This is a genomic window from Lactiplantibacillus sp. C232 (genome assembly GCF_023806725.1).
Classification (GTDB): domain Bacteria; phylum Bacillota; class Bacilli; order Lactobacillales; family Lactobacillaceae; genus Lactiplantibacillus; species Lactiplantibacillus plantarum.
Genome location: NZ_JAMSKZ010000023.1, coordinates 1 through 45,617 on the forward strand (window position 1 = coordinate 1; position 45,617 = coordinate 45,617).

The 45,617-nt window shown below is 44.4% G+C and carries 45 protein-coding genes and 1 other RNA gene; 39 read left to right on the plus strand and 7 right to left on the minus strand.

The features are described 5' to 3' along the window. Positions 1-345: 345 nt before the first annotated feature. The 26 genes from MZO41_RS15385 (at position 346) to MZO41_RS15510 (ending at position 26,363) form a co-directional block, all read left to right on the plus strand. Positions 346-1,626: a uracil-xanthine permease family protein gene (locus tag MZO41_RS15385; RefSeq protein ID WP_003641437.1), complete on the plus strand. Its 1,281-nt coding sequence runs from the start codon at positions 346-348 to the stop codon at positions 1,624-1,626. Positions 1,627-1,903: 277 nt separating this feature from the next. Beyond that, the gene (gene atpB, locus MZO41_RS15390; RefSeq protein WP_003641438.1) at positions 1,904-2,617 is read left to right on the plus strand and encodes a F0F1 ATP synthase subunit A; all 714 of its coding nucleotides are present in this window, start codon (positions 1,904-1,906) and stop codon (positions 2,615-2,617) included. Between the two features lie 37 nt (positions 2,618-2,654). Then, on the plus strand, positions 2,655-2,867 hold the full coding sequence (atpE, locus tag MZO41_RS15395; RefSeq protein WP_003639224.1) for a F0F1 ATP synthase subunit C: 213 nt from the start codon (positions 2,655-2,657) through the stop codon (positions 2,865-2,867). Between the two features lie 53 nt (positions 2,868-2,920). Next, complete coding sequence (gene atpF, locus MZO41_RS15400; RefSeq protein WP_003641439.1) at positions 2,921-3,436, plus strand: F0F1 ATP synthase subunit B; 516 nt, start codon at positions 2,921-2,923, stop codon at positions 3,434-3,436. Continuing rightward, positions 3,426-3,971 (plus strand): ATP synthase F1 subunit delta, encoded by a 546-nt coding sequence (gene atpH / locus MZO41_RS15405; RefSeq protein ID WP_003641440.1) that lies wholly within the window; start codon positions 3,426-3,428, stop codon positions 3,969-3,971. Before atpF ends, atpH begins: the two co-directional genes overlap by 11 nt. Positions 3,972-3,993: 22 nt before the next feature. Further along, the gene (atpA, locus tag MZO41_RS15410; protein ID WP_003641441.1) at positions 3,994-5,514 is read left to right on the plus strand and encodes a F0F1 ATP synthase subunit alpha; all 1,521 of its coding nucleotides are present in this window, start codon (positions 3,994-3,996) and stop codon (positions 5,512-5,514) included. A gap of 29 nt (positions 5,515-5,543) precedes the next feature. Further along, positions 5,544-6,488 (plus strand): F0F1 ATP synthase subunit gamma, encoded by a 945-nt coding sequence (locus MZO41_RS15415; RefSeq protein ID WP_003641442.1) that lies wholly within the window; start codon positions 5,544-5,546, stop codon positions 6,486-6,488. A 24-nt stretch (positions 6,489-6,512) separates the two neighbouring features. Further along, positions 6,513-7,916: a F0F1 ATP synthase subunit beta gene (atpD, locus tag MZO41_RS15420; RefSeq protein ID WP_003641443.1), complete on the plus strand. Its 1,404-nt coding sequence runs from the start codon at positions 6,513-6,515 to the stop codon at positions 7,914-7,916. Between the two features lie 11 nt (positions 7,917-7,927). After that, positions 7,928-8,356, plus strand: coding sequence for a F0F1 ATP synthase subunit epsilon (locus tag MZO41_RS15425; protein ID WP_003641444.1), 429 nt, complete (start codon positions 7,928-7,930; stop codon positions 8,354-8,356). 973 nt (positions 8,357-9,329) lie between these two features. Further along, positions 9,330-10,646 (plus strand): UDP-N-acetylglucosamine 1-carboxyvinyltransferase, encoded by a 1,317-nt coding sequence (gene murA, locus MZO41_RS15430; RefSeq protein WP_003644659.1) that lies wholly within the window; start codon positions 9,330-9,332, stop codon positions 10,644-10,646. Between the two features lie 107 nt (positions 10,647-10,753). Next, positions 10,754-11,308: a GNAT family N-acetyltransferase gene (locus MZO41_RS15435; RefSeq protein WP_003641446.1), complete on the plus strand. Its 555-nt coding sequence runs from the start codon at positions 10,754-10,756 to the stop codon at positions 11,306-11,308. 123 nt (positions 11,309-11,431) lie between these two features. Beyond that, positions 11,432-12,433 carry a rod shape-determining protein gene (locus tag MZO41_RS15440; RefSeq protein ID WP_003644658.1) on the plus strand — a complete coding sequence of 334 codons (1,002 nt, stop codon included), beginning with the start codon at positions 11,432-11,434 and terminating at the stop codon, positions 12,431-12,433. A gap of 6 nt (positions 12,434-12,439) precedes the next feature. Further along, complete coding sequence (gene yidD, locus MZO41_RS15445) at positions 12,440-12,712, plus strand: membrane protein insertion efficiency factor YidD (RefSeq protein ID WP_003644657.1); 273 nt, start codon at positions 12,440-12,442, stop codon at positions 12,710-12,712. Continuing rightward, on the plus strand, positions 12,696-12,923 hold the full coding sequence (locus tag MZO41_RS15450) for a DUF2969 domain-containing protein (RefSeq protein ID WP_003641449.1): 228 nt from the start codon (positions 12,696-12,698) through the stop codon (positions 12,921-12,923). Before yidD ends, MZO41_RS15450 begins: the two co-directional genes overlap by 17 nt. A gap of 147 nt (positions 12,924-13,070) precedes the next feature. Continuing rightward, positions 13,071-14,276, plus strand: coding sequence for an FtsW/RodA/SpoVE family cell cycle protein (locus MZO41_RS15455; protein ID WP_003644656.1), 1,206 nt, complete (start codon positions 13,071-13,073; stop codon positions 14,274-14,276). A 30-nt stretch (positions 14,277-14,306) separates the two neighbouring features. Beyond that, positions 14,307-14,603 carry a glycine cleavage system H family protein gene (locus MZO41_RS15460; RefSeq protein ID WP_003644655.1) on the plus strand — a complete coding sequence of 99 codons (297 nt, stop codon included), beginning with the start codon at positions 14,307-14,309 and terminating at the stop codon, positions 14,601-14,603. Between the two features lie 367 nt (positions 14,604-14,970). Further along, positions 14,971-16,002 (plus strand): methionine ABC transporter ATP-binding protein, encoded by a 1,032-nt coding sequence (locus MZO41_RS15465; protein WP_003641452.1) that lies wholly within the window; start codon positions 14,971-14,973, stop codon positions 16,000-16,002. Continuing rightward, a complete protein-coding gene (locus MZO41_RS15470; RefSeq protein WP_003641453.1) occupies positions 15,995-16,687 on the plus strand; it encodes a methionine ABC transporter permease in 693 nt (230 codons plus the stop codon). Before MZO41_RS15465 ends, MZO41_RS15470 begins: the two co-directional genes overlap by 8 nt. Positions 16,688-16,712: 25 nt before the next feature. After that, positions 16,713-17,537 (plus strand): MetQ/NlpA family ABC transporter substrate-binding protein, encoded by an 825-nt coding sequence (locus MZO41_RS15475; RefSeq protein WP_003644654.1) that lies wholly within the window; start codon positions 16,713-16,715, stop codon positions 17,535-17,537. Positions 17,538-17,779: 242 nt separating this feature from the next. Beyond that, on the plus strand, positions 17,780-18,697 hold the full coding sequence (locus tag MZO41_RS15480; protein ID WP_003641455.1) for an L-lactate dehydrogenase: 918 nt from the start codon (positions 17,780-17,782) through the stop codon (positions 18,695-18,697). 198 nt (positions 18,698-18,895) lie between these two features. Beyond that, the gene (locus MZO41_RS15485; protein ID WP_003641456.1) at positions 18,896-19,870 is read left to right on the plus strand and encodes a DUF2785 domain-containing protein; all 975 of its coding nucleotides are present in this window, start codon (positions 18,896-18,898) and stop codon (positions 19,868-19,870) included. 21 nt (positions 19,871-19,891) lie between these two features. Next, complete coding sequence (locus MZO41_RS15490; RefSeq protein WP_003641457.1) at positions 19,892-20,920, plus strand: zinc-binding alcohol dehydrogenase family protein; 1,029 nt, start codon at positions 19,892-19,894, stop codon at positions 20,918-20,920. A 101-nt stretch (positions 20,921-21,021) separates the two neighbouring features. Continuing rightward, a complete protein-coding gene (locus MZO41_RS15495; RefSeq protein WP_003644652.1) occupies positions 21,022-22,134 on the plus strand; it encodes a D-alanine--D-alanine ligase family protein in 1,113 nt (370 codons plus the stop codon). Between the two features lie 75 nt (positions 22,135-22,209). Beyond that, positions 22,210-23,769, plus strand: a complete 1,560-nt coding sequence (locus MZO41_RS15500) for a glycerophosphodiester phosphodiesterase (RefSeq protein ID WP_003641459.1) — start codon at positions 22,210-22,212, stop codon at positions 23,767-23,769. Positions 23,770-24,218: 449 nt separating this feature from the next. After that, a complete protein-coding gene (locus tag MZO41_RS15505) occupies positions 24,219-25,115 on the plus strand; it encodes a helix-turn-helix transcriptional regulator (protein ID WP_003641460.1) in 897 nt (298 codons plus the stop codon). Positions 25,116-25,232: 117 nt separating this feature from the next. Beyond that, positions 25,233-26,363, plus strand: a complete 1,131-nt coding sequence (locus tag MZO41_RS15510) for a serine hydrolase (RefSeq protein ID WP_003644651.1) — start codon at positions 25,233-25,235, stop codon at positions 26,361-26,363. Between the two features lie 88 nt (positions 26,364-26,451). Here MZO41_RS15510 and MZO41_RS15515 read toward each other — a convergent pair whose 3' ends face one another. The 4 genes from MZO41_RS15515 to MZO41_RS15530 all read right to left on the minus strand — a co-directional run bounded on the left by MZO41_RS15515 (position 26,452) and on the right by MZO41_RS15530 (position 29,196). Beyond that, the gene (locus MZO41_RS15515; protein ID WP_003644650.1) at positions 26,452-26,934 is read right to left on the minus strand and encodes a universal stress protein; all 483 of its coding nucleotides are present in this window, start codon (positions 26,932-26,934) and stop codon (positions 26,452-26,454) included. A gap of 66 nt (positions 26,935-27,000) precedes the next feature. Next, entirely contained in the window at positions 27,001-27,285 is a 285-nt protein-coding gene (locus tag MZO41_RS15520) for a hypothetical protein (protein WP_003641462.1), read from the minus strand. 382 nt (positions 27,286-27,667) lie between these two features. Next, positions 27,668-27,855: non-coding RNA, 6S RNA (gene ssrS / locus MZO41_RS15525), on the minus strand. 60 nt (positions 27,856-27,915) lie between these two features. Next, positions 27,916-29,196: a replication-associated recombination protein A gene (locus tag MZO41_RS15530; RefSeq protein ID WP_058906855.1), complete on the minus strand. Its 1,281-nt coding sequence runs from the start codon at positions 29,194-29,196 to the stop codon at positions 27,916-27,918. Positions 29,197-29,305: 109 nt separating this feature from the next. Here MZO41_RS15530 and gshAB point away from each other — a divergent pair, with 109 nt between their 5' ends. The 9 genes from gshAB (at position 29,306) to MZO41_RS15575 (ending at position 38,174) form a co-directional block, all read left to right on the plus strand. Continuing rightward, a complete protein-coding gene (gshAB, locus tag MZO41_RS15535) occupies positions 29,306-31,561 on the plus strand; it encodes a bifunctional glutamate--cysteine ligase GshA/glutathione synthetase GshB (protein WP_003644649.1) in 2,256 nt (751 codons plus the stop codon). 239 nt (positions 31,562-31,800) lie between these two features. After that, on the plus strand, positions 31,801-32,805 hold the full coding sequence (locus MZO41_RS15540; RefSeq protein ID WP_003641465.1) for a LacI family DNA-binding transcriptional regulator: 1,005 nt from the start codon (positions 31,801-31,803) through the stop codon (positions 32,803-32,805). Positions 32,806-32,860: 55 nt separating this feature from the next. Then, complete coding sequence (locus MZO41_RS15545) at positions 32,861-33,328, plus strand: PTS sugar transporter subunit IIB (protein ID WP_003644648.1); 468 nt, start codon at positions 32,861-32,863, stop codon at positions 33,326-33,328. 17 nt (positions 33,329-33,345) lie between these two features. Next, complete coding sequence (locus MZO41_RS15550) at positions 33,346-34,143, plus strand: PTS mannose/fructose/sorbose/N-acetylgalactosamine transporter subunit IIC (protein ID WP_003641467.1); 798 nt, start codon at positions 33,346-33,348, stop codon at positions 34,141-34,143. Further along, positions 34,133-34,948 carry a PTS system mannose/fructose/sorbose family transporter subunit IID gene (locus tag MZO41_RS15555; RefSeq protein ID WP_003644647.1) on the plus strand — a complete coding sequence of 272 codons (816 nt, stop codon included), beginning with the start codon at positions 34,133-34,135 and terminating at the stop codon, positions 34,946-34,948. Before MZO41_RS15550 ends, MZO41_RS15555 begins: the two co-directional genes overlap by 11 nt. Before the next feature lie 16 nt (positions 34,949-34,964). Then, positions 34,965-35,381, plus strand: a complete 417-nt coding sequence (locus MZO41_RS15560; protein ID WP_003641469.1) for a PTS sugar transporter subunit IIA — start codon at positions 34,965-34,967, stop codon at positions 35,379-35,381. After that, positions 35,374-37,068, plus strand: a complete 1,695-nt coding sequence (locus MZO41_RS15565; RefSeq protein WP_022638496.1) for a glycoside hydrolase family 13 protein — start codon at positions 35,374-35,376, stop codon at positions 37,066-37,068. The genes MZO41_RS15560 and MZO41_RS15565 overlap by 8 nt, the downstream gene beginning before the upstream one ends. A gap of 201 nt (positions 37,069-37,269) precedes the next feature. After that, entirely contained in the window at positions 37,270-37,548 is a 279-nt protein-coding gene (locus tag MZO41_RS15570) for an autorepressor SdpR family transcription factor (RefSeq protein ID WP_003641471.1), read from the plus strand. Beyond that, complete coding sequence (locus MZO41_RS15575; protein ID WP_013355713.1) at positions 37,548-38,174, plus strand: DUF1648 domain-containing protein; 627 nt, start codon at positions 37,548-37,550, stop codon at positions 38,172-38,174. Before MZO41_RS15570 ends, MZO41_RS15575 begins: the two co-directional genes overlap by 1 nt. 55 nt (positions 38,175-38,229) lie before the next feature. Here MZO41_RS15575 and MZO41_RS15580 read toward each other — a convergent pair whose 3' ends face one another. After that, positions 38,230-38,694 carry a YueI family protein gene (locus tag MZO41_RS15580; RefSeq protein WP_003645407.1) on the minus strand — a complete coding sequence of 155 codons (465 nt, stop codon included), beginning with the start codon at positions 38,692-38,694 and terminating at the stop codon, positions 38,230-38,232. Between the two features lie 134 nt (positions 38,695-38,828). On the opposite strand from MZO41_RS15580, the gene MZO41_RS15585 reads away from it, so the two are divergent. After that, on the plus strand, positions 38,829-39,455 hold the full coding sequence (locus MZO41_RS15585) for a DUF1054 domain-containing protein (RefSeq protein WP_022638495.1): 627 nt from the start codon (positions 38,829-38,831) through the stop codon (positions 39,453-39,455). A gap of 58 nt (positions 39,456-39,513) precedes the next feature. Here MZO41_RS15585 and rpsD read toward each other — a convergent pair whose 3' ends face one another. Both rpsD and msrC read right to left on the minus strand, forming a co-directional pair. After that, positions 39,514-40,122, minus strand: coding sequence for a 30S ribosomal protein S4 (gene rpsD / locus MZO41_RS15590; RefSeq protein ID WP_003641475.1), 609 nt, complete (start codon positions 40,120-40,122; stop codon positions 39,514-39,516). 201 nt (positions 40,123-40,323) lie between these two features. Further along, positions 40,324-40,785, minus strand: a complete 462-nt coding sequence (gene msrC / locus MZO41_RS15595; protein ID WP_003641476.1) for a free L-methionine (R)-S-oxide reductase MsrC — start codon at positions 40,783-40,785, stop codon at positions 40,324-40,326. Between the two features lie 171 nt (positions 40,786-40,956). Here msrC and ezrA point away from each other — a divergent pair, with 171 nt between their 5' ends. From ezrA to thiI, 3 genes are all read left to right on the plus strand, one after another. Next, positions 40,957-42,678 (plus strand): septation ring formation regulator EzrA, encoded by a 1,722-nt coding sequence (ezrA, locus tag MZO41_RS15600; protein WP_003641477.1) that lies wholly within the window; start codon positions 40,957-40,959, stop codon positions 42,676-42,678. 311 nt (positions 42,679-42,989) lie between these two features. Next, complete coding sequence (locus MZO41_RS15605) at positions 42,990-44,144, plus strand: cysteine desulfurase family protein (RefSeq protein WP_003644645.1); 1,155 nt, start codon at positions 42,990-42,992, stop codon at positions 44,142-44,144. A 17-nt stretch (positions 44,145-44,161) separates the two neighbouring features. After that, on the plus strand, positions 44,162-45,379 hold the full coding sequence (thiI, locus tag MZO41_RS15610) for a tRNA uracil 4-sulfurtransferase ThiI (RefSeq protein WP_003641480.1): 1,218 nt from the start codon (positions 44,162-44,164) through the stop codon (positions 45,377-45,379). The last annotated feature ends 238 nt before the right edge of the window (positions 45,380-45,617 follow it).

Consider the following 45,617-nt stretch of genomic DNA (forward strand, 5'->3'; position numbering starts at 1 on the left):
GGGGAATGCCTCCTGTGATGTTTTCTGTGGTTACTAAATATCATAAGGGAAGGCATTCCCTATTTCTATACAATTCAGAAATCTTTTATGCATTTACACAAGATATTTTACGCTCTCCGTTTTTAGGGGCTGTTACTGGTTCGGTTCAAACATTGAGTTGACAATTATTTCGGAGACGAGTAGACTAATTGCAATTAAACAGTTCCTTTAAATTAGCTCAGAGAGGCTGAAAAGGATGAACGGACGTGCGCTTTCAAGGAAGCTGTGCGTAATTTCGGACAGCCTAGCCGCTTTGAGTGGTGGGCTGTCTTTTCTTTTGCAATCATTCATAAAAAGGGGTGCGTTATGACAAAGAAAGCGGCGTTTCATAATGATGAAGTCGTGTTAGATATTCATGACCGACCAAAATTAGGTAGTTGGTTAGGCTTGTCGGTGCAACATCTGTTCTCGATGTTTGGTTCCACGGTATTGGTGCCAATCCTGGTGGGATTAAATCCAGGTATTGCGCTGTTTAGCTCTGGTGTTGGGACGCTAATGTATATCCTCATCACGCGCGGAAAGATTCCGGCGTATATGGGCTCGAGCTTTTCATTTATCGTTGTGATGCAGTCTCTGATGAAGACCGCAGGATATCCGGCCATCGCTCAGGGGACTGTCGCGGTGGGCTGTGTGTACCTGCTAGTTAGTTTATTAGTTACTTTAATCGGTTCTGACTGGATCGATAAGGCGCTTCCCCCGATCGTCGTGGGGCCGATTGTGATGGTAATTGGGTTGTCACTCGCAGGGACGGCAGCTAAGGACGCAACGATGAACGGGAGTAGTTATGATATTAAATATTTCGGCGTCGCGATGGCGACGATGTTACTGACCGTCATTTTTAACATGTACTTGCGTGGATTTATGAGTTTAGTACCGATATTGTTGGGAATCGTCTGTGGGTATATCATTGCCGTGTTAGTTGGAATCGTTGACTTTTCTGGTGTGGAAAAAGCGCAGTGGTTTGCGATGCCCGCCTTTCAATTGCCTTTTATTAGTTATCATCCTGGCATTTATTGGGGCGCGATTCTGAGTATGGCACCAATCGCCTTTGTGACGATGTCAGAACATATGGGCCATATTATGGTACTCAATAAGTTGACTAAGCGGAATTTCTTCAAGGATCCTGGCTTGAACCATACATTGGCTGGTGACGGGACAGCCTCGATTATCGCCGGCTTTGTCGGTGGACCACCCGTGACCTCCTATGGTGAAAATATTGGGGTGCTGGCAATTACGCGGGTCCACAGTATTTATGTGCTCGGTGGGGCCGCCTTTTTTGCCATCGTCTTTAGTTTTGTGGGTAAGTTATCCGCGTTGATCGAGAGTATTCCATCACCCGTCATCGGTGGGGTCAGCTTTCTACTGTTTGGGGTAATTGCTTCAAGTGGGATGCGAATTCTGATTGATAATAAAGTTGATTTTAATCAGAAGCGAAATTTAATGATTGCATCAGCGATTTTGGTCATTGGAATTGGCAATGCCTATTTACAACTGGGAAGCTTTCAGTTCAGTGGTCTAGCAGTTGCAACGGTGCTCGGAATTGTGATGAACTTGGTGCTGCCAAAGACGGCGGTAAATGAGAAGTAGGCCGTCATTGCGCGTGCCAAGAATGAAAATAAAGTCAAAATAATGAAAATCCAACGATTTGAAAGCTTAATGAAAGCTTGATATTGTTGGATTTTTATTGATTGACGAAATGTTGAAATTATTTTGAATTTTTTCGACGGTGGTGGTATTATTACCTTTGTATTTTGATTAGGGGTGTCTCTAATCTACCATTTCAGGTTACGATAAAATTGACGTTGACTAGCTCAAAGGTTAAGGTTATCGTAGCACCGAAATTAAAGGAAAGAGGTGATATTCAGTGGGTGATCCAGTTCCTACAGTCAAATTCCTTGGACTGACGTTTAATATCGCGAATGACATCTCAGTAATTGTGACTTGTCTGATTGTTTTCTTGTTTGTTTTTTTACTTTCGCGACATTTAACAATGAAGCCCAAGGGTGGACAAAATGTGCTGGAGTGGCTCATCGAGTTCACGAATGGCATTGTCAAAGGGTCGATCAAGGGTAACGAAGCGTCTAACTTCGGTTTGTACGCATTTACATTGTTTCTCTTTATCTTCATCGCTAACCAACTTGGATTGTTCATTCACGTTCAGGTCGGGCAGTATACGTATCTGAAGAGTCCAACCGCCGATCCGATTGTGACTTTGACGTTATCGTTTATGACCGTTGCACTTGCACATGCTGCGGGTGTTCGTAAGAAAGGTATGGGTGGTTATTTGAAAGAATACACACAACCTTTTGCTGTTTTCTCGGTTATTAACGTCTTTGAACAATTTACCGATTTCCTAACTTTAGGTCTTCGGCTGTTCGGGAACATCTTTGCTGGTGAAATGTTACTAACGAAGGTTGCTGATTTGGCAAAGAGCAACGGTTGGTTGAGCTATGTTTACTCATTTCCAATTGAACTCTTATGGCAAGGTTTCTCAGTGTTTATCGGGAGCATTCAAGCGTTCGTGTTCGTAACCTTGACTTCAGTTTATATTTCTCAGAAGGTTAACGACGAGGAATAATTTCTAGTTTTTTAATTTTAAGGAGGATACACAGATTATGGGAGCAATTGCTGCAGGTATTGCTATGTTTGGTGCCGCTTTAGGTGCTGGTATTGGTAACGGTTTGGTTATTTCTAAGATGCTTGAAGGGATGGCCCGTCAACCAGAATTATCTGGTCAATTACGGACTAACATGTTCATCGGTGTTGGGTTGATCGAATCAATGCCTATCATTTCCTTCGTTGTTGCTTTGATGGTTATGAACAAGTAATCATTGGTCAACGAGTTCATTTTAATGAAAATGAAAGAAGGAGGTGTCATTAGATGCTCTCGCATTTAATTATCGGTGCATCCGGTCTCTACCTTGGTGATATGTTGTTTATCGGGATTAGCTTTATTGTTTTGATGGCATTGATCTCTGTTGTTGCTTGGAAGCCCATCACAAAAATGATGGCTGATCGAGCTGACAAGATTGCGAACGACATTGATTCAGCACAAAAGTCTCGGCAAGAAGCGAGTGACTTAGCTGATCAACGGCGTGATGCGCTATCACACTCTCGCGCTGAAGCGAGTGAAATTGTCGCTGACGCGAAAAAGAGTGGCGAAAAGCAACGGTCAAGTATCGTTGCCGATGCGCAAAACGAAGCAACGCAGTATAAACAAAATGCGCGTAAGGATATTGAACAGGAGCGTCAAGATGCCTTGAAGAACGTCCAATCAGACGTCGCTGACATTTCGGTTGCGATTGCTACGAAGATTATTAAGAAGCAATTGGATCCGGAAGGCCAACAGGCATTAATTAATTCGTATATTGAAGGGTTGGGAAAGCATGAGTCTTGATAATCTTACAATTGCAAGTCGTTATTCAAAGGCACTCTTTGAACTTGCAGTTGAAAAAGATCAGACCGAAGCATTCCTGGCCGAGTTAAAGCAATTACGGCAAGTCTTTGTCGACAACCCGCAATTGGCAGAGGTCCTCTCAGGATCATTGCTTCCGGTTGATCAAAAACAGACAACGTTGTCAACTTTGACTGACCACGCTTCAGAATACATTAAAAACTTTATTCAAATGTTGTATGATTACGGCCGCATGTCGAACTTAGTTGGCATTGTTGACGCGTTTGAAGCACGTTTCGATGAGAGTCGCAAAATAGTGCATGCCGAAGTAACGTCTGCGGTCAAGTTGTCAGATGAGCAAGCTGATGCAATCGCAAAGGCATTCGCCAAACGCGTTGGTGCCAATCAGGTTGTTTTGTCACGTAAAGTCGATGAAGCAATCATTGGCGGTGTAATTGTGAAGTCAAATAATCAAACGTTTGATGGTAGCGTTGCGTTACAACTAACGAATTTAAGACGAGCACTCATCAACAATTAGTTTACGAAGAGGTGAAACTTTTATGAGCATTAAATCTGAAGAAATCAGTGCTCTAATCAAACAACAATTAGAAAGTTATCAAACTGAGCTCTCAGTTGCTGAAACCGGTACTGTCACCTACGTTGGTGATGGGATCGCCCGTGCTCACGGACTCGACAACGCCTTACAAGGTGAATTACTCGAATTCAGTAACGGAGTTTACGGGATGGTACAAAACCTCGAAAGCAACGATGTTGGTATCGTTGTTTTAGGGGATTTTGATGGTATTCGTGAAGGCGATACTGTTAAGCGGACTGGCCGCATCATGGAAGTTCCAGTCGGTGACGCCATGATTGGCCGGGTCGTTAACCCATTAGGTCAACCAGTTGACGGTTTAGGTGAGATTAAGACCACGAATACGCGGCCAATCGAACATAAAGCTCCTGGTATTATGCAACGGCAATCAGTTAGCGAACCACTTCAAACTGGGATCAAGGCCATTGATGCCTTAGTTCCAATTGGTCGGGGCCAACGTGAATTGATTATCGGTGACCGTAAGACTGGGAAGACGTCCGTTGCCATTGATGCCATTTTGAACCAAAAGGACCAAGACATGATTTGTGTCTACGTTGCAATCGGTCAAAAGGACTCAACTGTACGGGCCCAAGTTGAAACGTTGAAGAAGTTAGGTGCGATGGACTACACAATAGTTGTAACTGCCGGACCTGCTGAACCAGCGCCATTACTGTACTTAGCTCCTTATGCTGGGGCAGCGATGGGTGAAGAATTTATGATGAACGGCAAGCACGTTTTGATCGTCTATGATGACCTTTCAAAGCAAGCAACGGCTTACCGTGAACTTTCCTTGATCCTCCGTCGTCCTCCAGGTCGTGAAGCTTATCCTGGGGATGTCTTCTACTTGCACTCACGGTTACTCGAACGGGCTGCCAAGTTGAGCGATGAATTGGGTGGCGGTTCAATGACGGCCTTACCAATTATCGAAACGCAAGCTGGGGATATTTCGGCTTATATTCCAACTAACGTTATTTCAATCACCGATGGGCAAATCTTCTTGGATAGTGATTCATTCTATTCAGGTGTGCGGCCAGCGATTGATGCCGGGGCCTCTGTTTCCCGGGTTGGTGGGGATGCGCAAATTAAAGCGATGAAGTCCGTTGCCGGGACCTTGCGTCTTGACTTGGCTTCTTATCGTGAATTGGAATCCTTCTCACAATTCGGTTCTGACTTGGATGCTGCAACCCAAGCGAAATTAAATCGTGGGCAACGGATCGTTGAAGTCTTAAAACAACCTGTTCATTCACCATTGAAGGTCGAAGAACAAGTAATGATTTTATATGCTTTGACCAACGGTTATTTGGATAAAGTGGCAGTTGATGATATTGCCCGTTACCAAAGTGAATTGTTTGAATTTATTCATGCTAGTCATCAGGACCTCTTTGATACGATTTTGGCAACCAAGAAGTTACCAGAAGCTGATAAGATGAATGGGGCCTTAGATGCGTTTGCAGAACAATTCCAGCCAACCGCTGCCGCTGCGAAGTAGTTATGGCTGAAAAGGATGGTGAGTAGTGCATGGCAGAATCATTAATGGATGTCAAGCGCCGAATTGACTCAACAAAGAAGACTCATCAAATTACGTCGGCAATGCAAATGGTCTCAACTTCAAAATTGAACCAGATTCAAAAGCATACCAGCACGTATCAGGTGTACGCTTCTAAAGTTGAAAGCATCGTTTCACATCTTGCCAAAGCTCATCTGATGTCAGCAAGTGCCGGTGTTGCTAACAGTAATTCGAATACGATTTCAGTTAGTGAATTGCTCGCGCAACGCCCCGTTAAAAAGACTGGTTTATTGGTGATCACTTCGGACCGTGGCCTCGTTGGTAGTTACAACAGTAACGTGTTGAAACAGACTAACGATTTCATGCGGACGCACAAGGTTGATGCCGATAACGCAGTCGTTTTGGCGGTTGGTGGCACTGGTGCGGATTTCTATAAAAAGAACGGGTTAAACGTGGCTTATGAGTACCGCGGCGTCTCTGATGTCCCAACTTTTAAAGAGGTTCGTGAAATCGTTAAGACAGTCACATCAATGTACCACAACGAAGTCTTTGATGAACTTTACGTCTTCTACAACCACTTTATTAATCGGCTCTCTTCTGGTTTTCGGGCCGTTAAGATGTTACCGATCTCCGAAGAGACCTTTGAACAAAGTGAGTCAGATAATCGTAAAGCCAAGGATAGCCGGGTAGATGTCGGTCCCGAGTATGAAATGGAACCGTCAGAAGAAGCCATTTTGTCGGCCGTGTTGCCACAATATGCTGAAAGCTTGGTTTATGGTGCAATCTTGGATGCCAAGACTGCTGAACATGCTTCGTCGTCAACCGCGATGAAGGCTGCATCAGATAACGCTGGCGATTTAATCGATAAATTAAATCTGAAATATAACCGTGCGCGTCAAGCTGCTATTACCACTGAAATCACTGAAATCACTGGTGGTTTGGTTGCGCAAGAATAACGAAGTGGGAGGAATTAACGACTAATGAGTACAGGTAAAGTTGTACAAGTTATTGGACCCGTTGTTGACGTTGAATTCTCTCTAAACGATAAGTTACCCGATATTAATAACGCCTTGATCATTCAGAAGGACAACGATGACACTTTAACGGTGGAAGTATCGTTGGAATTAGGTGATGGGGTTGTTCGGACCGTCGCGATGGATGGTACGGATGGCTTGCGCCGGGGAATGACAGTTGAAGACACTGGTTCTTCAATTACTGTTCCCGTTGGTAAAGAGACGTTAGGCCGGGTCTTCAACGTTTTAGGGGAAACCATTGATGGTGGTCCAGAATTCGGTCCAGACGCAGAACGTAACCCGATTCATCGGGATGCGCCTAAATATGATGAATTAACGACCAGTACTGAAGTATTGGAAACTGGAATTAAAGTTATTGACCTCTTAGCACCTTATGTTCGTGGTGGTAAGATTGGGTTGTTCGGTGGTGCCGGTGTTGGTAAAACTGTTTTAATCCAGGAATTAATTCATAACATTGCCCAAGAACATAACGGGATTTCCGTGTTTACCGGTGTTGGTGAACGGACGCGTGAAGGGAATGACCTTTACTTCGAAATGAAGGCTTCCGGCGTTTTGAAGAATACCGCCATGGTTTATGGTCAAATGAACGAACCACCTGGTGCCCGGATGCGGGTGGCCTTGACCGGTTTGACGATTGCGGAATACTTCCGTGATGTTCAAGGTCAAGACGTGTTGTTATTCATCGACAATATCTTCCGGTTCACGCAAGCTGGTTCTGAAGTTTCCGCCTTACTTGGTCGGATTCCTTCAGCCGTTGGTTACCAACCAACCTTAGCCACTGAAATGGGTCAATTACAAGAACGGATCACTTCTACCAAGAAGGGGTCAGTTACTTCGATTCAAGCCGTTTATGTACCTGCCGATGATTATACCGACCCGGCACCTGCAACGACTTTCGCCCATTTGGATGCGACGACCAACTTGGAACGTTCTTTGACGGAACAAGGGATCTACCCAGCCGTTGACCCATTAGCTTCTTCTTCAATCGCTCTGGACCCATCAATCGTGGGCGAAGAACATTATCAAGTTGCAACGGAAGTTCAACGGGTCTTGCAACGTTATCGTGAATTGCAAGATATTATCTCGATTTTAGGGATGGATGAATTATCTGACGAAGAAAAGACAACTGTTGCGCGTGCACGGCGGATTCAATTCTTCTTGTCACAAAACTTCTTCGTTGCCGAAAACTTTACGGGCCAACCTGGTTCGTATGTGCCAATCAACGATACCATCAAGGGCTTCAAAGAAATTCTTGAAGGTAAATATGATGACCTACCAGAAGACGCATTCCGTCAAGTTGGTAAGATCGACGACGTGGTCGAAAAAGCGAAATCGATGGTAACTGATTAGGAGGGGTTTACATGGCTGACAATGCAAAATCATTAACCGTTAGCATCGTAACTCCAGACGGTCAGGTCTATGAGAATAAGACGCCAATGTTGATCGTGCGAACGATTGACGGCGAACTCGGAATTTTGCCGAACCATATTCCTGTGATTGCATCGCTTGCAATCGATGAGGTTCGGATCAAGCAACTTGAAAGTGATCAGGAAGATGACGAAATTGCCGTTAATGGTGGTTTTGTTGAGTTCAGTAATAATACGGCAACGATTGTTGCCGATAGTGCTGAACGTCAGAATGACATTGACGTTGCTCGAGCTGAAAATGCACGGAAACGCGCTGAAACACGGATTCAAAATGCCCAACAAAAGCACGATGATGCTGAGTTGGCGCGGGCCCAAGTCGCTTTGCGGCGTGCCATGAACCGTTTGAATGTTGCTCGGCATTAACAACTTAAAATTCTGAAAAGCATCTGCAATTATTTGCGGGTGCTTTTTTTGTGCGGTTCAGTTAAGCCGCGATGCACAAGTTAGTCAAACTTACCGCGGTGAGTCGTACCCGTTACTGTCCAGTTTTAAGCTTGCACGGTTCAAAGCAGATTGGAACCGTGGGTTGATCAAGGGCCAAGCACTGGCTTACTAATGGCGATATCGCGTTGTTAACTAGAAGAATCGGTCTGATTCGAATATTTTTTGCCAACATTGCATCAGTATCTGGCAGAGCAGTAATTAAGACGTGGATCGCGACTTAAATGGGTGATCATCACATTCCGACAATTGGCAGCAATTTCCAAAGGTCGGCATAGGGAACATGAACAACTAAGTTTACATCGAACTTAAACGTTTCAGTGGCCAATTTTATCGCGACGTTGAAATGTTTTGTCCAGTCGGCGCGGATGTTCGTGAACTAGATTTTACTAATCGATTGAGCGTATTAGGGGCATTGCGATAAGTTGAATGGTAGAATGCAACTTATAGTGAGATTACAATAAAGAAAACGATTACAAACGAACGATACTGCTAATCAATATGGGTATGGCTTGTCAAATAATTGCACGACGGACTTCTAATTAGTTAACTAATCATAAGTATTTAATATTTGTGTTGAAATTGTAACGAAAATGTAAAATGTAATATTTATCCACTAGTGTTCTATGGTATGATGATTAGGAACCGATTTGAACCTGCATGCTGCTATTGGCAAGTTGCCATGGTGTGTCCAGGTTGTTTTGATGGTTGAGCTGGTGTTTGGATTGCACACCGCGCGTTGCCGATTTGCTTAGTACAGCGGTGAACAGTGGAATTTGGGCAGGTGCGAGGCATCTGATCCAATCGGGTTCTTTTAGTAAGTGTGCTTTTTACGCAATCCGAAATCTCACGTAACTTGTTTGTTGATTATCGTTTAGTGATGGAGGGTTTATCCATGGAGGAAATTGTAGTTCATGGCGGTCAACGTTTGACAGGAAATGTCCATATTGAGGGCGCTAAAAATGCCGTGTTACCAATCTTAGCCGCAAGCTTGTTGGCTAGTTCTGGTCAGACACATTTATCAAATGTACCAGTGTTATCAGACGTTTTTACAATGAACAACGTCTTGAAATTTTTGAATACTAAAATTGATTTTGATGAAATTAATAAAACAATTGATATTGACGCTAGTCGTCAATTATCATCCGAAGCACCATTTCAATACGTATCCAAAATGCGTGCTTCAATCGTGGTCATGGGACCACTATTAGCACGATTAGGCCATGCGAAAGTCGCGATGCCAGGTGGCTGTGCGATTGGTTCACGACCAATCGATTTACACTTAAAGGGACTGAACGCGCTTGGTGCTGAAATCGAACGCCACGATGGCTATGTTGAAGCAACCGCGAACCAGTTACACGGAGCGGCCATTTACTTAGATTTTCCAAGTGTTGGGGCAACACAGAACATAATGATGGCGGCAACACTTGCAGATGGCATCACGACGATGGAAAACGTCGCTCGTGAACCTGAAATTGTGGACCTAGCGAACTATTTGAATCAGATGGGCGCTAAGGTTACCGGGGCCGGTACTGAAACGATCCGCATTGAAGGGGTTAAAGCGATGCATGGCTGTGACCATAGTATCGTTCAGGATCGGATTGAAGCTGGGACATTCATGGTCGCTGCTGCGGTGACTCAGGGAAACGTCTTGGTTGAGGATGCTATTGCCGAACATAATAAGCCATTGATCTCGAAGATGCGTGAGATGGGCGTCACAGTAACGGAAGAACCGGCTGGTATTCGGGTCATTGGTCCAGAAATCTTGAAGCCAACCTCCGTTAAGACGATGCCCCATCCGGGTTTCCCAACGGATATGCAACCACAAATGACAATTTTGCAGTTGTGTGCGCAGGGCACTAGTTTATTAACTGAAACGGTTTTTGAGAATCGCTTCATGCATCTTGATGAGTTACGGCGAATGAACGCCGACTTCAAAGTTGAAGGGCGCTCCGTCATTATGTATGGTCCCACTGACTTTAACGGGGCCCAGGTCACTGCGACGGATCTTCGGGCAGCTGCAGCGTTAGTAATCGCTGGACTGGTCAGTCGGGGTTACACTGAAGTGACTAATTTGAAGTATCTTGATCGGGGCTACTTTAACTTCCATGGTAAGCTGGCTAAATTAGGTGCTGAGATTAAACGAGTTGATGTTCCCGATGGCACCGTTTATGCGTTGAATCCTGATTTTGCGAACGAAGCTGCGGAATAAATCGAAATAAATGCTTACAAAACCTTCAAAGTGCGATAAACTCGTTTTTGAAGGCTTTTTTGTGGCGAAGCGGGGTAACCCGGCGCCAACATTCAGGAGGACAACTTATGTTTATTAATATTATCGACAAACACATTTCATTGAAACCAACTGAAGTGGCTGACGCGGAGCCGCTTTTCGACTTAGTTGATCATAATCGCGACCATTTGAAGTTATGGATGCCGTGGGTTGATGCGACGGCGACCGTGCAAGACGAGCGTCATTTTATCGAATCAATGTTGACCAAGCAGGCTCATGGACAGGTGTTTATCACCACCATCATTGTGGATGGCGAAGTCGCTGGGATGCTAGACTTGCATAATATTAGTGCCATTAATCACAACGGTGAGATTGGCTACTGGCTGGGCCAGAAATATACTGGTCGTGGCGTCATGACTAAAGCGCTCGAACGATTAGAAGAAATTGCTTTTACGGAGCTTGATCTGCACAAGGTCATCTTAGGTGCAGACGTTGCCAACCAGGCAAGTCGGGCTGTTGCTGAGCGACGCCAATATCATTTGGATGCGACCCTGCCAGAAAATATCTTGTTAAATGGTCAATATCGTGATGAAGCAATTTATTCGCTGACGGTCGATGAGTGGTCGAAACGACAGGATGATTAGGCACAGCCAATTGATTGGTAGTGACAAATGAACGAGTGGCTAGGACAGCCGTCAGTTCTCATCAACTGTAGAGTATGGTATAATGATTAGTCGTATAATTGTATGTTTGAGAGGAGCAAAAACATGGCTTTAGATATTGGTATTGACTTAGGTACTGCCAATGTTTTAATTTACGTATCGGGTAAGGGCATCGTCCTTAACGAACCATCCGTGGTCGCTATCGATACGAACACGAATCAAGTGTTGGCAGTCGGGTCCGAAGCCTACCAAATGGTTGGAAAGACGCCTAGTAACATTCGGGCAATTCGACCATTAAAAGACGGAGTAATTTCGGATTTTGATGTCACCGAAGAAATGCTGTCCTATTTTATTAAAAAATTAAATGTCCGTGGCATTATGTCGCGGCCAAGTATCATGATCTGTACCCCAACGAACACTACTGAAATTGAACGCAAGGCAATCTTGCAAGCTGCTGAAAAATCTGGCGGTAACAAGGTTTACTTGGAAGTTGAACCAAAAGTGGCGGCTATTGGCGCAGGGATGGATATTTTCCAACCACGTGGGAACATGGTCATTGATATTGGTGGTGGGACTAGTGATATCGCTGTCCTATCATTAGGTGACATTGTGGCAAGTAGTTCGTTACGAATGGCCGGCGACCGGATGAATCAGGACATCGTGAACTACGTCAAAGATCAACATCACTTGTTGATCGGTGAACGCAGTGCAGAACAAGTTAAGATTCAAATCGCACAAGTTTTCAAGCAGGACGGCGATGATGATAAGGTCACCCAAGTTCGTGGTCGAGATACTGTGACGGGGATGCCGCGCTCAATTGACATTGACTCCAATCAAGTTGAAGAAGCTATTCACGAAACGCTGATGCAGATCGTTAGCACGGCCCATCACGTGATGGAAACTTTACCACCAGAAATTGCGGCCGATATTATTGACCGTGGAATTACGTTGACTGGTGGTGGCGCACTGTTGAGTGGCCTCGATCAATTGATCAGTGAAAACTTAAAGGTGCCCGTAATGGTTGCCGAACACCCATTGAACAACGTTGCTCAGGGGGCTGGGATTTTACTTGAACATATGCAGAAAACTGCTAAGAACAAGAAATAAATTACGATGCGACGGTTATTAATGAAAGGCATCCGCTTTTATCAGCGGGCCTTTTCTGCGTTTAGTCCGGCTCATTGTCGCTATTATCCAACCTGTTCTAATTACACGTTAGAAGCGATCGATCGGTTTGGCGCAGTTAAAGGCGTTCTAATGGGAGTTGCACGTATCTTACGTTGTCAGCCCTTAGTTAAGGGCGGCTTTGATCCGGTACCAGCCCATTTTTCATTGCGTCGTAATCCGCAATACAAGGAGGAAGACCACCGTGGCAAGAAAAGATAAGGCGATTTCGGTCACTTTAAACGAAACTAAGGTCAACGGTCAACCAGTTACCGAAGTTTTGATCGGTAAACAAGTGATTGGACAAGTGACTCAAGTCGGTGAACGATTTGAAGCTGAAATGGTTAGTGACAACCAACCATTTGCGCATACCAAATCTTTTGATGAGAGTCTGCAAGAGATCTTGTCGGCTTACCATCTACACAAAGGCTAATTTTTAGTAAACCTTCAACCTGGTTCCGAGAATTCGGCACCAGGTTGTTGTATAATAAAAACTATCTTAAAGTACAAAATGATATTGTGAATAGGGTTAGTCTGACGCGTGCGGTGGGCTAATCCCAACAGGTTAGGAGCGTTATTTGTGGCAGAAGAATCTAGACTCCGCAGTCAAGACGAGGATTCAAGAATTGACTGGGGTATCATATTTTCAGTGATGATGCTAGGATTGATCGGGCTGGCGTCGATTTATGTCGCCGCAGTGCACGACTCTAGTTCAGTAAACGTCACGAAGCAGGTGATTTCTCAAGTCATGTGGTTCGTGATTGGGACCGCGATTGCCGTAATTGTGATGCAATTTGATTCGGAACAGTTATGGCGAGTGGCACCGATTGCCTATTGGTTTGGGATCTTCCTGCTTGCGGCCGTTTTGGTCTTGTACAGTAGATCACTGTTTGCGAGCACTGGGGCTAAAAGTTGGTTCGCAGTTGGTTCCTTGACGTTGCAACCGTCTGAAGTCATGAAGCCCGCCTTCATCTTGATGCTTGGACGAGTCGTGACAATGCATAACACGGAGCACCCAACACATACGATGGCGAGCGATTGGCAACTCATTGGGAAGTTAATTGCGTACATGGTGCCAGTTGCTATCCTTTTGAAGTTACAGAATGACTTTGGGACGATGCTGGTGTTCTTCGCGATTCTTGGGGGCGTTATCTTAGTTTCTGGGATTTCGTGGCGATTATTGGCACCGACGTTTGCCATTGTGGCGGCGATTGCGGGGACTGCGTTATATCTCGTGATCTCGCAGAGTGGTCGCCATATTTTGGAAGCTATCGGTTTTAAGCAATACCAATTTGCGCGGATCGATACGTGGTTGAATCCGTCGACGGACACGTCTAACAATGCTTATCAAGTTTGGCAGAGTATGAAAGCGATTGGTTCAGGTCAGATTACTGGGCGGGGATTTAACGTTTCCCACGTGACTGTTCCTGTGCGTGAATCTGATATGATTTTCTCGGTAATTGGTGAAAACTTTGGCTTTATCGGTTGTGCCGTGGTCATTTTATTGTATTTCTTATTGATTTACCAGATGATCCGAGTGACGTTTGATACGAAGAACGAATTCTACGCTTACATTTCAACCGGGGTCATTATGATGATTCTCTTCCACGTGTTCGAAAATATTGGGATGAGTATCGGACTGTTACCAATGACTGGGATTCCCTTGCCGTTTATTAGTCAAGGGGGTTCGGCGTTGATTGCCAATATGGCTGGGATAGGTTTAATGATGTCGATGCGATATCATTACAAGTCCTACATGTTCAGTCGTAACGACCGGTTTGAATAGTAAAATTATTGTAAAGGTATGGTGTTTAGTATGAGTGAAGATGCAGCTTATTTTTGGACAAAAGACGTTGATGGACATACGCGGTTAGGTTTAACTAAGGCCGCCCATGAGGCTCTTGGTGAAGTGAAATATGCTGAGTTACCAGCTATCGGTGACAAGGTCAGTCAGAACAGCGCTTTTCTGAGCGTTGAAGCGACCAAAGCCGTTTCTGAATTCAACTGTCCAATCAATGGGACCGTGGTTGCGGTCAACCCGGCGTTGAGTGAGAACTTCGATGCGTTAAATAGCGTTGAAGACGGCGTTGCTTGGTTAATCGACGTGGACTAATTGCCAGGCCTTGACAATTAGAAACAGGCTCGGTATACTCGTTACATTAACAATTGATTAAAAAAGTTATCATTTTGAAAAGATGAGTACGCGGTTATGATTACTTAGAGAGTCCCTGATTGGTGAAAGGGGATTAATCGTGAAGCTGAAGATGGTCTTGAAGTAATGAAGTTTAGTGAGCAGTCGCAAGCTAAGCTTGGGTCGCACCCATTATCATGCGGAGTTCAAAGTAACTCTTGAGACAACTGGCGTGAGCTAGTTGTGAAGATGGGTGGTACCACGAGGCTAAGCTTCTCGTCCTATTGATGATTATTGTCATAATTGTCTGGGATGAGGAGCTTTTTTTGATGCGTAAGGAGGAATTGACTTGATTGAATTTAAAGATGTGACGAAAACCTTTGATGCTAAGCAAGGGGCGGTTCACGCCGTTCAAGATGTTAATTTAAAAATCGAAGATGGTCACATTTATGGCATTGTTGGCTATTCGGGTGCTGGTAAAAGTACTCTGGTACGGATGCTGAATGGCTTAGAGACACCCACTAGTGGGTCAGTTGTGATTGATGATGTCAATATTACAACGTTGAGCGGGGCCAAGTTACGCGCCCAACGTCAAAAGATCGGCATGATTTTTCAACATTTTAATCTATTATGGTCGCGGACCGTTTTGGAGAACATTATGTTTCCACTTGAAATTGCTGGTCTGTCCAAGGTGGATGCCCGTAAGAAAGCCGAACACTTGGCAGACTTGGTTGGGTTGGCCGGTCGGGAAACGGCTTATCCGTCAGAATTATCAGGTGGTCAGAAGCAACGGGTCGGGATTGCCCGGGCACTTGCGAATGATCCTCAGATTTTACTTTCTGATGAAGCCACTAGTGCCCTAGACCCGCAGACAACTGATGAAGTGTTGGATCTGTTGTTATCGATCAACCAGAAGCTCCATTTGACGATCGTATTGATTACGCATGAGATGCACGTGATTCGCAAGATTGCTGATCATGTCGCGGTGATGGAAGCTGGTAAAATCGTCGAACAAGGACCAGTACTTGAAGTCTTCAAGCGACCACAGCAGGCTGTGACTAAGCGGTTTGTTAATGAAGAGGTCACGCCGTCGCTGAATGACACAACGGTGGTCGTGGACCAGCTGCTGGCGAAATATCCAAAGGGAACCATCGTACAACTGACGTTCCATGGCGATCAAGCCCAGCTACCGATTGTTTCAGAGATGTTGAAGAAGTATCCGTTAGATTTAAATATTATTGAGGGTGGGATTCACCAAACCCAAGAAGGGGCGATTGGTTCGCTGTACTTACAACTAACGGGTGATCAGGAACAGATTAAGGGCGCTCTAGCGTACCTACAAACGATGCGGGTGGAAACGGAGGTCTTGAACCGTGAATGATCAAGGATTAGATTCATATTTTAAATTTGCAAATGTCGATTGGGGTAGCATGATGTCGGCCACGTGGGAAACAATTTGGTTGACGATTGTGTCGATGGTCGTAGTTGCCATTCTCGGAATCGCCTTAGGTCTGTTACTTTATGAGACGGCGGGGAGTCAGAATCCGCTGGCTAAGGCCTTGAATTGGATTGTTGCGCTGTTCGTCAACGTTTTCCGGTCGATTCCTTTCATTATTTTGATCGTGCTATTATTGCCGGTAACGTCTAAGTTAGTTGGAACGATTATCGGACCGCGCGCGGCCTTACCATCACTGATTATTTCTGCTGCGCCATTCTATGCGCGGATGGTTGAATTGGCCTTCCATGAATTGGATCATGGAGTGATTGAGGCCGCTGAATCAATGGGGGCGACCCGGTGGCAGATTATTCGAAAAGTCCTATTGCCAGAAAGCATGCCGGCATTAGTTTCTGGAATCACGGTCACGACGATTTCATTAATTGGCTACACCGCGATGGCAGGAGCCATTGGTGCTGGTGGTCTGGGTAATTTGGCCTACCAAGACGGGTTTCAGTCCAATAACAACGCCATCACATTAGTGGCGACGGTAATCATTGTGATTATCGTGTTTATCTTCCAATTTATCGGGGATATTGCAGTTCGGCATATTGATAAACGGGTTAATTAAAGTTCGTATAGGAGGAAACGGAATTATGAAAAAAAAGGGAATTCTAGGATTATTAGCAGTTGCGGCAACGGCAATTTTGTTAGTCGGTTGTGGGAAGTCATCGTCAACAAAGACAACAACCATTACTGTAGGGGCTTCTTCAGTGCCACACGCACAAATCTTGAAGCACGTGCAGCCAGAATTGAAAAAGGAAGGCGTTAACTTGAAGATCAAAGTCTTTCAAGATTACGTCTTACCTAATAAGGCATTGGCTTCGAAAGAATTAGATGCCAACTACTTCCAACACATCCCATTCTTGGATAACTGGAATAAGGAAAATAATGGGAGCCTCGTATCAGCGGGGAAGGTTCACTTGGAACCAATCGGTGTTTATTCCAAGAAAGTTAAGAGTCTAAAAGACTTGAAAGACGGCGCAACCGTTCTGGTCAGCAGCAACGTGGCTGACTATGGTCGGGTCCTGACGTTATTTAAGGATGCGGGTTTAATTACTTTGAAAAAAGGGACAGATTTAACTTCAGCAACTTTTAATGACATTAAGACCAACAAACGTCATTTGAAGTTTAAACATTCATACGAAGCTAAGTTAATGCCAACATTCTACAAAAATAACGAGGGTGACGCGGTCGTTATTAACGCGAACTACGCGGTTCAAGCTGGGTTGAATCCTAAGAAGGATGCGATTGCACTTGAAAAATCAGATTCACCATATGCCAACATTGTGGCTGTTCGTAAGGGTGATAAGAACAAGCCAGCTATTAAGAAACTAATGAAAGTTTTACGTTCTAAGAGCACCCAGAAATGGATTGAAAAGAAGTACAAGGGTGCCATCCTGCCAGTTTCGGCCGACTAAACGGACCATCTTAAATCAGAATATTGATTGATTGAGCTAGCTTCAGGGATTCCCTGAGGCTAGCTTTTTTCACGGAGTTTGACTACGGTAACTTTCCGAAGCGGGTTAATGAAAATGCACGTTTGATATTATCTAAGTAGTACTATTGATTAAATTCTTATGAGACAGCGTCCTGCTTGACTTTATAGCGGTTGCAAGGTACGCTAACCAAGTTAAATAAACTACAGATTGGGGTTTGCAGCATGCGTAAATATGGTGTGATCGGGTTAGGCCAAGTCGGTGCGACAGTGGCTTATACGTTGGTTCAACAAGGAACCGTTGATGAATTAGTTTTAATCGATAAGAATGAGGCCTTGGCCAAGGCGCAAAAACTCGATTTAGACGACGCGTCACCTCGTCTAAGCTCAACCACTAAGATTATTTTAAACGATTATTCAGCTTTGGCCGATGCCGAAGTGTTGATCGTGGCTTCTGGCAATATTGGTGCCATTGATATGAATAGTTCCAAGGGTCGCTTTGGTGAGTATGATTTAAACCAAGCGATTGTACGGGAGATTGCGCCCAAGATTGTGGCATCTGGCTTCAAGGGTATTTTGATCGATATTATGAATCCGTGTGACGTCATGACGGATTATTTACAACGAATGACAGGTTTTCCACGGCAACGGGTTTTTGGTACGGGGACCTTCTTAGATACGGCGCGGATGCAAAAGTATGTCGGACAAGCAGCTGGTACGAATGGTAAAAATGTTGCGGGGTACGTATATGGCGAACACGGCAACTCACAATTTGTAGCTTGGTCAACGGTTAGCGTCAATGGGCAGCCTATCAAAAATTTCCCAGGTCTGAACCTTGATCAACTTGAAGAAGATGCAAGGCAAGGGGCATTTGCAGTCATGGCGGGTAAGCATTATACAAACTTTGCGATTGCTACTTGTGGTGTCCGATTGGCAGAAGCTGTCAGCGCGGATGCACAACTGGCTTGCCCAGTTTCAGCTTTTGATCCGCAATATGGGACATACGTTGGCATGCCTGCTGTGATTGGTAAAAACGGGATTGAATCATTAATTCAACTAGATCTGACCACTGATGAACGAGCGTCGTTAGCAGCGTCAGCGAAGTTTATCAAGTCGCAAGTGGACGTTTTACCGCAAGCATAAGCTTTTTCTAAGCATGGATTGAAACATCTTGTCATTAAACGTGGCCTAATCAGGGTGTGCGGTGTGGACTTGGGTATTGGCTCAGGTTGGCTTCGTGACGTCTATAATTAGGTCACGTTTTATGATTGAATGGTTCTTTTGGGCAGACAGGCGCTGACATGCTAAAATAGAAGGTAAATTCGAGATTACGAGGTCATTATGCAAGCAGAGAAATTGATGCAGGTTAAGGATGCAGTGTTAAAGTTAAGACAACAACTTCGATCGGGACAAATCTATCAGTCACTGCCCAGTCGAATGGCAACGCTGATTAAGCAGTTACCGAGTACCGTGACGACCACGGTAACGATTCCGAGCGACGAAGAGGTGCTTCCACTGATTGCAACACTTCATGAGCAGTTGAAGAAAGGCACGTTGACCGCGATGAGCGACGATCAAATCAAATTATTGATGGCACACGTTGGTTCGCTGAATCCGCTGGTTCGTGATCAAGGCGTCTACTATTTGTTAAACGAGGCATTACAGCAGCAGGTACTCACACCGGAACAGTTGGGCGATATTTTTGATCAGTTGATTCAAGATCAGATGTTATTTGCACACATCGATGAGCCGCAAAATGATGCCATTTATCAGCGGTCATTTGCGATACTATTACTGTCAGTGCTCTTGTATGCGGACCATGCGGGTCTCAAGTTTATGACACCCGCGCGGCTGGATCTAGTTGTTGAGCAAATGACAGTCTACATTTTACTCGAAAAGGATACTCGGGGGTTTGTGGGCACCACCGGTTGGGCGCATGCGTACACGCATATTGGCAATATCTTAGATGAACTGGCAGATGAGTCTCAACTCGCACGTGCGGATAAATTATTACTGTTGGCCGCATTGATTGCTCGTTATCAAAAGTTAACAACGCCGTTGATTTTTGGCGAGCCAGAACGACTATCGACTTATTTGACCTTGATTACAAACAAACATGAGCTTTATTGTGATTATTTGTTAACTGCGATGAAGGACTGGCATCAGCAGTTGATGATGCATACTCGTCCGGCTAGTGAAGCTGAATGGACGCAGATTTTCAATCGTAATCGATTATTGGAAGCACTTGCATTACACGATGATCTGCCAACGGCCGTCGTAGATTATTTGGATGATGAATTAGAATTTTTAGGTTAGTTTTGGAAGGAAGTCTTTTGAATGCAGGCAAAAGCAGTTGGATTAACGCAAGGGTTGCCAGTGAGCGATCCGAATAGTTTACAAGATGTCACCATTAATGTAAATCAACCTCGTGGCCGTGATATCTTAGTAGCCGTCTTAGCAACCGCAGTCAATCCAATCGATACGAAGCAGCGGCAAGGTCAATCGCCAGTGACAACGCCGCGAATACTAGGTTTTGATGCCGTTGCTAAAGTGTTGGCGGTCGGTGAAGCAGTGACAACGATTATGACAGATGATGTCGTTTATTATGCTGGCGCCGTCGATCGGCCGGGGAGTGATGCTCAGTATCAATTGGTTGATGAACGGTTAGTTGCGTGTGCCCCGAAAACGTGGTCGCCGGCGCAGTCAGCTGGTCTGCCGCTAACGACACTGACAGCTTGGGAAGCATTGTTTGAAAAATTACCATTCACTGCAGCGGCTGACGCGAATCTTGGTCAGAGCGTCCTTATCATCAATGGTGCTGGTGGGGTTGGCTCGATGGCCATCCAGTTGGCAAAGTGGGCGGGTCTTCAAGTTATTACGACGACTGGTAAGCCAGAAACCACTGAATGGGTTAAGCGGTTAGGTGCTGATATCGTCTTAGATTACCATCAGGATCTGGGATCGCAATTAGCTGCGGCCGGTTTGCAGGCTGTCGATCATGCGATACTATTACACTCTACGGATCAATACTTGCCATTAGTGACACCGCTAGTCCGGCCACTTGGCACAATCGTCGCCGTAGTGACAAATCAGCACCCCTTGCCAATGGCGTTACTAAAGCCGAAAAGTTTGAATTTTGCTTGGGAGTTTATGTTTACGAAGGCTAACTATCAGTTGCCATCGATGGCGACGCAGGGGAGTATTCTGGCACAGGTAGCGCAACTGGCCGATGCCGGGGTGATTGTACCGACGACCAAGCGGACTTTAGCTGGAATTAATGCAGCAAATTTGCGAACTGCGCACACAATCGTAGAGACGGGGCAAATGTTGGGTAAGATTGTCTTGACTGCGCCATTTGACGCGTAAAAAACAACGTTTTATTGTAAAAATGTTTTCAATTGTGCTCAGATATTGTAGAATTAACTAAGCCGTAGTATGAAATAAACCTTGATAGGATGAACAAAATTATGGAGACACAAAAAAAGATCCATGTTGGTATGTTGTTTGGTGGTAACTCTTCAGAACATGATGTTTCGAAGCGTTCAGCGCACAACATTTATGATGCCATGGACAAGAATAAGTACGAGATTGACTTGTTTTTAATCACGAAGAACGGGATTGTCTTGAGTGATGCTGCAACTCGGCGCGTATTTGATGGTGAACCAGAAGATCAAGTCGTCGCCGAAGAAATGCCAAAGTTGGACATGAGTGATCCATTAGCTCCCATCAAGAACCTGACACTGGCCAAAGATATTGATATCTTCTATCCAGTGGTTCATGGTAACTTAGGGGAAGATGGTACTTTACAAGGGCTGTTCAAGTTATTGAAAAAGCCGTATGTTGGTAGTGGTGTCTTAGCGTCGGCAGCTAGTTTTGATAAGGATATTACGAAGCAGATTTTAACGCATCATCATATTCAAAACACCAAGTACGTGGTGGTTACACCGGAAAACCGGGACCAAATGACGTACGCTTATTTACAAGCCCACGTGGGTGATCATTTATTCATTAAGCCAGCCAATCAAGGATCGTCGATTGGGATTCATAAAGCTGAGAATGAACAAGAATACTTGGATGGTTTGGCCGATGCGTTCAAATATGACTACAAGATTTTAGTTGAAGAATCGATTGACAATCCGCGTGAAGTGGAATGCTCGATCTTAGGCAATGAAAATCCTAAGGCATCTAAGCTTGGTGCCATTGATGTGCCGAAGACGGACACGTTCTACGACTATAATAATAAGTTCGTGGATGCAAGTGGTGTGACGTTCGAATTACCAGTCGAATTACCAGCTGATTTGACGAAACGGATTCAACAGATGTCGCTAGACGCGTTTAAAGCGCTTGGTCTAAAAGGAATGGCACGCGTCGATTTCTTAGTGTCTGAAGATGGTGAACCATACTTGGGTGAAATCAATACGTTACCTGGTTTTACTAACATTAGTTTATATCCAAAGCTATGGGAAGTTTCGGGCATTAGTTATACGGCGTTGATCGATCAATTGATCCAACTTGGTTTTGATGAATTCAAACGTCAATCTGATATTCACTATGATTTCGTTGCGTTAGACGCGGAATAAGATAGTAATGAGTTTTGTGGTGGTTGGGATGAAGCGATTCATCACGGCCGCCTTTTTTTGTGAGGAGGGGTCAGGTTGTTAAGTCGCGGATGGCACTTAGTGATGCAGGGAGCGCGCCAACTGGCTGGACCGCTAGCCTGCTGGTGGTTGGCCGGCATATTGCTGGCGGTACTCGCTAAGGTGCTCGGGATTCTGGTCGGTGGGGTAGTCAGCTTGCTAGGCTTGTTGCTTTTGAGTGCCTGGTTACCAGCCATGGTCGCTCGTAGTAATCATGAGTCGTGGCAGGCCGGTCAATTTTTGTATCGCTGGGTGCTGTTAATGTTTACGGCGGTGTGGTGGTTACCACTCGGTTGGTTAGGCTATTTAGCAACTTTACAAGCGAGCATACAATTGCCAGCGACTGTTCAAAATATAATCTTTAATACGCGTTATGACTGGCTTCCTGTGGCGGGACCACTTTGGCTGTTGGGCTGGCTGATTAGCTGGAAGTGGTTACCAGCACTCCAACGCCAATTGACCGCTCCGACCAGCTGGCGTAATTATTGGCGAACGGGTTGGCGGATTTCCTGGTGGACAGTCTTTAAAAAAAGTCGAAATGTGTGGCTGTTCCTGATTAGCTGGCTCGTTATGGCAATCATTAGTGGTGGCATAGTGTGGGCTAGTGGCGCTGTTAGCCAGCTGGTCAGTCAATTTATTGCAGTTTTCATGATGACTGGGTTGCAACTGCTGGCTTGGTTAATGTTTATGGGATGGTGGTCGTGCCTTTGGCCAGAAACAGCAATCGCCGGTCACTCTAACTGGCAAACTGGGCTACTTACGTTGACCGGTTTGCTAGTCTTGGGTGGTTACGCAGGCTGGTGGCTAGGAACGCCACCAACGGCGCCGCTAGCAATTATTGCACATCGGGGTGTTAATGGTCGTGACGGTGTCCAAAATACCACAGCGGCGCTTAAAAGGACTGTAAAGCAAGTTCAGCCTGATATGGTCGAAATGGATATCCAGCCGACAGCGGATCGCCACTGGGTCGTCATGCATGATCCAACGCTGAAAGCTTTAGCGGGTCAACCCGGTCCCGTTCATGAGTACCCCGTTGATAAGTTGAGTGGATTACCACTACGGGAGCATGGTCAAAAAGGCTACTTGAGTACGTTTAAGCAGTACTTTGCGGTGGCACACAAATTACAGCAACCTTTATTAGTCGAAATCAAGTCAGTTGGGACGGCTGATCAACTAATGGGGATTTTTGCCGACAACTATGCACAACGACTGATACAACAAAAAGGGGCGGTACACTCTTTGGACTATCGTGTGATTGAACGATTACATCAACGGGCGGCGCAACTACCGGTTGGCTTCATAACGCCGTTTTATCTGACGGATTTTTCTAATTCCGTCGCGGGATTTTATTCTTTACAAGCACTGACCGCGACCCGTGAGCAGATCAGTGCGGCCCACCGCCAACATCGGATCGTCTACTTCTGGACTGTTGATCGGCCGCTTGCAATGCAGCGACTGACGGCCATGGGGGCTGACGGGCTGATCACAAATCGACCGGGCCAACTACGAAGATTACAGGGTCAATCTAAGCATTATTATTTTTATCAATTGATAAATTGGTTAGTTAGTTGGTTATAAACTACTGAAAGAAGTATGAGAACTAATCTTAATTATTAAGCCACGTCAACCGATTAATTGAGGGTGTCATGACAATTGATGTTTGCTGTTAATAAGGTTAATTTGCTCCCTTTTAAATCGCTTTCAGTAGTTCTCACTTTTAATGAACAAGTCCTTGATTAGGGTGGTTAACGAACTGTAAGCCTGGATAATTAATAAATGACCTTCGGCCGATATCATGGTATAAACTTAATATTAAATAAGAATTACGCGTATTTCTTGCTAAAATTCCGTTATGTGAATATAATTATATGCGTAATTGGTATTGTCCAATTGGTTAGTGCTCAATTATTCGAACGGATTAACGAGGATTGATTAGGTGTCACGATACCCTTGTTCATTTAGTGGGGGCAGCAAGGGGAGTTACAAAATGAGTTTGGTTTAAGGCAATCAATGAAGAGGGGTTAAGCATGAGAATATTAGGAGAAAAAGTGCGGCAGTTCAGAAAGCGGAAGGGCATGTCGCAGAAGGAACTGGCTGATGGGATTTGTACTCAGGCAACGATTAGTCTAATCGAGAAAAAAAGTAAAATTCCAAGTATGAAGATTATGATGAAAATTTGTAATCGATTAGGAATTCGTTTATCGGAAGTCATTATTGAAAATGACGACCAGTTATATCGGACCTTCAAAAAAATTGATACTTTGATTCGACATACACAACTGGAAGAGGCTCAGGATGTGTTCCAGCATATCCGTCCGAAGCAGTTACGTAGTAATACGGATAAGAAACAGTATTATTACTATGAGGGCTATCTTCAATTAGTGCTCAATGACAATGCTGACGAAGCCATCTTTAACTTTGGGATGTTGCTTAATCAGTTCGTCAAGTCTAGTCACGATATGTTTGCCATCCTGGCCACACTTGGAACCGGCTTAGCTTATGAACGTAAGCAGGCCTATGACAAGGCTGAAATTTTTGTCAAACAGGCAGTTGCTACCTTACACACAATGGATGCGCAAGCAATGCCGATGGGTGACGACGATTACTTACAAAATGAAATTTTGATTTACGCCTCAGCCGCACAATTGTATGCTAAGATCAATTTTCCAGAGGAAGCTTTGGAGTTGATCGACTTGGCACTCAAGAAGGCTCAGGAGAGTCAGTCACTTTATTTATTAGACCGTTTGTATGCACAAAAGGCGGCCAATGAAGTTGTTTTAAATAATGTCCAGTCAGCGCATGATCACTATTACGTGGCGTATGCGTTAAGTCTGGTGACACATAACAGTAGTTTGACCGAAAAAATCACGAAAGAAATGGCCGAGTACCATATTGCACCCTTGCAAGTGGCTAACGACGCTTAGATAACGTGATAGGACAGTTAGCGGTGAACGGCCGCGCTTAATGGGAGATATTGCGGTTCCCATTAGGCACGGCACACCGCTGACTGTCCTATTTTTAATACCGGGGGGAATGTGAAGATGAGTTGTCAAAACTGTGGTTACCAAAATTCACCGCATGCCGTGACTTGCCTAAAATGTGGTCATCGTCTAACGCCAGTGAATGGTGATGTCAATCAGCAAAGCCGAGTCCAGCGGCGGCGTCAACAATCACGGCGGACAACTTTTTCGAGTCGCTTTAGGCCACAAACACTCCTTGGGGTATTAATTGCGGGGTTACTATTGCTGGGTGGCGGCTATATCGTGGGACAACTATTGTGGTCGTCTACGACATCGGCAACTGCCGAGTCGGCAGGTAAAAGCCAGGTGCATAAGCCGGCTGCCAGCGATTCTGACGCACTGATGAAGGCAACACAGACATTTCCGACTACGACAGTTACTGATCTGGTTGCGCAAGCAACGAATGGGTTGGCTGGTCAAACTTCGGTAGCGGTGATGCCATTAACGGGTAGCCAGACCGTGGTTTTGAATAATCGAGCGCAACGTGCTGGCAGTTTGATCACGTTATTTATTATGGTCACTGCCTTTGATCAGGTCCATCAAAATAATTGGCGCATGCAGGATCGTTATACCCTGCGTGCTGCCGATAAAGTTGGTGGAACCGGGACGTTGCACACGTTACCAGCTGGAAGCCAGTTGACGTATGCTGAAATCACGAAACGCATGATTACGGAGAGTGATAATACGGCTGCTAATATCATGTTGGATCGTGTTGGCGGCTTCTCGGCGGTCAACACGGAAATTGCACAGTTGGGTCTGACTGATACAAAAATGGCTCGGCGGTTAATGGATACTGCCGCACTAAAGGCCGGGCATGATAACGATACTTCGGTTCGGGATGTGGCAACGGTGCTGAAACGACTGGCGAACCTGCGTTTGATCTCGAACAAAGCCGATCACGCGATGTTAACGATTTTGAAGGCGAACACGGATCACAGTAAGTTGGTCAAAAATCTGCCAACACGCGCGACAATCTATAACAAAACTGGGGACTATCAAGCATACGGTGTTCAAAATGATGCGGCCATCGTTCAGAATCGTCAGGGAACTTTTATCATGACGATGATGACTGCTAGTGGGGAACGTACCGCGCAAACGGTCGCGATGAATGATCTTGGTCAGGCGCTTTACCGGGCAATTTTAGAGCAGTAAGCGGTATGATTTTGGCAAATAGTAAAAAATCGGCCAGTGAGGTAAGTAACTTCACTGAGCCGATTTTTATTGTACGTGTATCAAAAGATTACTTTTTCTTTGGTTTAGGAGCTGGCTTATTTTCCAAGTCAGTCCGGACAACGAGAACGTCACAAACAGCCATCCGAGTGACATATTCGGTGACTGACCCGATCAATAAGCGTTCAACCGCGTTGAGACCAGTTGCGCCAATCATAATTAAATCGATGCCCATATCCTTAGGAACGTCGCGCGCAATAATCGTCTTAGGTGCGCCATATTCAATCGAATAATCCACGTTATCTAAGCCGTCCGCCTTAGCTTCTGCAACGTACTTGTCCAACGTTTTTTGAGCAGTATCGGTCACTTGTTCAACCATGGTCGTATCAAAACTAGAAATGTTTTGGAAAGCACGGGTATCAACCACGTGGACCATGTGAACTGAGGCGTTAGGTCCGTTCCGTTTCGCGACGGCAACCGCCTTTTTAAATGCTAATTCCGCTTCATAAGAACCATCAACAGGAACTAAAATGTGTTGGTATTGTTGTAACATCATTCTCACCCCTCATTACTTTATAACTATATTGTAAAGGTTTTCGCAAAAAATAAAAAGCGTTTTCTATGAGATTTGCATGAAACTCACTAAAATTAGTGCAATTGCCATCATAATCAGTGAACCGCTAGCCAGTACAATGGCAATTAGCATTGTCGCTTGAACAAAGATGGTCACGAAACAGGCGATGGTAACTAGTAACATTAAGCCGCCACCATAGCGTGCGACGTGTTTGATTGTCGGCGCTTTGTTCGGGTCAAAAAAGAGAAATGGTCGGGACTGGTGCGTCAGCAGATAATAACTGAGCCAACCCGCAATGAGCGTGTATATGACAAGCAGTAATGTAATCAAAATGAACCTCCAACAGGTGATGTTAATCTTATTTTAGTTGATTCCGGAAGAGAAGACAAATGCAATGCTAGCTAAAGATAAGCGATTAGTACTAGTAGTTCACACAACACAATTTAGCGTCAAATGATTGCGACACACGTCATGCTGGTTTTATGAGGATGAGTAATTGTTCAGGAGTGTCGGATTGTTGCAGAAATACCCAAACCAGCGTGATGGACTGTATTTCAGTAGCCGAGATTATTCATGTATAACCGGCTTCCCAATTAACCATTCTCCCCATGAGTTTTGGACGGTGTTAGTAAAATGACGTTGTGAACTTGGGTCGCTTTCACGCCACAAAAAAAGGCCAGGAACAAGTCCTGACCAACGGAAGTAAACTTCCGGAAAAACTAGTGGTGCCGTTAATCGCCCTTCAGTATTGACCCGCTTTAAGGCAGGTGGGACGTTCTGACTAATTCGCTAACTACCAAAGGATAAGGCATGTTATGGAATTAGCTAACGGACATCCCAAAGTAGTATTAATTGTTCGGCAACACTTTGTTTAGAGCAATGCGCACACCTTAGTAATTTCGACTCTTAGTCTAGCATATAAAAATAAAAGTTGCAATTATTAGCACAACCAAGGTATTGTTAGCGATTTCTCTCGTTAGCCTTTAATAATTTTTCGTATTGTTGCGCAAGGGCTGTTTCGTAGCGGCCATTTGTTTTGGGCCCGTAATACTTGGCTGATTTGATGGCATCTGGTAAATACTGTTGAGCGACCCAATCACCCGGGTGATCGTGTGGAAAATCGTATCCAACACCATGACCGAGTTTGGCAGCGCCTTGATAATGCGCATCCTTGATGTCGGCCGGGATATCACCGAAATGGCCGTCACGGACCGTTGTGAGCGCGGCATCAATGGCACTGATCCCTGAATTTGACTTTGGCGATAAGGCTAATTCAATCACAGCGTCAGCTAGCGGAATCCGTGCTTCAGGAAATCCCAATTGATCGGCAGCTTGAACAGCTGCGACGGTGTGGGCACACGCGGCTGGATTAGCTAATCCAATATCCTCATAGGCAATCACCATCAGCCGACGCATAATACTCTTTAAATCTCCCGCCTCAACTAGCCGGGCTAAGTAGTGTAATGCAGCGTTTACGTCGGAACCGCGTATGGACTTTTGAAAGGCCGAGATCACGTCGTAGTGGGTGTCACCATCTTTATCTGCGGATAAGGCTTTCTTTTGCAAGCATTCTTCAATCGTTTGTTGTGAAATGGCGATGGTGCCGTCATCGGCCGGAGACGATGATAATACGGCCAATTCTAACCCATTGAGGGCACTGCGCAAATCACCGTTGGTAGCGGTGCACAGGTGGTGCATGGCCGCGGGTGCTAAATCAACGTGGTAACTGCCAAGACCGTTTTTTTCGTCAGCGAGGGCTCGTTCCACCGCGTGCTGAATATCATCGTCAGTGAGCGGGAAAACTTGAAAGATCTGCGTTCGACTACGGATGGCTGGATTAATGCTAATATATGGATTTTCGGTCGTAGCACCAATCAAAATGATGCGGCCACTTTCTAAGTGAGGCAATAAAAAGTCTTGTTTAGTTTTATCCAACCGGTGGATTTCATCCAGCAGAAGAATGACCGTCCCGCTCATTTTGGCTTCTTCGGCTACGATTTGAAGTTGTTTTTTACTGTCGGTAGCTGCATTCAGCATGCGAAAAGCATACTTGGTGGAACCGGCAATGGCACTCGCGATACTAGTCTTGCCAGTACCTGGTGGGCCGTATAGAATCATTGATGATAGTCGTTTGGCTTTGACCATCCGGGCGATGATCTTGCCTGGGCCGACCAATTGTTGCTGGCCGACAACGTCTTTCAGCGTTTTTGGTCGCATCCGGTAGGCTAATGGTTGTTGCATCGTTTGAAATCCCTCCTTGCAAAACTAGTCCCAACTATTATAGCATTTACAATGAAGGACACCGAATAATCAGTTTAACGAACAAAATAATTATAAAGGATTGATCATTATGGAATTAGATGCCGTTGGTAAGGCAATTGTACAGTATCACTTAGTCCCACTCGTTCATCAGGCTAATTTAGGACTAGAGGTCACCATGCACCGGGTGGACGACCATGGTCACTTAGCGACGACAGCACACCCGCAAGCGTTTGGATCAGCGCAACAAAATCATCAGTTACGTCCGGGCTTTTCCGCAAGTGCTTTAAAGTTTACTACGCCGGTGCGTCGTGACATTCCTGCATTGATGGCGTATCTGAAGGGCTTGAATACCGCAGCACGGCGGTCACTCGATGCGGACGAACGACTTTGGCCACTGTCGAGTACGCCTGTGTTGCCGGATGATCTAACGAACGTGCCACTGGCTGATGTTGATCAAGTCAGCTATCAGCGTCGTCGCGACTTAGCTCGTAAGTATGAGTTACAGCGATTAATGACGACTGGTAGTCACGTGAATATGAGCTTGAATGAAGCTTTATTCACCCGTTTATATACTGAGACTTTCCATCAGCAGTATCACAGTTATGTTGACTTTCGCAATGCAATTTATCTGAAAGTCGCTCAGGGATTGGTGCGCATGAACTGGCTGATTCAGTATTTATTTGGCGCTTCACCACGCCTAGCCGTTACGGATACTACGAGTCGTCCACAGCGCAGTAGTGTTCAACATCCCGATGGTCGCTACAGTCAAGTGACGGGAGACTATACGTCAATTGATCGCTACGTGGCCAAGTTGACGGCGGCTGTTCGTCAACAGCAGTTGTTGTCGGTCAATGATTTTGACGGGCCAGTTCGGCTTCGGAGTAATGGGCAGCTAGCTATGATGGCCCGGCAGGGGGTCTATTATCTTGAATACCGGGGCTTGGATCTCGATCCAACTAGTCCAGTCGGGGTGGACGCGAACGCGGTGGCATTTGTTCGTTTGTTGGCGAGTTATTTCGTAATGATGCCGGCACTTCCAGCTAAGATGGTATCCCAAGTCAACGCTCAAGCTGACCAATTGACCCGTCAAGTTTTGGGTGAAAATCCAACGACGGCTAGTGCTCAGGCCGTGCCGGCTGTTCAAGTTTTAGATGCACTTGCTGATTTTGTTAAAACCTATGGCCTACCAAATGAAGATGCCGTGTTACTCAAACAGTTGAAGTCGCGGGTCACTGATCCAAAGAAGACGCTGAGTGCGCAGATTGCCATGCAAGCCGATCCGTTAGCATGGGCACTCGAACGGGCTGCACGCTATCAGGAATCGAGCAATGAACGTCCGTTTGAACTTGCGGGCTTTACCGCGCTAGATCTATCGAGCCAGCAACTAGCCCAGCAGGCCTTGACGCGGGGAGTGCAGGTGGACGTTGTTGACCCACACGCTAACATTTTACGATTGACTAAGTTAGGACGGTCGCAATTAGTTGTGAATGGGAGCGGAACGGATTTAAATCCACAGGCGCTAACGACCGTACTGACACATAAAGCAGCGGCCAAACAAATTCTGGCTGAGCACGGGGTTCCGGTGCCGGCTTCACAGACATATCATACAGCTAATCAGTTGATTGCTGATTATGATCGATACGTTCAAGCTGGTGGGATCGTATTAAAAGCGGCGGATGAGTCGCACAAAGTAATTGTCTTTCGGATTATGCCCGAACGCGGACTGTTTGAACAAGTCGTCCGGCAACTATTCGAGCAAACGTCCGCGGTAATGGCCGAGGAAGTGGTAGTCGCATCAAGTTATCGCTTTTTGGTTATCGATGGTCGTGTGCAAGCAATCGTCGAACGAATTCCAGCCAATATTGTTGGTGATGGTCGCTCAACGGTCAAGACGTTACTTGATCGCAAAAATGGTCGAGCGTTGCGCGGGACCGCTTTTAAGTGGCCTCAATCAGCGCTACAGTTAGGAACGATCGAACGGTATCGCCTGGACTCATATCACTTGACCTTAGATTCTGTGGTCAGCCGGGGAACTCAGATCTTATTACGAGAGGATGCGACTTTTGGTAACGGGGCGGACGTGCTAGACGCGACGGCTGATATGCATCAATCCTATGTGCAGGCGGTGGAAAAGTTGGTAGCAGACTTACACTTAGCGGTCGCTGGGGTCGACGTGATGATTCCCAATCTCTATGCCGAATTAGTGCCAGAGCATCCTGAAATGGCGGTATACTTGGGTATTCATGCGGCGCCGTACTTGTATCCGCACTTGTTCCCAATGTTTGGTACTGCCCAACCAGTGGCGGGGCAGTTGTTGGATGCATTGTTTAAAAATGAAGATTAAGTTGCGATTGATTTAAGCTGTAATCATACGGAATTATACCGAAAAAATGAGCTTGACAAGGTAATCTTGTTAAGCTCATTTTTTATCCCTGGAAAACGCATTTGGACATTCTTAGATAAAATTTACGTTTAAATAAATACAACAGAAAATATGAAAACGATACCAAAAAATGTTGACAATCAAAATATAAGCTTGTATTATGATGAATGAAGAAAGTAGTTCTATTAAGGAGGGCGTAAATGGCAACGATTTCAGACGTCGCAAAGTTAGCGGGTTTGTCAGTCTCAACAGTTTCACGGGTTATCAATAACAGTCCACACGTATCAAGTAAAAAGAGAAATCTTGTTAAAGCAGCAATGACCGAATTGGGTTACGTTCCACGGCCGGCCGCTCGGCAACTGCGCGGGTCTAAAACGAATACAATTGCGGTTACAATTCCACGAATCGTGAATCCGTTCTTTGCATATTTGGTAGATGCTATTGAACGGGTTTTAGATGAGCAAGGTTATAGTACGCTGATTGTTCAGACTTTTGGTCGACCAGAAGAAGAGGTGACAGCATTAAATTTATTGAAAAATCAACAAGTTGATGGTGTGATTCTTTGCTCAATTGAAAACTCATGGGCAGTTATTGGAGCATATCAAAAATATGGAAAGATTGTCCTAGTTAATGAGTATCTAAAAGAAAAAGATGTCCCCGTTATTCGTTCGAATCAATATAAGGGTTTTTATATGGCAACCAGTTTTTTATATGATCAAGGGTATCGTAAAATTGCCTATGCTACTGGCCGTAAGAATATCGTGATTACAGAACGTGGAGAGGATTTTGATTCGGACCGGTTTGCAGGTTTTCAAGATTCATTAAATGAGCATCAATTACGTTTCAATCGGCAGTGGTTATTCACTGGCGCTCATACTTTTGAAGATGGTCGTAAAATATTACAACAAATATTGACACTGAATGTACGACCCGATGTGTTGATTGCGGGGAGTGATGAAGTTGCCATGGGTGTTGTTCAAGAGGCAGAACGATGCAAAATTAATGTTCCTAGTGCCATTGGAGTATTGGGCGTGGACGACCAGCCAATGTCTGCGAATCTAAAAATCCCGTTATCAACTGTACAACAACCGGTTAAAAGAATGGGACAAGCAGCTGCCGAAGTCATGTTAAAACAGATCAGTGGCACAGAAACGTCTACTGAAACAGTATTTGAGCTAAAGGTTATTAAGAGAGCATCAGCCTAATGCTCTTTTTAAAATAAATAATTTGGTATCGATACCAAAAATGGAGGAATTAATTATGTCAGTAATTTTAGCACGGGTAGACCAACGTTTGATTCATGGATTAATTGTTAATCAATGGGCACAAGCATTACAAGTTAAACGGTTTATGGTGGTTGATGATGAATTAAGTACTAACGAGGCCATTAAAGCAAGTATGCGGATGTCTAAGCCAGCCGGAACTGGGATGTCTATTATCAATACGGAAAAAGCTATTACTAACTTCAACGCTGGTAAGTATGATAATCAACGGGTATTTGTTTTAGTAAAAGAACCCGCTACATTGATTAAGCTTATTGAAGGTGGCGTCGAAATTCCTAAAGTTGATCTTGGTATTCTATTTAATGAAAGCGGTCGCAAACCAGTTACGAAGTTTGTTGCCTTAGATGATGAGGAACGTCGTGATTTGCAAATATTGGAACAGAAAAATGTCCCTTTGGTAATCCAGTACGTGCCAACTGATCCAGAAGAACCTTTTAAAGCGTAGACGAGGAGGAACTAATAATGTCAGGTATTCAAATATTACAAGATATTCTTATTGTTTTGTTAGCAGGGTATATGACGATTGATCAGAACGGTCTTGTGATTATGTCTTGGTTCCCGGTAATTGTCGGAACGATTACTGGTTTGATTATGGGAGATTTACCCACTGCGTTAACTATTGCTGGGACATTTCAATTAATGATGTTAGGTGTCGCCGCTTTAGGTGGTGCGTCTGCGCCTAATTACGGATTGGCAACAATTGTCGGTATTTTTATTGCTGTACGAACTGGATCTGGGATTAAGTCAGCGATTGCTGTTGGGTTACCAGTTGGATTATTAGCAATCCAGTTAGAAGTCATTGCACGGATCATCGTCAATTTCTTAGCGCATAAGATGTTAGGTGATGTTCAAAAGCATGATTTTCAGAAAATGCGTCGTGAAGCCTGGTGGGGTCCGGCCTTGTTCAGTTTGCAAACTGCCTTACCTGCAATTCTAATTGTTTTCTGGGGCGCCGATGTTGTCAAATTTATTTTGAACGTTGTGCCTAGTTGGGTTACAAACGGACTAACTGTTGCTGGCGGTATGTTACCTGTAGTCGGAGTTGGCATGCTATTACGGTATATGCCAGTCAAAAAGTTCCTCAGTTACATTATTGTTGGCTTTGTGCTAGCGGCATATTTGAAGATTGATGTCTTGGGTGTTGCCTTAATTGGATTTGCTGCAGCTTATTGGTACTTCTTAAGCGAGTCCAAAAAGGTCAGTCAAGTAGCAACAAATGCCGGTGTGGTTGAAGATGAAGGGGACGATTATGATGAATAAGCAACCAACAACTAAGATTACGAAAAAAGATCGTCGGCGGGCCGCGGTACGCTATAATTTTATGGCTTGCAATATCTTTAATTATGAATCCCAAATGGGACCTGCGGTGGCTTGGGCACTGGCACCAGCCTTACGAAAAATTTATGATGATGACGATGAGTATCAAGAAGCATTAGAAAATCATTTTAATTATTATAATTCGACAACTGTAATGTCTTCGCTGATTTTGGGCGCTTCATTAGCCATGGAAGAGCGTGATGGTATTAAGGCTAAGACAGCAGTTCAATCATTGAAGACAAGTTTAATGGGACCGATGGCTGGTGTTGGTGATACGCTTGTCTGGGTATTGTGGCCGACAATTATGGGATCGATTTCAGGGTATATGGCCTTACAAGGAAACCCATTAGGTGCAATCGTTTGGTTGATTGCAAACATTGTTTTTTGGTTTGTGAAACTTAAAATGTTTGATATTGGCTTTACCAGTGGTACGAAGCTTATTACGTCATTGGGTGAACGACTAAATATTTTTACAGAATCTGCCTCAATTGTCGGACTAAGTGTTGTTGGCGCTCTGGTTGCAACGGTGGTTAAAATTTCAATGCCTGTTAAATTTGCGGTAGGTAAAGTAACGCTTAATCTTCAAACCGGAATTTTTGATAAAATCATGCCTGCATTGTTGCCGGCATTACTGACTTTATTAATTTATCATTTGTTAGGCAATAAGAAATGGACACCAACAAAAATAATCTTACTAGTTATTGCAATATCACTGGTAGGAACATTTTTAGGCATCTTTAAGGCATAGGGGAGAGTTGTGAATTATGAAACGTAAAATTATTTTAGCATCACATCATCAATTTGCTAGTGGGCTGGCTGACACCGTTAATTTTATTTCTAATAATGCAGCTGATATTGTTGCTTTAACGGCATACATGGATAACCAGCCAGTAGAACAACAAGTTAAATCATTAATGGCTAGTATTCCTGCAGAAGTGGAGATCGTTATTTTGACAGATATGCTGGCGGGCAGTGTAAATCAGCAATTTTTTAATTATCGAATGCGCCCCCACACACAAATTATTAGTGGCATGAATCTTCCGTTAGCGTTGGCCATTGCACTAGAACCGACTGATCACGAGTTAACAGATCAGCGGGTTTGCGATTTAATCACCCAGGCTCAAGAATCAATTGTTTCAGTTAATCAAATGAGTATAGAAATGGATGATGATGATGAATAAAACAGAGTGGTGGCGGAAGAGTGTTGTTTATCAAATCTATCCGAAAAGCTTTAATGACAGTAATGGCGATGGAATTGGCGATATAAGAGGTATCATTGAAAAGTTAGATTATTTGAAGCAACTTGGTGTGGACGTTATTTGGCTGAATCCTATCTATCAATCTCCACAAGTTGATAATGGTTATGATATTAGCAATTACCGAGAAATTGACCATCAGTTCGGAACGTTAGCGGACTTCACTGCATTACTAGATGCAGTACATCAGCGACATATGCGATTAATTTTGGATTTAGTCGTTAATCACACATCAAGTGAACATCCGTGGTTCAAGGCGGCTAAGCAAAGTACAAGCAATCAATATCATGATTATTACATTTGGAAAGATGGGAGTAAAGAACAGTTGCCTAACAACTGGGGTTCCTCATTTGGCGGCTCAGCTTGGGAATATGTTGATCAACTCGGTCAATACTATTTACATTTGTTTGCAAAGCAACAGCCTGATTTAAATTGGGAAAACCCTAAAGTACGTCAGGATGTATATGAAATTATGCGTTTTTGGTTGAACAAAGGCGTTGATGGTTTTCGGATGGATGTCATCAGTCTGTTGTCGAAAAAACCAACTTATCCGGATGGTCCGGTCATTCAAAATAAAGCGTATGGCAGTTATTATTATGGTGCAGCCAATGGGCCTAAAATCCATGATTATTTACGTGAGATGAATCAGCAAGTATTAAGTCATTATGACATTATGACTGTTGGCGAGACACCCCATACTAGTGTTGCTGAGGCTGAAAAATATACGGATGAACGACGTAAAGAATTAAACATGGTTTTCCACTTTGACCATATGCATTTAGATTATGATGAAAATGGTAAGTTTTCTACGAGACGCTTCAAATTATCCGCACTAAAACAAGTGTTTAATAAGTGGCAATTAGGCATGGCTGAACATCATGGCTGGAATAGCTTGTATTGGAGCAATCATGATCAAGCACGTCCGGTAACTCGGTTTGGTGTCGATGATACTGAGTATCGAGTTAAATCTGCGAAGCTGTTGGCGACTGTGTTACATTTTCAACAAGGAACACCGTTTATTTATCAAGGTGAAGAACTAGGAATGACAAATGCCAAGTTCACCTCAATTGATGACTATCAAGATATTGAAACACATAATATCTATCAAGACTTTATTAATCATAAACATCTCAGCAAAGAGTACACAATGAAGGCCATTTATTTGAAGTCACGGGATAATGCGCGGACCCCGATGCAGTGGACCAGCAAACATAATGCCGGTTTTACAACGGGAACGCCATGGCTTAGCGTCAATCCTAACTATACTAGAATTAATGTGGAACAAGCGTTAAAGGATAAAGACTCAATTTTCTATTATTATCAGCAACTGATCAAGTTGCGCCATTCTTTATCGATTGTGACAACGGGTGACTTTGAGTTGCTTGATCCCGACAATGAACAAGTATTTTCATACTTAAGACGAGATCAGAAGCAGATACTATTAGTCGCCGGGAATTTTACCGAAAAACCCCAAAAAATTGTTTTGCCAACAGAACTGCAGAATAGACCATGTGAGAAGATCATTAGTAATGATCAAAACATTGCAGAAGAGACTAACAGTGTTGTTTTACCAGCATATGGTGCTGTTGCTTATTTGTTCAGTATTGATTAAATTTAACAGAGGCTAACAGTGCAACAATCGAGTTGTCCAGTGTTAGCCTTTTATTTTATATAAAGGATTATAGTCAATACACGGTGTCGTGATTGAAAACACCTATTTCGAATTTTATCTAAATATCTCTTGTTGAATTCCTGGTTGCCTGTTATACTCTATTTAGATATATATCTAAATAGGTGATTGGAGGTAGCCCGTATGGCGTTGAATACGACCTTTAAAGCAATTGCAGATCCTGTCAGACGCCAGATTTTGGAAGATTTACGCCAGAATCGGCAATCGGCTGGTGAGATTGCGGCTCATTTCAAGTTAAGTAATGCAACGGTGTCTTATCATCTCAAGCTTTTGAAGCAAGCTGGTTTAGTTACCGTGACCAAGGAAAAAAATTATGTGTACTATGAGCTAAATGCGAGCGTATTTGAGGAAATGTTGACGTGGCTATATCGTTTTAGTCCAAAGCAGGGGGATGAAAAGTGATGACAAAAAGGAACTTGCAGTTGTGGCTGAGCTATATTGTTATTCTGTTACCAATGAGCTACGGCGTCGTGAATTATGCGGCCTTGCCCGCCAAAATGGCTATTCATTTTAATTTGGATAATCAACCTAATGGAATGGCCGCAAAATTATTAGTGGTCGTTGGCTTTCCAATTATGATGATGGCGTTTCAGCTGATTTGCGTTGGGGTGACACGGTTGAATGCCAATCATAAGGCACCGGCGCCACGGTTTGAACAGATGATCATTTGGATCGTGCCTGTACTATCAAGTGTGATCTATGCGACAACTATCAGTTATAACTTAGGCCATCAATTGGATATTTGGCGTATTGCCGTTAGTTTGATTGCCTTTATTTTCATGGCCATCGGGAATTATTTGCCAACAATCAGTGCAAATCAATACGCGCAGATGCACCGAGGTGGTCACACGATTCGGCCAATGATTTGGCGGCGTGTTCGTTATTGGTTGGGCTATACGCTAGTTGGTGGTGGGATATTGTTACTACTGAGTATCGTCACAACAGCATGGGTTTCAGTCAGCCTCATGGGGATCATTGTTGCGGCCTTAGTTATCATGAGTCTTTATGGCACTCTAGCGCGTAATTAACGCAGTCAAACGTAAAAAGGTCCTCATCCGTGCGTGGATGGGGACCTTTGTTGTATTAAAGTAACTTTTTGAATTTATCTAGCAACCCAGGTGTTTTCTCGGCCTGGGGTGTTGCTGATGAAGCCTGCGAGGGATAACGCTGCGCAACATCAATAATATCTTGGTTAATGGCGCTTGCAGCAGTGAAGACAAGCGCGTAATCATCATCAGCAGTATGGTAGATGTCATCCGTTTTGATAGTGAATTTGATATTGGCTTGACTAGCCGCCTTGATATACGGCCCAATCAGTTCCTGGTCTAAATTACCATTAATATATAATTGGTCATCCGGATGGCTCGTAAATGCTTGATGAAGTGCGTCGACGTAATTGGCCTGTTTAATTTGGGCAACGGTCACTGCGACTTCGACGCGTTCCCGAAAGGTCCCCAGGTACTTGCGTTGTTCGTCGGGATGCAACTTTGGCGTCCCGTGCATGGCCGTTTCGATGCGGTCAACTGGTTGTTTATCTGTTTCAGCCATTGTCTAACATCCTTTCCTTGATAGTAATTATCATTGTAGCATGTTCCTCCAATAATAGCGAAGGGAAGGGGGGGTAGCGTTGCGTTAGTGAATGCGGTATGGTTAATCTAAATTAGTTTTGGGGATGATAAAACTTGTTTACAAATCAAGATTTTGAAATTTTTAATGACCAGACGTTAGCGGGCCGCATGCATTTAATCAAAACGGTGATCGATCCTAAGTTCGAACAGGTCGCACCAACGATTATAGCGAGTTTACAAACACCTAGCGAGCCACCGTTCTACGCGCACTTTGCCAAACATTTACGGCGATTTAAGAATCCGCCGGTAGACACTTGGGTCGCTTTTAGTCAAAACAAACGGAGCTACAAAGCCTGGCCACATTTTGAATTGGGGCTATGGCCTGACCGTTTGTTTATCTATTTTGATATTTTGGATGAGTGTAAACCGGCCGTGCAGGCAAAGATGCAACTCGCAGATTTAACACCACTTTTGAAGGCCTTGCCGGCGGGCTATGTTATCAGTAATAATCATGGGGTGCCGGCCACGCAACTTGCAACACCGGCCAATATTACGCAGGCCATCAAGAAATTCGATCAGTATAAACACAGCGAGTTGGTCGTGGGCCGCGCAGTCTTGGTCGGTGATCCGTTATTTGAAGATGCTGATACGTTGAATAAATTGATCATCACAACATTCAAACAATTATTGTCGATTTATCAACCGGTCATGGCGGCTGTGAGTGCTGAGCGTCAGGTCTGAAATTAACAGAACATACAAAAAAGCCGCCGCAAACGCGACGGTTTTTAAATACCGGAAATTAAAGTTTGTTGTAGTATTCAACGATTAATGATTCGTCGATATCTGCTTCAAGTTCTTCACGTTCTGGTAAACGAGTTAATGAGCCTTCAAGCTTATCAGCATCGAATTGAACGAAGTTAGGGCGTGCAACAACGGCTTCAACAGCACCAGTGATAACAGCCAACTTCTTGGACTTTTCACGAACTGAGACAACTTGGCCGACACTAACTTCGTATGAAGGGATGTCAACACGCTTGCCATCAACAGTGATGTGACCATGGTTTACTAATTGACGAGCTTGGCGACGAGTTGTTGCTAAGCCTAAACGGTAAACCATGTTATCCAAACGACGTTCGAGTAAGATCATGAAGTTAACACCATGCTTACCTTCGCGAATCTTACCAGCTTTGATGAATAAGTTAGCGAATTGACGTTCAGTTAAACCGTACATCATCCGTAACTTTTGCTTTTCACGTAATTGTGTACCGTATTCAGAAAGCTTACCGCGACGACCTTGGCCATGATCACCAGGTGCGTAAGGACGACGAGCTAATTCTTTACCAGTACCTGAAAGGGACATTCCCAAACGACGGGAAATTTTCCAACTTGGACCTGTATAACGAGACATAAAATGTTTCCTCCAATAATTTTAGTTGGAGTAAAATAATCCGATGTAAGTTCGATATTCGTTCAGATTGGACTGCAGGTTTCACCATTGCAGCCGCAGGTTACTAACTGACCAAAATATTGGCACCAATCTGTTGACGAGCTTACCCACTCACTGCTGCATTATTTTACACAAAGAGTAGCATAACACGTTTAATGCTGATTAGTCAATGTGTGACGTCAGAATCGCCACAAATTCGGTCAATTCAGCTTCGTTATCAGCATTGAATCGATCTAATGATGGAGAGTCGACGTCGAGTACGCCGATTTGGTGGCCGTCCTTGGTGATTGGGACCACGATCTCAGAGTTGCTGGCGCTGTCACAAGCGATGTGGCCGGGGAATTGATGGACATCGGCTACCCGTTGGTTCGTTTGCGTTTCAAAAGCAGTTCCGACGACACCAGCCCCAACTTTGATGTGCATGCAAGCGACTTTGCCTTGGAAGGGACCTAAGTCGAGCTCGCCAGTTTGTTCGTTAAATAAGTAAAAGCCGGCCCAGTTAAGGTTGTCATAAGTACTGTTGAGGAGGGCACTAGCATTAGCTAAGTTCGCGACCAGGTTAGTTTCTTGAAACAGTAGGGCGTCGAGTTGTTGGTTCATAAGTGATGTTTCCGTGGTAGCCATGTAAAAAATCCTCCTTGAATGTTAACAAATTGTTACTGTCCGTTAGTTACGTCTATGTTATAATTTAAGATAGATTTTAATTGGATTTTCAGAAAAAAGCAAGGTTACGGTTCTCAACAGGGTGAGGCGCAACGCAATTAAAACGGAATAAATAATGTAAGGGGTATTCGTATGCAAGTAGCAATCGGCATTGTTGTGGTTGCGATTGTCATCTACGCGGCGGTCAAAGGCTTTCAATTTTATATCGACAAGCAAGTCCGTCAATTGACGGAACGGCAACAGGCGCTAGTCAAGCAATCGCAGACCACAGATTTCGAAAAAATTGAACAACTCGGACTAACGGGCGGATCGTTAGCGAAGTTGGAAGCGTTGCAGAGCGCTGGTCAAGAAGTTGATAATGATCAGTTACCCGCCGTTAGTGAGCAATTAACGGCCATTACTTCGCAGGCGCGGGGCATCAGATTTCTCGATGCTCAGCAGAATCTGAAGAAGGTTGCGGCCACATTAGATACGATTGAACAACGACAGGCAGAAATTCGTCAGGGCTTGCAGGCCTTAGATGACGCGGATGCCGCGCACCGCCAAGCAGTGGCTAGTTTAGAGAAGAAGTACCAAAACATACGGAAGACGTTATTATCGCAAAACTTTTCATTTGGTCCGAGCATCGACAAATTGGAGGATCAGTTAGCTAACTTAGAAAGTGATTTTGATCATTTTTCCGAATTAGCCAAGGCTGGCGATCATGACGCGGCTGAAAAGGTTTTGGATCAGTTACATCACGATACTGGCACTCTTGAAATGGATATTGATCGGATTCCACCGATTTATAAGGACCTAGTGAGTGGGTTTCCTGATCAGTTAGCCGAACTGGCTAGTGGTTATCAACAATTAACGGCTCAACATTTTCACTTTGAGGTCGAATCGATTGAACCAGAAATCAAAGCGTTACAGCAAGCAATCGACGATAATATTGCGTTACTTGGTGATTTGAAAGTTACGGATGCTGAAAACGGCAATCATGCGATTGAAAAGCGGATCGACCACTTATATGACGTGATGCAAGCAGAGATCGATGCTAAGGCCGTTGTTGATCAACAACAAGAAGAAATCAGTAAGTTCTTGACACATGCCATGAATCAGAATCACCGCTTACAAATTGAGTTGGATCGATTAGCACAAAGCTATACGTTGAATAATGGCGAAGTTGAACGGACGCGTGAATTGAACGAACAACTGAAGAATATCGAAGCTGTTTATCAGGCGGACGTCACAGCTATTACTAGTAAGCAAGCTGTCTTTAGTGAGATCGCAGCTCATTTTGCCGAACAAGATGAGCAGTTGAAAGGCATTGAAGAAGAACAAGTGGCAATTAACAAAGGTGTGGCGAGTTTGACCGCTGAAGAGTCCAAAGCCCACGAGACGTTGCAACGGTTCGATTTTGAAATCCACGCGATCAAACGCCAGGTTGAAAATTTGAACTTGCCTGGACTACCGAAAGACTATTTGGACTATTTCAAAGTAGTTGCCAAGGAAATCGAACGGCTTGACCATGATATTAATAAGCTTGTGATCAATATGGACGACATCACGAAACAGTTGATTGTTATTCAGGCGGACATGGCGACCTTAAAGGAAAAGACCAGTGATTTAACGGATGCTGCGGTTATGGCGGAACAGCTCTTACAATACGCTAACCGTTACAAGACGAATCATGAAGAGGTGCAAGAAGCCAGCGTGGAAGCACAACGGTTGTTTACCGAGACTCATGACTACGCGCGGAGTTTAGAAGTAATTGCAACAGCTGTGGATAAAGTTGATCCGGGGTCCTATAAACGGATTGAGGACAGTTACTATGCGAATAAACAAGCTGATAAGATGAACGATGAGGCCTGACGAGGATAGTTGGGACCGCCCATATGCAAAATTTTAGTTAACTGAAAATAACCAGCTGGTGGTGATTGTTAAATGACAACCGCCACCAGCTGGTTTTTAGTTGGCATCATGATGCAAGTAATCGTGATGGTTCTGAGAAGGGTGACTGGGAACGGCCAACAAAAATGGTGTTTAGGACGCAATTGTCGTGTGATTAATCAGAAATTTGAAACAAAAACCCTTGTTTCACTAGTAATATTTGGTATAATTGCAAAGAATTCTTATCGAAAGTAAGTGCAATGCACACTTTCTTGGAAAGAGAAGGCGTAGTAATGATTTATTTTGACAATAGTGCGACGACGCAAGCTGCTCCTGCCGTACTGGAGACGTATACAACGGTTTCCCAAAAAATTTGGGGTAATCCGTCTAGTTTGCATAACTTTGGTGAAACGGCCTTTCATTTGTTGGAACAATCACGTCAACAAATTGCCGGCTTACTAGGTGTGCAAGCCCACGAAATTTTCTTCACGTCTGGTGGGACGGAAGGCGATAATTGGGTTTTGAAGGGTACAGCGATTGAAAAGCGGGCCTTTGGGAAGCATCTAATTACCACGGCGGTGGAACATCCTGCCATTCATAATTCGATGGAACAATTGAAGGAACTTGGTTATGAAGTGACTTACTTACCGGTCGATCAGGAAGGCCGCATCAACGTGGCGGACTTGAAAGCGGCAATTCGGCCTGACACGATTTTAGTGTCAACGATGGCAGTCAATAATGAAATCGGTACGATTCAGCCTTTACTTGAAGTGGCGGAACTACTGAAACAATATCCGAAAATTCATTTTCATATTGATGCAGTCCAAGGAATTGGTAAAGGAATTCAGAACATGATCATGAATGACCGGGTGGATTTTGTGACCTTTTCAGGGCACAAGTTTCATGCGACTCGCGGGGTTGGCTTTATTTACGCGCGCAATGGTCGTAAGTTAGCGCCATTAATGAATGGCGGCGGTCAGGAAAGTAACTGGCGTTCTGGAACTGAGAACTTACCAGCAATTGCCGGCATGGCGAAGGCCCTGCGATTGTTGCTCACGGATGAAGATGGTAAGGTAGCTCGTGAGCGAGCTATCAAACAGCGAATCTACGAGCACATTAAGTCGTTTCCTAAAGTGACGATTTTTAGTCAGCCAACGACGGGGTTCGCACCCCACATACTGTGTTTTACGATCAACGGTGTGCGGGGCGAGACCATTGTTCACGCGTTTGAAGATCAGGGCATTTATATCTCAACAACGAGTGCCTGCTCATCGAAGAAACACTTGGCCTCCAGTACTTTAATGGCGATGCACGTGCAAGAAAACATTGCGACGAGTGCTGTGCGGGTCAGCCTCGATGAGAATAATACGCTGGCAGAAGCTGACCAGTTTATTAAAGTATTTGATCAACTTTATCAAAAATTCTCAAAAATTAATGCAGACGCATAACGGAAAGGAACTTGTTCATGCAGTACACTGAAATCATGGTACGTTATGGTGAACTATCGACCAAGGGCAAAAACCGGCGGAACTTTATCGATAGCTTAGGCCGTAACGTACGCAAAGCGTTGCACGACTTTCCAGAACTAAAGGTCCACGCGAACCGTGACCGGATGCACATCATGTTAAATGGTGAGGATGCCGATAAAGTCATGGGCCGTTTGAAGCTAGTTTTTGGAATTCAAAACTTTTCACCAAGTATTCGCGTCGATGCCGACATGGATGCCGTCTATGAAACGGCGATTGCGATGGTCAAAGCCCAGTTTAAACCGGGGATGACTTTTAAAATTTACACACGGCGCTCCGATCATCAGTTTGAATACGATACAAATCAAATCAATGACATGCTCGGTGGGCAAATCTTGGACCACGTTGACGGGATTCAAGTTAAGATGAAGAATCCGGACATTGTGTTACGTGTTGAAGTTCGGTTAAACGGTATCTTCTTATCATCAGAAACGATTCAGGGTGCCGGGGGATTACCGGTCGGCACCGCTGGCAAGGGAATGCTGATGCTTTCTGGTGGGATTGATTCACCAGTTGCCGGCTACCTTGGCATGAAGCGTGGTGTGGACATGGAAATGGTCCATTTCTTCAGTCCGCCATACACGAGTGAACAGGCGTTAGCAAAGGCCAAGCAGTTAGCGTCAACGCTAGCAAGTTACTCTGGTAGCGTGAAGTTTATTCAGATTCCATTCACTGAGATTCAAGAAGAAATCAAAGAAAAAGTGCCCGAGGGTTATCTTATGACCGTTCAACGGCGCCTAATGATGCGTTTGATGGACGCCATTACGCGTCAACGGCATGGTAAGGCGATTTTTAATGGTGAATCATTAGGGCAAGTGGCTTCACAAACGATGGATAGCATGATTGCCATCAATGATGTGACCACCTTGCCGGTTTTGCGCCCAGTGATTTCCATGGACAAGACGGAAATTATTAAGATTGCCGAAGATATTGATACCTATGACTTGTCGATCATGCCATTTGAAGATTGTTGTACGATTTTTGCGCCGCCAGCACCCAAGACGCATCCGAAGCTAGACCGTTCACGGTCCTACGAAGAACGGATTGATGTTGAAGGACTGATGGCACGCGCTTTGGCTGGTGTTAAAATGACTGAGATCAAGCCGGGTGAAAATTATTTGAATACACAAGAAGACGTTTTTGCTGAACTATTGTAGGTCAAAAACGGGTGATATTATTACCCTAAAAACGAGTACCCGGTAATACTGGGTACTCGTTTTTTTGATCCTTTGGATGATCAAGCGCGGAAGCTCATTTCGTAATGGTAAGTCAGCTAAATAAGGGTCTCTGTCAACCGGTGTTGATGAAGTTATATTTAGAATCCAATTCATTTACGAATTGGGTTCTTTTTTTCGATTTTGATTTTGAACTCAATTTGAATTCGATAAATAAAGT

Coding starts and splice junctions, on each gene's coding strand:
- MZO41_RS15385 (WP_003641437.1), top strand. CDS start 346: ATGACAAAGAAAGCGGCGTTTCATAATGATGAAGTCGTGTTAGATATT.
- atpE (WP_003639224.1), top strand. CDS start 2,655: ATGGGAGCAATTGCTGCAGGTATTGCTATGTTTGGTGCCGCTTTAGGT.
- atpF (WP_003641439.1), top strand. CDS start 2,921: ATGCTCTCGCATTTAATTATCGGTGCATCCGGTCTCTACCTTGGTGAT.
- atpH (WP_003641440.1), top strand. CDS start 3,426: ATGAGTCTTGATAATCTTACAATTGCAAGTCGTTATTCAAAGGCACTC.
- atpA (WP_003641441.1), top strand. CDS start 3,994: ATGAGCATTAAATCTGAAGAAATCAGTGCTCTAATCAAACAACAATTA.
- MZO41_RS15415 (WP_003641442.1), top strand. CDS start 5,544: ATGGCAGAATCATTAATGGATGTCAAGCGCCGAATTGACTCAACAAAG.
- atpD (WP_003641443.1), top strand. CDS start 6,513: ATGAGTACAGGTAAAGTTGTACAAGTTATTGGACCCGTTGTTGACGTT.
- MZO41_RS15425 (WP_003641444.1), top strand. CDS start 7,928: ATGGCTGACAATGCAAAATCATTAACCGTTAGCATCGTAACTCCAGAC.
- murA (WP_003644659.1), top strand. CDS start 9,330: ATGGAGGAAATTGTAGTTCATGGCGGTCAACGTTTGACAGGAAATGTC.
- MZO41_RS15435 (WP_003641446.1), top strand. CDS start 10,754: ATGTTTATTAATATTATCGACAAACACATTTCATTGAAACCAACTGAA.
- MZO41_RS15440 (WP_003644658.1), top strand. CDS start 11,432: ATGGCTTTAGATATTGGTATTGACTTAGGTACTGCCAATGTTTTAATT.
- yidD (WP_003644657.1), top strand. CDS start 12,440: ATGCGACGGTTATTAATGAAAGGCATCCGCTTTTATCAGCGGGCCTTT.
- MZO41_RS15460 (WP_003644655.1), top strand. CDS start 14,307: ATGAGTGAAGATGCAGCTTATTTTTGGACAAAAGACGTTGATGGACAT.
- MZO41_RS15475 (WP_003644654.1), top strand. CDS start 16,713: ATGAAAAAAAAGGGAATTCTAGGATTATTAGCAGTTGCGGCAACGGCA.
- MZO41_RS15480 (WP_003641455.1), top strand. CDS start 17,780: ATGCGTAAATATGGTGTGATCGGGTTAGGCCAAGTCGGTGCGACAGTG.
- MZO41_RS15485 (WP_003641456.1), top strand. CDS start 18,896: ATGCAAGCAGAGAAATTGATGCAGGTTAAGGATGCAGTGTTAAAGTTA.
- MZO41_RS15490 (WP_003641457.1), top strand. CDS start 19,892: ATGCAGGCAAAAGCAGTTGGATTAACGCAAGGGTTGCCAGTGAGCGAT.
- MZO41_RS15495 (WP_003644652.1), top strand. CDS start 21,022: ATGGAGACACAAAAAAAGATCCATGTTGGTATGTTGTTTGGTGGTAAC.
- MZO41_RS15505 (WP_003641460.1), top strand. CDS start 24,219: ATGAGAATATTAGGAGAAAAAGTGCGGCAGTTCAGAAAGCGGAAGGGC.
- MZO41_RS15510 (WP_003644651.1), top strand. CDS start 25,233: ATGAGTTGTCAAAACTGTGGTTACCAAAATTCACCGCATGCCGTGACT.
- MZO41_RS15515 (WP_003644650.1), bottom strand. CDS start 26,934: ATGTTACAACAATACCAACACATTTTAGTTCCTGTTGATGGTTCTTAT.
- MZO41_RS15530 (WP_058906855.1), bottom strand. CDS start 29,196: ATGCAACAACCATTAGCCTACCGGATGCGACCAAAAACGCTGAAAGAC.
- gshAB (WP_003644649.1), top strand. CDS start 29,306: ATGGAATTAGATGCCGTTGGTAAGGCAATTGTACAGTATCACTTAGTC.
- MZO41_RS15540 (WP_003641465.1), top strand. CDS start 31,801: ATGGCAACGATTTCAGACGTCGCAAAGTTAGCGGGTTTGTCAGTCTCA.
- MZO41_RS15545 (WP_003644648.1), top strand. CDS start 32,861: ATGTCAGTAATTTTAGCACGGGTAGACCAACGTTTGATTCATGGATTA.
- MZO41_RS15550 (WP_003641467.1), top strand. CDS start 33,346: ATGTCAGGTATTCAAATATTACAAGATATTCTTATTGTTTTGTTAGCA.
- MZO41_RS15555 (WP_003644647.1), top strand. CDS start 34,133: ATGATGAATAAGCAACCAACAACTAAGATTACGAAAAAAGATCGTCGG.
- MZO41_RS15560 (WP_003641469.1), top strand. CDS start 34,965: ATGAAACGTAAAATTATTTTAGCATCACATCATCAATTTGCTAGTGGG.
- MZO41_RS15565 (WP_022638496.1), top strand. CDS start 35,374: ATGAATAAAACAGAGTGGTGGCGGAAGAGTGTTGTTTATCAAATCTAT.
- MZO41_RS15570 (WP_003641471.1), top strand. CDS start 37,270: ATGGCGTTGAATACGACCTTTAAAGCAATTGCAGATCCTGTCAGACGC.
- MZO41_RS15575 (WP_013355713.1), top strand. CDS start 37,548: ATGACAAAAAGGAACTTGCAGTTGTGGCTGAGCTATATTGTTATTCTG.
- MZO41_RS15580 (WP_003645407.1), bottom strand. CDS start 38,694: ATGGCTGAAACAGATAAACAACCAGTTGACCGCATCGAAACGGCCATG.
- rpsD (WP_003641475.1), bottom strand. CDS start 40,122: ATGTCTCGTTATACAGGTCCAAGTTGGAAAATTTCCCGTCGTTTGGGA.
- msrC (WP_003641476.1), bottom strand. CDS start 40,785: ATGGCTACCACGGAAACATCACTTATGAACCAACAACTCGACGCCCTA.
- ezrA (WP_003641477.1), top strand. CDS start 40,957: ATGCAAGTAGCAATCGGCATTGTTGTGGTTGCGATTGTCATCTACGCG.
- MZO41_RS15605 (WP_003644645.1), top strand. CDS start 42,990: ATGATTTATTTTGACAATAGTGCGACGACGCAAGCTGCTCCTGCCGTA.
- thiI (WP_003641480.1), top strand. CDS start 44,162: ATGCAGTACACTGAAATCATGGTACGTTATGGTGAACTATCGACCAAG.